Here is a 57,671-nt window from a genome sequence, read left to right as displayed (position 1 = left end):
CTCGTCGTTGTAGTTGACCGCGTTGGCGGGCTTGTCGTCGTGCGGCCAGGTGAACATGACCGCGGCGGAGTCGGTGGGCGCGACGAAGTCGCGCCACTGGTGGCTGTAGCCGAGGAAGTTGTTCTTGAAGTTGTCGCGGAAGAGGGTGCTCAGCGACTGCGTCTCGCGGTCGGCCGGGTAGATCGGGCCCAGCCCGAGCAGGCTGGACCACCACTGGCCGAGCAGCATGTCGATGGAGACGCCGTTGCCGTAGCTCTGGCCGGAGCCCTGGCTGACCTCGCGGTAGTACTCGCCGTTCCACAGCAGGTCGTTCTGTGCGGTCCGGCCCGCCTGGTAGATGCCGGTGAGCAGGGCGGACTCGGTCGAGTCGCCCTCCACGGTGGCCATCAGGGAGGCGGCGTCCGCTGCGGCGAGGTAGAGCGAGCCGGTCCAGGAGCTGGTGCCGGAGAAGTCGGTGTCCAGGGTGTTGTGGGCGAGCCCGGTGGTCAGGCCCGTCCGGTCGGGGTCGTTGGTCTTCCAGATCCAGTCCATCGCCGCCTTCAGGTGCGGCCACTGGCTGTCCAGCCATGCCTTGCCGGCGGTCGGCGAGTCGGCCAGGTACTCCCGGTAGGCGGAGAGCACCACGCCGGCCTGGCCGTCGATCGCGGACCCGGTGCTGCCGCTCAGCGGGCGCTCGGGCAGGCTGCCGTCCGGGTTGATCTTGTCCAGCCACTGGGTGACCATGTCGGTGCCGATCTCGGGGAAGAGCTGTGGTGCGTCCTGGTTGTACTCCCAGACGTGCGGCGGCATCCCGCTGCAGCACCCGTAGCCCTCGTACCCGCCGAACATGCCGGAGTCCGTCCAGTACACGGTCGGGGTGTGCAGCAGTGCGGCGCCGGAGCTGGCCCTGTCCAGCACGTACTGGGGCAGGTCGGAGGCGTAGAGCGTGTCGTGGTACTTCCGGGTCAGGGCCTGGGCGTCGGCCAGGTGCGTGTCCAGGTAGGTGTCCAGATTCGCGGCCGACTTCCACAGGGTGGTGTAGTGCCGACCGCTGTACAGGCCGCTCTGGTGGGACGCGTCGGGGACCCACCAGCGCAGCGTGACGGGGATGTCGACCGACTGGCCGGCGGCGAGGGTGACGGTGGAGGCGAGCGCCGCGTCGACGGTCTTTCCGGTGCCGCTGGTGGCGGTCGTCGGCCCGGTGAGGTCCGGGCTCCTGGTGAAGGCGCTGAGCAGGTTGGCGCTGCCCGACCAGGAAGCGGTCGCGGTGGCGTGCGGCGCGGTCGTGCTCAGCCGCAGGCTGGCCGCGCTACCGGACTTGGTCAGCTGGATGCGAGTGCCCGACGCGTCCTGCTCGACGGTGTCGGTGTTGTTCCCGTAGCCGGAGTAACTGGTTCCCGACACCTTGGCCAGACCGTCCCAGCCGACCGCGTTCTGCTGGGCGGCGAGCAGGCTGACCTGCTTGGCCGCCTTGGTGGTGTTGGTGAGGGTGAAGGTGTAGGCCGCCACCGGCAGCGAGGAGTCCTTGGTGTCTCCCGGCACCATCGGGCTGTCGAACTTCTCGGTGACGTCGAGGCCGGGCACGGCCGCCTTGAACCGGTAGCTGCCCATCGGGTATTCACCGGTCATGGTCAGCGACGGCGAGGCGGGGAACGAACCGGCCGGGACGCTTTGCAGCGCCGCGACCGCCCCGGCGGAACCCGCCTTGCCCGAACGGACCGCGAAGAAGGTGTCGGGCAGCGGATCGGCGGTGTAGGTGACGTTGTCGGCGGGGTAGAAGTTCTGCCAGTTGCGGCGCTGCCCGGTGCCGTCCTGGAGCAGCCCGCCGTCGCCCAGCGGGCCGACCGGGAACTTGATGTCGGTCAGCGCGCTGCCGGAGTAGACCTTGGTGGTGCCACGGGCGTTGAGGTCCTGGTAGGCGCGGGCGATGGTGTATGCGGGCGGCGACTCGTCCCCCCGCGCGTCCACGGCCTTCACGGTGTAGATGTACTCGCCGGCCGCCTTCGCGGTGTGGTCGGTGTAACCCAGCTCGGTGACCGGCACGTTCGCCAGCAGGCTGGGCGCGCCGGTCGGATGGGTGGCGGTGGCGGAGGAGAGCGGCGCACGGTAGACGCGGTAGCCGGTGACGCCCGAGCTGATCGGATAGGTCCACTGCAAGGCCACCGGCCCGCGCTCGGTGTGGGTGGAGGCCGGATCGCCGACGACCGCGGGCGCACTGCCGGGGGCGGGGAGGTTGATCTGCACGTCGTCGAGGGTGATGTGGCCCCACTTGGAGGCGGCCTCGTCGACGACCCGCAGACGCAGGGTCTGCCCCAGGTAAGGGGTGAGGTCCGCCGTCAGCGGCCGCATGGCCTCGGAGTTGCCGCCGCTGCCCCGCCAGACCTGGGTGCCGTCGGCGGTCTCGACGGCGACGTACTCCTTCGGACCCTTTCCGCCGCCGACCATCATCTGGATCGCCGGCTGGCTCAGCACGAAGTCGGGGGAGACCACCTGGCCCGTGTAGCCCTCGTCGGTGGTCCCGTCCGGGGCCTCCTGGGTGGAGAAGTAGAAGGAACCCTGCTTGGTGTAGGGCAACGCCGGGGCGTCCAGCCGGTAGTCGCGGTCGGTCACCAGGGAGCCGAACGATCCGCTGACCGTGGTGAACCCCTGCGGAGTCCCGCTCTCGAAGTCGAAGGCCTGGTAGCCGGACAGCGGCTGGTTGACGTGGACGTCGTCCACAGTGACGTGCCCCCAGCTGCCGGTGGCCTTGTCGACCACCGCGAGGTGCAGGGTCTGCCCCAGGTACGCGGACAGGTCCAGGGTGCGCCGGATCATCGTCTCGGCGTTGTTGCCCTGGGCCTTGGCGACCGTCTTGCCGTCGGCGTCGACGACGCCGACATAGGTGTTCGCCGAGTTGCCACCGCCGACCAGCATGCTGATGTCGGGCCGCGTCAGCACGAACGAGGGGGAGTCGACCTCCCCGGTGTATCCGTCGTCGGCGGCCTGGGTGGGCGACTCCAGGGTCGACAGGAACCAGGTGCCCTGCTTGGTGTACGGGGTGGTGGGGCTGTTGTGCTCGAAGGCGCGGTCGCTGATCAGCCGGCCGAAGGAGCCGGACGTGACCTGCCAGCCCTGGGCGGTGCCGTCCTCGAAGTCCCAGGTGGTGCCGGCGTCGGTCGCGGAGGCGGTGGAGGGCGCGGGCAGTTGGAGGGTGAGCGCCGCCGCGGTGAGAGCCAGGGCGAGCGCCGCCGGTCCGAGGGCGCGGACGCGTCCGGTGCGGCGGGCGGGTGGAGCGTGCATGTCTTCCTCCAGGATGGGGGTGGCGGAGGTTCAGCAGCTGCTCTTGTAGACGTACTTGGCGATCTCCGGGGTGGCCATGTTGGCCTTGGTGAGCACCACGTACGGGGTGGCGATGCTGGTGGTGGTCGCCTTGCCCTGGAGCGCGGCGAGGGCCTGGTCCACGGCGTCCTTGCCGATCTGCAGCGGCTCCTGGACCACGACGTCCTGGACCACGCCCTTGCTGACGTCGTCCATGATCGGGGCGGAGGTGTCGAAGCCGACCACCTTGACCCGGCCGGTGGCGCCCGCGCTCTGCACGCCGGTGGCCACGCCTTCGACCTCCTGGGTGCTGACCGCGAACACCCCGGCCAGGTCGGAGTTGGCGGCCCGTACGGCGCTGAACTTGGCGGTGGCGGTGGCGGGCTGGCTCTCGCTGTACTGCGGGTCCAGCACGGTGATGCCCGGGTGGTTCCTCATCTCCTCGACAAAGCCCTGCTGGCGGGCGTCGGTGGTGGAGATCCCGGGCTTGGCGCCCATCACCAGCACCTTGCCCTTGCCGCCGATCTCGGTGGCGAGGGTCTTGGCGGCGAGGACACCGCCCGCATGGTTGTCCGAGGCGATCTCGGACACCGCGAGCGAGTCGTCGGCCGCCTTGGAGTCGGCGAAGACCAGTTTGATGCCCTGGGCCTTGGCCTGGGTGAGTGCCGGGACCATGGCCTCGCCGGCCATCGGCGAGATCAGGATGGCGTCCGGGTGCTGAGCGATGACCGCGTTGAGCACCGGGGTCTGGCTCTCCGGGCTGTAGTCCTTCCCGCCCTGGGCGTCGAAGGACACGCCCTTGGCCTTGGCCTCGGCCTGGGCGCCGCAGGTCAGCGAGGTGAAGAAGGGATTGCCCGCCATGCCCTGGACGTAGACCATCTTGTAGTGCTTGCTGCCGCCCGAGCCTCCCGCGGCGGTGGAACCGGAGCCGGAGCAGCCGGCGGTGAGGGCGACGAGCGCGGTGAGGGACACGGCGAGTGCCGCGGATCTCTTGACAGGCATGGTGACGGGACCTTTCGGGCGGGTGGGTGGCGGAGCAGGGGAGCCTGGCGTCAGAAGCGTTCGAGGGCACTGCGCTTGAGCTGGTCCAGGTAGACCGCGAAGACCAGGACCAGGCCGATCACGACCTCCTGCCAGAAGGTCTGCACCCGGACGATCACGAAACCGTTCTGCAGTACCGCGGGGATGAACACGCCGATCACCGTGCCGAGGATGGACGCGGTGCCGCCGAAGAGGCTGGTTCCGCCCAGCACCACGGCGGTGACGGCCTGCAGGTTGTCGTTGGTGTGCCCGGCGATGTTGGCGCTGGCGTAGAGGGCCAGGTCCAGGAAGCCGGCCAGCCCGGCCAGGGTTCCGGCCAGCGCGTACACCGTGATCAGGTGCCGGGTGACGTCGATGCCCGATCGGCGCGAGGCCTCGCTGTTGGAGCCGATGAAGAGCGTGCGCAGTCCGAACCGGGTCCGGGTGAGCGTGATCCAGGCGCCGATCGTGACGGCCGCCGCGATCACCACGATCCACGGCACCACGCCGAACAGTCGCCCCAGGCCGATGGTGGTGAACAGCGCGGTGGGGACGCCGTTGAGGTCGGAGCCGTTGGTCACCAGCTCGGCGATGCCCAGCGCCACGCCCATCGAGCCCAGCGTGGCGATGAGCGGCGGCACCCTGAGCCGGGCCACCAGCAGGCCGTTGATCGTGCCCCACACCAGCCCGGCCAGCAGCGCGGCGGCCAGGCCCACCAGTACGGCGCCCGCGCCGCCGCCGCCGACCGCCTCCATCGCCTTGATCGAGACGACCCCGGCGAAGACCAGCACGGAGCCGACCGACAGGTCGATCCCGGCCGTGGCGATCACAAAGGTCGAGCCGACCGACACCACCAGCAGCACTGAGGCGACGGTCAGCATGGTGCGGATGTTGTACACCGTCAGGAAGGAGCCGGGGGCGGCGATCGAGAAGCCGACGACGAGCACGGCAAGGGTGACGGAGAGGTACAGCAGCGAGGAGCCGAGCAGCCGCTGCCGGAGCGTCCGCGCGAGCTGGTCACCGTCTTCGCCGTGCCGGCGTTCCCGGCCGGGGCCCGGCCGAAGACCGGCGGGAAACAGTGCGCTCATCGGGTCGCCTCCGGGGCATCGTGTACGAGGAGTCCGGTCATGGCGGCCACCAGGTCCTCCGCAGTGGCCTCGCCGGTGCGGAAGCGGGCGACCCTGGCACCCAGCCTGAGCACCTCGATCCGGTCCGAGACCTCCAGCACCTGCGGCATGCTGTGGCTGATCAGCACGACCGACACCCCGGCGTCGCGGACCCGCCGGATCAGGTCCAGGACCCGTCGGGTCTGCACCACTCCGAGCGCGGCGGTCGGCTCATCCATGAAGACCACGCGCTTGGCCCAGGTGACCGCCCGGCAGATGGCGACGGACTGCCGCTGGCCGCCGGAGAGCGTGGCGACCGGCGAGTCCACATCGTTCAGCTTCTGTCCCAGCGAGGCCAGTTCCTCCACGCAGCGGCGGCGCATCGCGGACTTGTCGAGGAACCCCATGCGGCCCAGGAACCCGGCCCGCAGCGGCTCGCGACCCATGTGGAGGTTGGCCGCCGACCCCAGCCCACCGGCCAGCGCCAGATCCTGGTACACCGTCTCGATGCCGGCGGCCTGGGCATCCTGCGGGGAGGCCAGGCGCACCGGCTCGCCGTCGATCCGCACCTCGCCGCTGTCCGGCAGGAGCGCGCCGGACATCGCCTTGACCAGGGTGCTCTTGCCCGCTCCGTTGTCCCCGATGAGCGAGACGATCTCGCCCCGGTAGACGCTGAAGTCGGCGCCGCGCAGCGCCTCGGCCCGGCCGAAGCGCTTGCGTACGGCGCGGGCTTCGAGCAGGGGTACAGGTGGAACCAGGGGTGGGGAAGGCATGGCGAAGAGTCCCTTCGGCGGGTGTGCGGGTGTGCGGGCGTGTGGGCAGCGGGCAGCGACAAACGGCGTGCAGCGAGAATCGGCGTGCAGCGGCGTACGGCGATCAGCTGCACGCGGGCAGTGAGATGCGCGGGGTCTGCGGAACAGGTACGTCCGGGAGCGGGTCGGCTCAGTGGGGGGACAACATGGCGTCCTCGATGCCGGCCACATGTGCGGCGGCGCGGATTCTTGCCCGGTAGGTGTCCCCGGCGGCGAGGGCCTCGTAGATGGCCCGGTGCTCGCTGAGGGTGAGATGGAGGTCGGATCGATCGGTCACGCCGCACCATGCGTGCGGACGCAGCGTCTTGCCGGAGATGGTCTCCACGATGGTGGCCAGTACCGGATTGCGCGAAGCCCTGGCGATGACGCGGTGGAACGCCTGTCCGTTCTCCGCCGTGAGCCGACGGTCCGGGTCCGGGTCCTGACCGCTCACCAACTTCTCGCCCTGGTCCAGCAGTCGGTCCAGTTCGGCGAGCTCGTCGGAACTGATGCTCAGAGCGGCCTTGGCCGCGGCTTCCGGCTCCAGCAGACGACGGACTTCCAGGAAGTGCCGGACCGTGCTGTCGTGGTGCAGATCCACGACCATGTGCATGGTTCCGAGCAGCAACTCCGGGTCGAGGCTGGTGACGTAGGTGCCGTCGCCGCGACGGGTGTGCAGGACTCGCATCAGGGTGAGCGCCCGGACCGCCTCCCGCAGTGAGTTGCGTGACAGCCCGAGCCGTGCGGCCAGTTCCTTCTCCGCCGGGAGCTTGTCTCCCGGCGCGAGTTCACCCGTGATGATCATCTGGCGGATACCGTCCACCGCATCGTCGGTGAGCGCCACGTACCTCCCTCCCTCGCGCATTAACCCGATGTTTCCTTGAATTGACGGAACCATATGAGCGTGCCGCGTCCCTGTCAATAACCCGATGTTTCCCGCTTCCGGGACGCTGCGCCTCGACGCGTTCCTCTGGCAACAGGCGTGTGCCGGCTGGCCTATGGCCCCACCGGCCACCGGCCGACCAGGGGAGGAGGCCTACGGCTCGGGCGGCCGGCCGATGGAGTCGGCGGACTCCGTCCGAGGGCTTGGCCGAGCAAGTCATCCGACTTATGATCGCAACCGCGACGCTTCGGCTTCGCCGTCCCCATCGGGTCCTACCAAGGACGCGACCGACAACTGACAACCGACAACCGACAACCGCAACCGATGACCGCACGACGGGCGCGCCTGGTGCGTCGGATGTCCCGCGGCGGCCTTGCCCTACGGGAGATCCGGATCGGGCGTGGTGCGAGTCGGTCCGGCGACCTCAGCCATCTGCACGGCGCGGCTCGGCGGGCTGCTGAACACGGCAACCGGACGGCGGCCGGCCGACCTTGGGGCGAGAGCACTGGCCGCAGCCTTTGGCCCGAGGTGGCCAGGGCGGCCGGCTCGAACGCGGTGTACCTCAGGGCCAGGTGTGTTGATCGCGGACCGCGTACCTGCCCAGCCCGTTCTCCACCAGCGCGAAGACCTCCTGCGCCAGGGCGACCACGGTCGGGTAGATGTCGTCGACGTTGGAGCCGCCCGGCCGGACGAACGCCCGTCCGCGTCAGGGCGTCGCGTCGGCCCCGGGGCTGACCACGGAACGGCGTGCCCTGTTCCCGTGGCTGTCGCTCAGGTGCGTGGTCCGGCGCCGTGGAGCAGGGTGTCGATGATGCGGGCGGCCAGCGTGTCGGTGTCGGTGTCGGAGTCCTCGGGGCTCCCGTGCAGGGACTCCCCGAGCAGTGCGTAGTAGACCCGTCGTAGCCAGTGGAGGTCGGCCGTCTCGTCGATGAGCCCGTCCGTCCGGGCCCGTTCCAGCACGGTGAGGCAGCGCCGGGCGATGTCCTGGTGGAGGACGGCGGCTTCGCTGCCGGGCTCGGACGGCAGTCCCAGCGCGAACGCCCAGGCGCTCTTCACGTCGAGCACGTTGGCCGTGATCCGGTGCAGCGCCACCAGGGGAGGGGCCGTGTCGGGTCGGCCGTCCTCCACGGCTTGGGCGAGCTGGCGGGCGGCGGACGAAGCCAGCGCGTCGATCAGCGTCTGACGGTGGGCGAACCGCCGGTGGACCGTTGCCCTGGCCACCCCGGCCGCGGCCGCGATCTGCTCCATCGTCGCGCCCGGATCGGCGGAGAGCACGCGTTCGGCCGCCTCCAGGATCGCGCGCACGCTGCGCTCCGCGTCCGCCCGCAACGGCCGTGCCGTCGACTCGCTCATGGTGCCTCCCACGTGGCCGCTTGGTCCGGTAAACGATACATCGCTGAGTCAGCTCCAGCTTATCTGAGACAACTCTGTTGCAGATACTCGGGAAATGGGTATTCTTCCGTCTCAGTTACTCGCCACACGCCACTCGCCACTCGTTGCTCGTTGCTCGTCAAGCGAAGGAGTTCCCGTGCACAGCGCAGCGCTCGTCACCGGCGCCTCATCCGGACTCGGCGCGGAGTTCGCCGTACAGCTCGCCGCCCGCGGACACGATCTGGTCCTGGTCGCTCGGTCCGAGGACAGGCTCACCGCCCTCGCCGAGAATCTGATCGCGGAGCACGGCGTCCGCGTCCACGTCCTGGTCCAGGACCTCGCCGCACCCGACGCGGCCCAGCGCGTCGCCGACCGGCTCGCCGCCCGCGGTCTGGCGGTCGACCTGCTGGTCAACAACGCCGGCTTCGGCACGTGCGGCCACTTCGAGGACATCGCCACCGCCCGTGACCACGACCAGCTGATGGTCAACGTCGTCGCACTGGTCGACCTCACCCACCGGCTGCTTCCCGGCATGCTGGCGCGCGGCACGGGCGCGGTCGTGAACGTCGCCTCCACCGCGGCCTTCCAGCCCTCCCCGTACTTCGCCGTCTACAGCGCGTCCAAGACCTTCGTGCTGAACTTCGGACTCGCCCTGCGCCAGGAGTACCGCGGCCGCGGCATCCGCGTGCTCACCCTCTGCCCCGGCCCGGTCGACACCCCGTTCTTCGACGCCATCGGCACCCGTGAGGCAGCCGTCAACGGCTCGATGACCACGCCGGAGCCGGTCGTCCGCGCCGCTCTTCGCGCCCTCGACCGGGACCGCGGCTACGTCACCCCCGGGCTCGCCAACGCCCTGTCCGCCCATCTCCTGCCGCGCCGCCCGCGCACCCTGGTCACCGCCCTCGCCGAACGCGTCACCCGCAAGGTCCTCAGTTCCTCGCGCACCGTCCCGCAGCCCAAGGAGTACGCGGCATGAGCTCCTCCACGGTCCCGGCGACGGGCGCCGCCGCCGCGATGCTGCTCGTCGGCACGTCGACGGCGGTGTCCGCGACCATCGCCGGCTACCCCGTCCTCAGCGGCCAGGCCCTGCGCTACGGCCTCGCCGCGGCGATCCTTCTCGCCGTCGTGCGCCGCCGGCGCCTGCCCCGGGCCGGGCTGACACCCCGTGACTTCCTGCTCCTCGCCGCGCTGGCCGCCACCGGCCTGGTGGGCTTCAACATCTTCCTGGTGGAGGCGACCCGGTACGCGAGCCCCGCCATGATCGGCACCGTGATCGGGATGATCCCGGTGGTCCTCGCCCTTGTCGGGCCACTGACCCAACGCCGCCGCCCCGCCGCCCGGACCATCGGCGCCGCAGCCGTCGTGACCGTGGGCGCCGCCGTTGCCGCCGGGTTCGGCGGCGGCAGTCCGCGCGGTGTGCTGCTGTCACTGGGAGCACTCGCCGGCGAGGTCGCCTTCTCCCTGATCGCCCTCCCCCTGCTGCCCAAACTCGGCCCCCTGAGGGTCGCCGCCTACCCCGCGGCCATGTCCGTGCCCGTACTCCTGGCCGCGAGCGTCGCCATCGACGGCGCGAGCGCCCTGCGGTTGCCCACCCCCACCGAAGCGGCAGCGTTCGGCTACCTCGGCGCCCTCGTCACGGCAACCGCCTTCTTCCTGTGGTACGACGCGCTGCGCCGGCTGGGCGCGGATCGTGCGGGACTCTTCGCCGGCCTCGTCCCGATGGGCGCGCTGCTCACCACCGCCGTGCTCGGGCGCGGCGTGGTGGGCCCGGCGGATGTCGCAGGCGCCTTGGTCGTCGCCGCCGGCGTCGTCATCGGGCTGCGCCGACCGCCCAGGGCGAACGGCGCGAGCCGGGACGGCCGCCTGGACCGGAACCCCGAACGCGCCAACGGGCTGCGGGAACTGACGGCGAACTCGTGAACGGGCACCCCGTTGCGGCGTTCGCGGCGGGTGGCGCTGACCGGTCGGTGCCCTCGCGTGCGTCCCTGTGCGACGCCGACCGGCCAGCGGCCCGCACACCGTTCCGGCGAGCCGGCCGTGCGTGCGATCCCAAGGCCGCAGACGGCTATCGCCGACGACCGGGCCCCTTGGCCCGCCGATCGGCGGCCCTTGCCGACGGTGGTCGGAGCAGGGCGGCCCTCCGGCGAGCGGGTAGCAGTGCCCGCCGGAGGGCGCCCGCCGGCCGCAGCGCCGGGCGGCGAGGCTCAGCGCTGCCTCACGTCGGGTCGGACCTCCAGGACTGATCGCGTACCTGGAGGCGGACCGGCGCTTCCACCTCGGGCTGCTGGGCCTTGCCGGCAACGCCCACCTCGTCCAGATGGTGGGCGACCTCCGCAAGCGCTCGCGGCTGTACGGACTCACCGCGCCGGCCGCGAGGGGCCGCCTGGTGGAGTCCGCCGAGGAGCACCCCGAACTGCTCGACCTCATGATCGCCGGGGACGTCGAGGGCGCGCAGGCGTGCATGCGGCGCCACCTCGGCAACGTCCGCTCCCTGTGGGCCGACACCCCGGAAGGGGCCCCGTCCGCCGGGCCGGATCGCAGCGCACGCTGGCGGCGCACCTGGTGGACTGGGGACTGCTCGGCAACCGGTCGGTGGAGGAGGTCTTCACGCTCGGCCTGCACCGGCGCTGGACGCTGGCCGGCACCGGCCACATGCTCGGCCTGGACGTGCACGACTGCGCGCTGGCCCCCACCGAGGCGTACGTGGACGGCACGCTGGCGCCGGGGATGGTGCTCACGGTGGAGCCCGGCCGGTACTTCCAGCCCGACGAACTGACGGTGCCTCAGGAGTACCGGGGGACAGGCGCGCGGATCGAGGACGACATCCTGGTCACCGCGGACGGCAAACGAGAACATGTCGGCGGGCCTGCCGCGGTCCGCCGACGAGGTGGAGGCGTGGATGGCCGGCCTGCGCGGCTGACACGGGTGTGCGGCCGCCGCGGCGGCCCCACACCCGGCTTCCCGGACCGAGCGGGACTCAGCGTGCGGCGGTCACCCACGCTTCGACGTCGTCCGCCGCCCGCGGCAGCGCGGAGGACAGGCACTCGGCGCCGTCCGCGGTGATGAGGAAGTCGTCTTCGATGCGCATCCCGATGCCGCGCAGGTGTGCCGGGACCGTCAGGTCGTCGGGCTGGAAGTACAGGCCGGGCTCGACGGTGAGGACATGGCCCGGCTCCAGGACGCCGTCCAGGTAGGCGTTGCGGCGGGCGTCGGCGCAGTCGTGGCAGTCCAGGCCGAGCATGTGCCCGGAGCCGCAGACGGTGTAGCGGCCGTAGAGGGAGGAGTCGTGCGGGCCGGCGCCGCCCGGACGCAGGCCCCATGCGTCCAGGCCCTCGGTGACGACGCGCGCCGCGGCGTCGTGGAAGTCCCCGAACCGCGCGCCGGGCCGCAGCGCGGCGATGCCCGCGGACTGCGCCGCGTACACCAGGTCGTAGACCTGCCGCTGGGCGTCGGTGAAGCGCCCGCCGACCGGCAGGGTGCGGGTCACGTCGCCGGTGTAGCAGGTGTCGGCCTCCACGCCGGCGTCCAGCAGGAGCAGTTCGCCGTCGCGTACGGGACCGTCGTTGCGCATCCAGTGCAGGACGCACGCGTGCGCGCCGGCCGCCGCGATGGTCTCGAAGCCGAGGCCGTAACCCTCCAGCCGGGCCCGCCGGTTGAAGGTCCCCTCGATCCAGCGCTCGCCGCGCGGCAGCCGCATGGCGGTGGGCAGTTCGCCCGCCACGTCCTGGAACGCGGCCACCGTGTGCCCCACGGCCGTGCGCATCTGCTCGACCTCCCACGCGTCCTTGACCAGCCGCGACTCCGACAGGTAGGCGAGGAGTCCGGCCTCGGCCTCGGCGGCCGGCGGCGCCGCCGCGTCGACCACCGGGTCCAGGCCGCGTACCACCCGGGTCGGCACGCGCGGGGTGAGGGCACGCGCGAGGTCGTCGCGGGGGAGGGCCGTGAGGCCGAGGGCGTCGGAGGTCTCCGCCAGGGTGCGGCGCCGGCCGACCCAGAACTCGCCGTACCTGCGGTCGCGGTAGAACTCGGTGCCGTACGGCCCGCCGTCACGCGGCGAGCGCGGCCGGGCGAAGACGGTGGCCTCGTGACCCGTGCCCGTCGGTTCGAGGACGAGGACGCTGTCCGGGACGGCGGTGGCGCCCTGCTCGGCGGTCAGGTGGAGGTAGGCGGAGTGCGGCCGGAAGGTGTAGTCGAAGTCGTTGCTGCGGACCTTCAGGCCGCCGGCCGGGACCACGATCCGCTCGCCGGGGAAACGCGCGGACAGCCGCGCGCGACGGTCGGCCGCGTACGCCGCGCCGGGCAGGACCGTGACCGCGGGGACCTCCTTCGCCCACCCTTGCGTGAAGCACTCCGCCAATGTCGGCGGTACCGCGCGGTCGTGGCTCGCGCCCTCGCGCGGCCGCATGTCGTCTCGCCCCACCGTCTGCTCCGTCCGTCGGGAACCCCTGATGAGGGCGACGGTACCATTTCACATGGTATAGAAACAGAGGGATGTCACTCCGCCCGTGCTCCCGGCCGGGATGCCCCCGCCTGCCGGTACGCCGCGACGGCGACCACCAGGTCCTGCCACCCCATCCCGCAGGTCTTGACCACGGTCGGACGGCCGCCGGGCGGAGCCGCTCGCGAGCGGAGCAGGTCGGCCATCGTGACCAGCGCGTCCGGGTCGAGCGCGCCCTCCGCGACCGCCTGGATCACGTCGCCGGCCTCGCGCAGCGCGCTCGCCCGGCTGTCGACGACGACCGTGGCGCGTGCCATGAGCGTGCCGTCGAGTTCGCGCACCGACGGCTCGTGGGAGCCGACGGCCAGCACGAGCGCCGCGTCGCGGACGAGACGGCCGTCGAGGACCGGCGTGCGGGCCGAGGTCGCGGTGACGATGACATCCGCGGCGCGGACATGATCGGCCACGGCCGCGTCGTCCGCGGTCGGATGGCGGTCCGCCCAGGCCAAAGGCGTGCCGCCGCGCCGGGTGACCGCCGTGACGTCGGCGACCGGTACGTGCGCCCGGATCGTCCGCACGTGCCACTCGGCCTGCGGCCCCGCGCCGAAGACCACGAGCCGCAGCCCCTCCGCGGCGCTCCCGGCGAGCTCGCGCAGCCGGTCGATGCCGCCGGCGACCGAGACCGCCGGGGTGCGCAGCGTCGTCAGCGCGACGCCGTCGAGGATCGCGGCGGGCCGCAGGGTCCGGCTGTCGTGCAGCAGGTAGGTCGCGTTGATGCGGTCCAGGCCGAGGGCGGCGTTGCCCGGGGCGACGGTCGCGACCTTCACCCCGAACCAGCCGTCGGCCTCCGACGGCATGAACAGCCCCTGCCCGTGGGCCAGCGGCGCGATGGCCCGCGGGATGTCGCTCTCCGGGTCGAGGCCCGCGGCCAGCGCGTCGCGGATGGTCCGGACGGCGCCCACCGGGCCGAGCGCGAAGACCTGTTCGGCGTCGAGGAGTTCGGTCATCGCAGCACGAACCCGGGCAGCAGGGTGTCGCGGGGGTCCACGGTGAACCGGCACGTGCCGACCGCGTGCGCGGTACCCGTCACCGCCGTGACGACCGCCGGGATTCCGTGGGCCGAGGTCTGCTCGGTGATCCGGGCGTGGAACACCGAGCCCACCACGGACTCGTGCCGCAACTCGTCGCCCGGGCGCAGCTGTCCGGTGCTCGCGAGCACCGCGACCCTCGCCGACGTGCCGGAACCGCACGGGGAACGGTCGACCTGGCCGTCCGCGAACACCGTGATGTTGCGCTGCCGTACCAGCCGGCTGCCGTCGGCGCGCTCCTCGGTGGGCCCGGTCTCCTCGGTGAGGATCGTCCCGTAGATCCCGGATCGCCGGGGATCGAGGGGGTGTTCGGCGGCGCCGGCGGCGTTCAGCGCGTCGCGGATCTCCCGTCCGACGGCGATGAGTTCGGTGACGTCCCGCGGCTGGACGCGCAGGCCGGCGGACTCGGCCGGCAGCACGGCGTACATCGCGCCGCCGTCGGCGATGTCGACGGTGACCTTCCCGCGGGAGGTCGGCACCTCGACGCCGTGCGCGTGGACGTACGCGGGCACGTTGGTGAACGTGGCGTCCTGGACCCGGCCTTCGGCGGTCCTGACGCTCGCCGTGACCCGCCCGGAGGGGACGTCGATCACGACGTCGGTCGTGCCGTCGGCGGGTGCCGGGACCCGGCCGGAGGCGACCGCCCACGAGCCCAGCGCGATCGTGCCGTGCCCGCACGCGGTGGAGAACCCGTCGTTGTGCCAGAAGAGGACACCCAGGTGGGCGCCGTCGTCGTCGGGCGGAACGAGGAACCCGCCGTACATGTCGGCGTGGCCGCGCGGCTCGCGGCACAGCAGCGCCCGCAGCCACTGCGCCTCCTCGCTCGCCGTCGCGACGACCCGGCGCTCGGCGACGGTCAGCCCGTGGCCGGTCACCGCTTCCGGGCTGTCCTCGACGATCCGGAACGGTTCGCCGCCGGTGTGCCAGTCGATCGTCTCGATCGGCCGCGTCCTCGTCATCCGCCACTCACTCCTGTCAGGCATCGCCGACCGGTGCGCCCGGTGTCCTCGCGCGCCGGCCGGTGCGCGCGCCGGTGTTATGGGTCGGCCGGGGACAGTGCTGGGTCCGCGAGCATTGCCCATGGCTTCACCCCAGTGCAATGTTACATACCGCTGCCGGCCACATCGGGCAGCGTTCCCTCAGTTCCCCCCACTGGAGATGCGATGCACTGTCGTTCACTACTGCCCAGAATCCTGGCCGCCGGTCTGGCGGCCGGAGGGCTCGTCACCGGCCTGATGACCACTCAGGCCGCGGCGGTGGCACCCGGCGCCGCCCGGGCCGCCGCGGCGTCGTCCAGCACCACCGGCAGGCATGCACCCTCGTCGGGCGTGTCGCCGACCGTCGCGGCCGTGCAGGCCGCCAGGCAGCACGGAAAAGCCACGCCGACCGGGCCCGAGACCGGTCGGTCCCAAGCCACCGTCACCCGCGCCAAGCCGGTGCCCGCGAAACTGCGCGGGGAGCCGGTCGCCCTGGGCTCGGCGAAGCCGTCCAAGCCGCGCCTGCCAGGACACGCGGCACGCAACGCGGCCGGTGCCGCGCGGCCCGCCGCCGTCACGTCGTGCACCACGTCGGACTTCTCGGGCCGCTCCGGAAGCGACCTGGTGTCGTACATCAAGACGGTGGACTGGGTCGCCTGCATCAACCCGCTGTTCAGCCTGACCGGCTCCGACGCGAAGGCGGTGTTCAACCAGAACCAGATGCTCGCGGTGGCGAACGGCGTCGCCGACGCGGCCTCCTCCTACACCGGTGACGACTCCGGCGGCCTGTTCGAGCTGATGTACTTCATGCAAGCCGGCTACTACGTGCAGTACGGAGACCCCGCGGACGTCGGTACGTACGACTCCTCGCTGCGCGGCGCCATCGAGAGCGGGTTCAACGCCCTGTTCGCCGACTCCCACGCGAACGACGTCAGCGCGGGCAACGGCAGCGTGCTGGCGGAGGCGTTCGTCCTCACCGACAGCGCGCAGGCGCAGGCCGACTACCTGGACGTCTACGCCCGGTACCTGAGCGCCTACGACAGCAGCACCTGGGACGCCGTGCCGGAGATGGACCAGGCGCTGAACGCGATCTACACCCCGCTGTGGCGCGGCCCGTGGATCACGGACTTCGTCACCGCGATCACCGCGAACCCGGGCATCGCCGACACCCTCTCCACCTTCACCCTCGCCCACCGCGACCTGCTCGGCGGGGACAACGACGTCCTCGACTCCAACGCGGGCAACGACCTGGCCAACTTCCTCCAGATACCCGCCCTGCAGAGCAAGGTCCGCCCGCTCGTCAAGGGACTGCTGGACGGTTCGTCCATCACCGGGGCCACCGACAACCTGTGGGTGCACGTCGCCTACCAGGCCAACCTCGACGACTCGGGCCAGTGCTCCTACTACGGGGTCTGCGACCTGACGCAGCAGCTCACCGCGGCCGCGCTGCCGATCGACAACTCCTGCAGCAACTTCACCATCATGGCGCAGGCGCTCACGGCGACCGAGCAGTCCGACGTCTGCACGAGCCTGTCGAACGAGGTCGCCTTCTACCAGAACCAGGTCAAGACCACCACGCCGATCCCCGGTGAGTACTTCGACGTGAAGATGGTCATCTTCGGCAGCAGGGCCGACTACACCACCTACTCGTGGGCGATCTTCGGCAACGACACCGACAACGGCGGCGAGACGCTGACCGGCACGCCGACCGACCCGAACAACGTCGCCTACTCCATCCTCTACCAGGAGCCGACCGACAACGGCTTCACCGCCAACGCCTGGAACCTCAACCACGAGTTCGCGCACATCCAGCAGTCCATCTACGACATGAAGGGCGACTTCGGCACCCAGACCACCGTCCCCGACGTGTGGTGGATCGAGGGCCAGGCGGAGTACGTCTCCTACACCTACCGCAACCTCACCGACGACGGCGCGCTGACCGAGGCGGCCAAGCACACCTACAAGCTCAGCCAGCTCTTCCAGAACACCTACGCCATCGACGACGAGACCCGCACCTACCCCTGGGGCTACCTGGCCGTCCGGTACATGACCGAGAAGCACCCGGACCAGATCCAGGACATGCTGGCCAAGATGCGCACCGGCGACTACCAGGGCGCCTACGCCGTCTACAACACCATCGGCACCAGCTACGACGCCGACTTCGACGCCTGGCTCACCACCCTGGCCGGCGGCGGCAACAGCGGCGGCGGCACGGCCACGGCCTGCACCGACACCAACACCCAGGCGATGGACCGGAACTGCTACCGCTCCGACCAGTCCCGGGTGGCCGGTGACACCGACTACTTCTGGGTCTACCTGCCGGCCGGCACCACCACCTTGAAGGTCACCACCAGCGGCGGCACCGGCAACGCCGACCTCTACTACGACCCGGCGAACTGGGCCGGCCCGTCCACCTTCACCGAGAAGTCCACCAACCCCGACAACACCGAGAGCATCACCGTCACCAACACCGACGCGGGCTACCGGTACCTCAGCCTCTACGCGGTGACGGACTTCAGCGGGGTCACCGTCACCACCTCCTACTGACGTCTTGACGTCTCCCTCACTGACGGTCCCTGGCTGAACCGTGGCCGCGGTCGACTCCGGTCGGCCGTGGCCGCGGCGCACGCCGCCCCCGCGCGGGCCACTCGGCGGCGGGTCGGGGGTGCGGGACCCGCGGGAAGGGAGCAACACCGACTACGGCGCGATCGTCGGCGGCACCGCGCTGTCCACCGTGCCGATGGTGATCCTCTTCCTCGTGCCGCGACGGCAGTTCATCGCCGGCCTGCCCGCCGGAGCCACCAAGGGCTGACCCCCCGCCCCCCGCCCCACCCCGACCTCCGGCGAACCGACGCGACTCACGGAAGGCAGTGCACGTTCCATGACCGAAGCACGGACCGAAGCACGGACCGAAGTACAGGAAGTCTGGGAGCCCTACGCCCGTTCGGGCCCGGCACACCCCCGGCTGGAGGCGATGCCCGCGAGCGGCGTCGACCTGCTCGTCGCCGGCAACGCCGGCGTCAGCGAACTGTCCGAAGGAGTCACGGAGGTGACGGTCGTTCCGGAGGGCTCCGAGGCGGGGCCGGTGCGCCTGGAGTGGCGGCTGCCCCGCGTGGACGCGACCGCCTTCTGGACCCCGTACGGCAACGGCGCGGGCGGCCGGCTGCCCGCCTCGTGGTCGGCACCGCAGCGCATCGACCTCTCCCGTGGCGCCCCGATCGCCGCTCTGGTCGGCACCGGCGACACCGGACTGTGCTGCTTCGCGGCCGACCGCACCGACGTGGAAGCCGGCGGCGGCGTCGTGGAGGAGACCGGGGAGTTCCGGTTCTGGGTGCGCGCGGACGGACCGCTGACCGTCCGCATCGACACCTCGCGCCGCCACTTCGGCACGTGTCTTCGGGAGTTGACCCGCTGGTGGGAGGAGTTGCTGCCCGACGAGGTGACCGTGCCCGACGCGGCCCGGCGTCCGGCCTACTCCACCTGGTACTCGATGCACCAGGAACTCTCCCCGCAGCGCCTGGAGGAGCGGGCGGCGCTCGCCGGGCCGCTCGGCAGGGAGGTCCCGATCGTCGACGACGGGTGGACGACCGCCGACCGCACCCGCGGTCACGGCCACTGCGGGGCCTGGGACCCGGTGTCGCTGCCCGGCACCGCCGCGCACGCCCGACGACCCGAGACGGTGAGTGACACGGTGACGGAAGTGCTGAGCATCGACCCTCGTACGGGGGAGTCCCGGGGGCCGGTCGCGGTGGAGGACACCGCGGCGGACGTGGACACCGCTGTGCGTGCCGCTCATGCGGCCCGAAAGGCGCTGGCCGACCACCGGACCCGGGCCCGACTCCTTCGAGCCGCGGCGGAGTTGCTGGAGAAGGACGGCGAGGCGATCACCGCGGCCGCCGAAGCCGAGACGGCGCTCGGCCGGGTCCGGATCACCGGCGAACTCGCCCGCACCTGCCACCAGTTGCGGGCCTTCGCCGAAGCCGTCGAGGACGGCGGCCACCTGGACGTGATCATCGACCACGCGGACCCCGAGGCGCGGCCCGCGCCCCGCCCGGACCTGCGCCGCTGCAAGGTGCCGCTCGGCGTGGTCGCGGTCTTCGCCGCGAGCAACTTCCCCCTGGCGTTCAGCGTTCCCGGCGGCGACACCGCGAGCGCGCTGGCCGCCGGCTGCCCCGTCGTCGTCAAGGCGCACCCCGACCACCCGCGGACCAGTGTCCTGTGCGCGCGGGCCCTGCGGGCAGCGGCGGCCGAAGTGGGGCTGCCGGAGGACGTGGTGTCCGTCGTCCACGGATTCGAGGCAGGTCCCGCCCTCGTCCGCCACCCGCTCACCGCGGCTGTCGGATTCACCGGCTCGGTGCGTGGCGGCCGGGCCCTGTTCGACATCGCTTGTGCCCGTCCCCGGCCGATTCCCTTTCACGGTGAACTCGGCAGCCTGAACCCCGTCGTGGTCACCCCGCGGGCCGCACGGACCCGGGCGGAGGAGATCGGCGCCGGGCTGGCCGCCTCGTACACCCAGGGCCTGGGCCAGTTCTGCGTCAAGCCGGGGCTGGTTCTCCTGCCGGCCGGTGCGGACGGCGACGCGGTGGTGCGGGCCGTCGTCTCGGCACGGGTGCCGTCCGGCCCCCTGCTCGACCCGCGTATGCGCGAGGCGTTCCTGGCCGGTGCCCGCGCCCGCGCCGCGCTGCCCGGCGTCGAGGAACTCCTGGCTCCGGGCGAGGATGGCACGGGGGACGCGCCCCTGTCCGTGCGCCCGGGCGTGCTGTCGGTGCCGGCGGCCCGGTTGACCGAGAGCGCCCCGCACTCCGAGCTTCTCGACGAGTGCTTCGGGCCCGTCACCGTGCTGGTCCGCTACCGCTCCGCCGCCGAACTGGCGGCCGTACTCGGCATGTTGGACGGCAACCTCACCGCGTCGGTACACCTCGCGGCCGACGAGCGCGACGAGGCGGCCACCGACCTGGTGTCACGGCTGACCGAACTGGCCGGGCGCGTCGTCGTCGACGGCTGGCCCACCGGGGTGGCGGTCGCCCCGGCCATGCACCACGGCGGCCCCTACCCGGCCTCGACGAGCAACTCGACGTCGGTGGGCGCCACCGCGACGGAACGCTGGCTTCGCCCGGTCTGCTTCCAGAACACGCCGGACGAACTGCTGCCCCCGGAGCTGCGCGATGGCAACCCGCTGGGCGTGGCGCGCAGAGTGAACGGCGTGAACGTGGCCTCCCCGGCGGAGAGTTGAACCTCCTGATCCCACCCGAAGCACGTCAACGACACTCCCGCGGCAGGCACGCCCAAGGCGAGCGCTCCTGCGATCGGGCCGCAGCCCGCCGACCGTCCGTGCGGGAAGCCGCCCGGCCCGGCGACAGGTGCCCGCAGACGGACGGCGGGCCCGGGCAGCCCGCCTCCACGGACGAGGATTGCCTGTTCGCCAACGTCACGACACCGCGCGAGGTGGCGCCGGGTGCCAGACTGCCCGTCATGGTGTGGTGGCACGGCGGCGGCTACACACACGGCGCCGGCAGCGACTACAACGCCGACCGGCTGGCGGCCCAGGGCAACGTCATCGTGGTGACCCTCAACTACCGGCTGGGCGTCTTCGGCTACTTCGGCCTGCCCGGCCTGCCCGGATCGGGGAACTTCGGACTGGAAGACCAGATCGCCGGCACCCAGCGGGCCAAGGACAACGCAAAGGCGTTCGGCAGCGACCCGGACAACGTCACCGTCTTCGGCGAGTCGTCGGGCGGCATGTCGGCGTGCGCGCTGCTGACCTCCCCACAGGCGCGCGGCCTGGTCGACAAGGTGAGCATCGCGTCCGGGTCCTGCCTCCTCGACTGGCCGACCGGCGTGCTGTACCCGGGCGCACCGCAGCAGACGCCGTACACCTCGGCGCGGCAGGACCGGGAGGACGGCCTCGCGGCGGCTCGGAGCAACGGGTGCCCGACCGGCGAACTGTCCTGCATGCGGAGAAAAGCGGCCGCCGACCTGCTGCCCCTCAACGAGGACTTCACCAACCACCTGGCCTACGGCACCCCCCTGCTCCCGCTGAACCCGGCGACAGCCCTGCGGAAGGGGAAGTTCCTCCACGTGCCGGTGATCTCCGGCGGAAACCGCGACGAGGCACGCGCGTACGTGGGTGGAGCGATGCTGGCCGGAGTGCCGCCGATCACCGCCAAGAGCTACCCGGCCATGCTCCGCACGACCTTCGGGGCCGACGCGGACCGGGTCGCGGCCAGGTATCCGCTGTCCCGGTACGCGTCGTCGCCGCTGGCGTGGTCCACGCTCACCACCGACGCGTCGTGGGCCTGCCAGACGGCGACCGCCGACCGCTACCTGGCCGCACACACCACGGTGTACCCGTACGAGTTCGCCGATCCCGACGCCCCCAACGTGAACGGGTTCGACATTCCCGGGCCGCCCATGGGGGCCGCCCGCACCGGCGACCCCAACGACGCCGGAGCGCCGCAATGGGCAGCCGGGACAGTCCGGGGCACCAGTCAGATGCAGTTCGTGCCGGACCGGACCCGGCAGGCGAACGTGGCCGCGCAACACCAGTGCCCGTTCTGGGCGACCGTCCGATGATTCCTCGTCCGCCCGCCGTCGGATCGGCCGCCGTGTTCAGTACGGACGGTCGTTGAGCCGGGAGACCCCGGAGGGCAGCCGACGGGGCCGCGACGCCGGTGGGCGGGCCGGGGCAGGTCCACGGGTTCGGGATCTGCGGGTGGCGGTGTCGGGCGACGATGCCGAGCCGGTCAGCCGGTCCGGATCGTACGGGCGGTCAGGCTCGCCCTCCAACCCTGGAGGAGCGATCACTGAGCCGCTCACCTCGCGTGTGGAGTGCGAGGACCTTATGCCTGCACGCCGGAAAGCGGCTGCGTACCGACGGCATCTGACGCTGTGTCCGATGGGGGCTGACGGATCAGTGTGAAGCTGGCGGCGGCGCCGAGGAGGGCCACGCACATACCGACGAGGAAGGCCGCGCGCATGCCAGTGGCGAAGGCATGGTTGGCTGCCGCGTGGAAGGCGCCGCGGACGGGGGTGGGTACGGAGGCCGCCGTGCCGTTGATGTTGCCGGTGGCCACGTCAGTGGCCAGTGAGCTCAGATTCCGGTGCAGGCCGTGGAGTCGACCGGCTCGGGAAGTCAGGTCGTGGGACACGGCCACGACTTGGACGGCGCCAATGCCGCCGAAGCCGGCGGTCATGCCGACGATGCGCATGGTCGAGTTGATGCCGGAGGCCATGCCGGAGCGGGACAGGGGCACGATGCTGATGGCCACGTTGCTCATCTCGCCGTTGATCAACCCCGTTCCCAGACCGCTGATCAGCCCACCGGCCGCGTAGCCGGTCCAGCCGCTGTACAACGGGGCGAATGCCAGGAGAGCGGCTCCGATCGCCACCAGGAGTTGACCGATGGCCAGCAGGGCGCGCGAGGAGATGCGGCCGGCCAGGCGCGCGCCGAGGGGGCCCGCACCGAACAGCGGGACGGCGAAGGGCAGCATCGCCATGCCGGCCTGCAAGGGGCTGTAACCAAGAACGCCTTGGAAGTACAGCGGCGTGTACAGGAACAGGCCCCAAAAGGCGATGGACAGCACGAGGGGAGCCAGGCTGGCCCCGAGAAAGGTGCGGTCGGTGAACAGGCGCAGCTCGATCAGCGGGTAGGACCGGCGCAGTTCCACGGGGACGAAGGCGATGGCGAGCACCGCCGCCGCGGCCAGGGTGGAGACGATGGTGGGGCTGGTCCAGCCCAACTGCGGCGCCATGACGAGGGAGTAGACCGCCAGCAGGACCGCTCCGCTGAAGAGCATCAGGCCCTTGAGGTCCAGACGTGTGGCATCGGGGTCCTTGGATTCCCGGGTGCGCAGCAATCCCAGGACGAGCATCGCGATGCCGAACGGCACGTTGAGCAGGAATGCCCATCGCCAACCGCCCAGGTCCACCGCGAGCCCGCCGATGAAGGGGCCCAGGGACGCGCCCAGCCCCGAGGCGACACCGAAGACCGCGAAGGCATGGACCCGGCGCGGGCCGGTGAACTCCTGGATGAGAAGGGCGAGCGAGGAGCTGAACATCCCCGCCGCGCCGATGCCTTGGGCGACCCGAGCCACGTTGAGCCAGAGCATGGCCGGGGCCAGGCCGGCGAGCAGAGAGGCGGCGGTGAAAACGGCCAGTCCGGTGAGGAAGACCTTCCGCCGACCGAACAGGTCTGCCAGACCACCGCCTGCCATCAACAGGGCGGCGAACGCCATGGTGTAGCCGTTGATCACCCACTGCTGGTCGCTGAAACTGACGGAGAAATCTCGGTGAATGTCGCGCAGGGCCACCGAGGCAACCGTGTAGTCCAGGGGCAGCAGAAAGGTCGTCACACTGCTGACGATGAGTGTGGCGAGCGCATGGTTCATGCGTGGCTTCGGGGGCATGCGGTTCCTGTTTCGGCTTCGGGGCGAATTCGGAAGTGCGGACACAAGCGTCTGGAGACGCGGTCAGCGGAAGACGTTTCCTGCCGTCGCCGAAATTCCTCGGCAGGCGCATTCACGGCTCCACTCCGGATGCACCGGGTGGGGAACGATTGCTACGTAGATCGTGACAGGGCCCCGGGCCGGTTCTCCAGCAGCTATCGGACCAGCACAGTCGCTCCTCACCCGGAGCGCTTCTGAACTCCGGCCTCGGTCTTTCACGGCGGTCCGTCGGTTCTTCGCGGGCCGTTTCGTGTGTCTGGGCTGGTGGCGGCCAGGACGAGGGGCCCCGCTGTCGCGTCCGGGTGCGCCTGTGCCGGGACCGGCATCACGGGTGGCCGCACGGCTCCCACAGCCTCATGAGGCGGGCGCGAGCAGGCCCTGCGCGATCGCGGCGGCCTTGACCTCCTGGTACAGGGCGGTGAGGCTCTCGCTCACCTGGAGCCGGGGCAGTTGCAGGCGGTCCAGCGCCCCGGCGTCCACGCCCACATCCTGCCAACCCTGCCCGGTGAGATAGCGCATCAGCGCGGGATTCAGCCGGTCCACACCCCGCACGAGCCGGGCCTCGGGGGTGACGCCCGCCTCGTGCTCCCGCCAGACCTTGAGGAACTCGTCGCTCAGTTCGTCCGGGAGCGCTCCGTACCTGCGTTGGGCGATCTCCTCCTCGACGAGCGCCTTCTTCTCCCGTAGTCGGGCGTTGTCCTGGGTACGCCAGGCCGAGGGGTCGCCCGCCTCGATCTCCACGAGGTCGTGCATGAGGCACATCTTGAGCATCTTCTCCAGGTCCAGCCGGTGCCCGCACTCGCGCTCGAACTCGCGGTGCAGGACCCAGCAGACCAGCGCCAGGTGCCATGAGTGCTCGGCCACGCTCTCCTTCCGCACCCGCGTGGCGTTGTTGTGCCGCTCGACCTCCCGGAGCCGGGCGGAGAAGGCGATGAAGTCGAAAACCTCGCGAAGCTCGTCACTCATGCTGATTGCCTTCCCTGTTGCTGCGCTCTGTTTGTCACGGTGAACTGTTCCCGCTGTCCATCCGGGGCGGTGGGAGATCCGCTGGATCAGGGGCGCCACCGTGAACAGTCTCCTGCTCTCCGCAGTCGGCCGGGCCGGTCCCGGCGGGACGTCACGATGCCAAGATCGCCGGCTGTGGTGCTGTCCGGTGCGAAGGCGCGAAGAGGTGGGTGCCGTCAGGGCAGAGGTTCCACAGCTGCATGAGCGCGTAGGAGCGCCACGGGCGCCAGTGTTCGGCACGGCGCATCGTCGAGGCAGGGTCGGTCGGCTGCCCCAGACTCCGCAGAGCCCGGCCGGTCCCGGGAGCCTGGGTGAGGAAAACGTCGGGGTCCTTGAGGGCCCGCATGACCAGGTAGGCGGCGCTGTCTCCACCGAGGCCGGCCCGCGTCAGCCGGTACTCCGTCTCCGTGCGATCGCTGCCGTCACTCAATGTCAGCTCATGGTCAGCCACGTCAGTGGCGATGCGGCGCAGCAGGACCGCTGCCTCGTCGTCGAGCAGATCGGTCAGCGATGCCTCGGCCAGCGTCCGGGCCGTCGGGAACAGGTGGGTCACCGTTCCGCTGGGGAATGGCAGCGGGCGGCCGAAGCGACGCGTCAGTGCGGCTGCCACCGTCGAGCCCTGGGGCCCGGGGAGTATGTGCCGAAGGGCGGTGGTCAGCAGCAGTTCCTCGGGGTCGGCGGACCCGGGCACGCGCAGGCCGGGGTGGGCGGCGACCAAAGGAGCCATCAGGGGCTCCCCGGCGAGGAGTTCCGCGACGGCCAGCGGGTCGGCGTCCAGGTCCAACAGGCAGCGGCAGCGGTGGATGGCGGTGGCCAGGTCCCGTATGTCTTCCAAGCGGAACTGCGCTTCGACGTAGCCGGGGCGCGGGGTGAGGGCAACGACGCCGGCACCATACGGCAGCCGCAGCCCCCTGCGGTAAGTGCCGTTGTCGATGTCCTCGATGCCAGGGATCGCGTGGGCGGCGAAGAAACGCAGCAGCGCCGGTCCGTCGAAGGGTTCCCGGACCGGCAGACGTACGACGACGGTCCCGGCGGCCTGGCCGGTGGGTGAGGAGGCCGCGCCCCGCAGGGCGGTGGGGGTGCGGTCGAAGACGGCGGCGATGGTGTCGTTGAACTGGCGGACGCTGGAGAAGCCCGCGGCCATCGCCACGTCGGTGATCCGCAGGCCGGTCCTCTCCAACAGGATGCGGGCGGTCTGGGCTCGCTGGGCACGAGCCAGGGCCTGCGGGCCGACGCCGATCTCGGCCGTGAGCAGGCGGTGGAGATGCCGTGCGGTGTAGCCCAGTTGTGAGGCCAGTCCCGCGACGCCCTCCCGGTCGCAGACCCCGTCCGCGATCAGGCGCATGGCCCGGCCGACGACGTCGGCGCGGAGGTTCCACTCCGGCGAGCCAGGGCTGGCGTCGGGATTGCACCGCTTGCAGGCACGGTAGCCGGCCTCCTGGGCAGCCGCCGCGCTCCTGTAGAAGCGGACGTTCTTCCGCATGGGGCAACCCGGGCAGCTCGGGCGGCAGTAGATGCCAGTGGTGATCACGGCCGAGTAGAAAAGGCCGTCGAAACGGGTGTCCCGGCTCAGCGTGGCCCGCCAGCAGCGTTCGAAGTCGAGCATGCCGACATCCTTCCAGCGAGGAGGGCAGGGTGCTGGCAGGTATCGGACATGCACGACCGCCTCACCGCAGCCGGGCTCCGCGGCCGACCGACATCCGTCCGCTGCCGGCCGACTGCGGCCTCACTCCGGAGAGGGGGAGCCGGATGACCGGGTTGCCGCGATGCCGGTGCTCCGGAAGCCCTGCCGCCGACTTCGCGAACCGACCTCGTACGCGTAGCCCGTCCCACGGGTGATCATCTAGCGGAACTCGCCTGCCGCCCCCGCGGCCCAGTCCTCGAAGGCGCGGCCGCGGCGGCCGAGAATGCGCTCCAGATCCGGGGATACAGGGGTCGGGGTCTCCACGCACGACGCGAAGTAGCGAAGCAGGGAGTCGGCGATCTCCTCGGTCATCCAGCCGTTGGAGAGCATCGCGTTGCGCGCTGCCGCGTGTGAGATCTCCTCGTAGCGCAGTGGTCGACCGAGCACCGCACCGAGGATGCGGACCTGTTCCGTGAAGGTCAGCGACTGGGGCCCGGTCAGGACCGGCGCTTCACCGGAGGGAATCGCTCCCGTCAGAGCACGGGCGGCGACGGCGGCTATGTCGTCCTCATGGACCGGTGCGGTGGCGGCCTGTGCATACGGACCCGCGACGGTGTCTCCCGCCCTGACCTGGCCGATCCACTGGCGGGCGTTGGCGGCGAAAGCGTCGGCCCGCAGATGGACGAACTCGGGCGCGACCGCTTCGGCGGCGGCTTCCAGCTCGCGGTGGCGGTTGGCCACGGCGTGCCGGCTGTCGCCGGTGAGGACGGACGAGGAGGACAGCGTGACCACGCGCGTCACCCCCGCGTTTCTCACGGCGTCGAGCAGGGTCTGCTCGCCTTGCCAGAGGGCCGCCGGGTTGAGGAACACCGCGGTGACGTCGTCCAGGTCGGGGCTTGCGCTGTCGCAGGACTCGACGCCGGCTGGAAAGCGGGCGTCGCGAGGAGCCCGGGTGAGAGCGCGGACGGCATGACCGGTGGCGGCGAGCTGCGCCACGAGGGGACGGCCGACGGTGCCGGTGGCTCCGGTGACGAGTATCAAGGTTCTCTCCCGTTCGAAGAAGTGCTGAACCCCAGTTCAACCATCTGGATGAATTCTGTCAACCATCCAGATGGTTGACGTCCCTGCCGGCGCCGATATCCTTGCCCTCATGACCCCGCCCACCCGCCGTCGTGCCGCCGACGCCGCACCCGACGCCTCCCGTCGCCGTCTCCTGGAGGCCGCGAAGGACGTCTTCGCCGAGAAGGGGTACGCGGGAGCCCGGGTGCAGGAGATCGCCGACCGCGCGGGTGTCAACAAGCAGCTGATCACCTACTACTTCGGCGGCAAGAGCGGGATCTACGCGGAGTTGAGCCGCCAGTGGGCGAGGAGCGAGGCGGAGCTGCAGGACCCCGAACTCCCGTATGACGAGCTGGTTCTCGGCTACCTGCGGAACGTCTTCGCGGACCCGCGCGGCGTACGCCTGGAGGCATGGTCGCAGCTGACGGGCCGCCCGGACGCGGCCGAGCCGGGGGCGGAGGACCTCGCCGACATCGAGCGCCGCCAGGCCGAGGGCGAGTTGACCGACGCGATCAGCCCGGCCATGGTCATGCTGCTGTCCCAGGCTCTCGTCATGGCCCCCCACCTCATGCCGGGCACCGTGCGCCGGATCTTCGGCAGCGACCCGGCGGACCCGGACTTCCAACGGAACTACGCCCGTCAACTGGGCCTCGTCATGCGCCTGTTGCGCGCCTGATCACCCGGGCGGCCGCTCCCCGCCACCCACCTCGACCACCGGCTACGCCGCCGACGTCAGCCGCCGTTGACACCCCACGGGACCCGCGGCGCCACGCGCGGTGAGGACGAGCGCCCCCGCGACCCAAACGCCGAGATCACTCTGATCACTCCGAGTTACTGGTTCAATGCTCTCGGTAGTCAGTCGTGACGAGCACGACGACCGGGAACGAGGAGAACCCCTCATGCGACATGTGTTCACCAAGGCGGCCGCCGTGGCCGCCGTCGGCGTGCTCGCCTTCACCGTGGCACAGCCCTCTCAGGCCAGCACCCCCCAGCAGGGGCCGGTCCGCGCGGCCGCAGCGGGCCCCGCCTACTTCGAGATGACCGACATCACGCGGGCCACCTTCGTCATCAAGCTGACGAACAGCACGGAAATCGAGCACGCCCGCGAGCTCATCAGCGGCGAGACCACCGACGAGCCCCACGTGATCACGCGGATCATCCCCCGCCCGGCCCCCTACAACCCGCGCTGGAGCTACCAGGCGGACTCCGACCAGACCAGCTTCTTCGACCAGGGCCTCGAGGTCTGCGACGCGACCATCCCCTACGTCGAGGAGTACCTCGACGAGGTCGGCGGCGCCTTCCTGCCCGGTCGCATCTGGTGCGACTGGACGTCTCGCCTGGTCAGGGAAATCCCCGCACCGTAGGTGACCGCCCGCGGGTGCCGACGCCCACCCGTCACGACACCCGCGTCGCCCCGAAGTCTGCTCGGGCCGGCGGTTGACCGCCCGCCCGAGCAGTCCCGCCCGCCGGCGGCGGCCGAACGCGGCCGCTACCGCGTCCGTCCCGGGATCGATCCGCCTGCGGGCTACGGCGCCGAGGCCGTGCACCTGGCGCGGCGGTTGGACGGGGCCGGGGGGTGACCGCCGGTCAGTAGCGCCAGCGGGTGGCCTCGATGACGTCCTCGTCCGTGCGGGTGGCGAACAGCTCCGCCTCCCCTCGGCGTACGGCGAGTACCGCCTCGTACAGTTCGCGGCCGAGGGCCTTGCGCAGGAGCGCGGACTTCTCGTAGGCGTCGGTCGCCTCGGACAGGGTGGTCGGGAGGCGGTCGGCGGTGCCGAGGGTGGCGGGGTCGCTGCGGGTCTCGGGCGGTAGTTGCAGCCCGGCGTCGAGCCCCGCGAGGCCCGCGGCCAGCACGCCGCCGATCACCAGGTACGGGTTGGCGGCGGCGTCGAAGCACTTGACCTCGGCGTTGGCCTGCTCGGCGGTGGAGCCGGTGATCAGGCGCAGCGCCGCCTCACGGTTCTCCAGCCCCCAGCAGCGGTAGGCCCCGGCGAACCGGGAGGGCACCAGGCGCAGGTAGGAGGCGGCGCTGGGCGCGCCGAGGGCGAGCAGGGCCGGCAGTTCGGACAGCACGCCCGCGAGGAAGTGCTCGGCTTCCGGGTGCAGCCCGTGGCGGCCGGGGCCGCCGTGTGCGAGGTTGCGGCCCTGCCGCCAGAGGCTGAGGTGCACATGGCCGCCGTTGCCGAGCTCGCCCCCGGAGAAGACGGGCGCGTACGAGACCCGCAGGCCGTGCCGGGCGGAGACGGCCCGGATGGTGTGGCGTACCAGCATCGCGGTGTCGGCTGCCTCGACCGGTCCCTCGGCGGCGACGGAGACCTCGAACTGCCCGGCGGCGTACTCGGGGTGGAGCTGGAGCACGGCGAGGCCCTGCCGGGTGAGGGCGTTCAGCACCTCCCGCAGGTAGTCGGAGTGCTCGACGAAGCGGGTCATGCCGTACCCGGGCCCGTGCGCCGCGGGGGACCCGGCGGCGTCGGCCGCCACCCACTCGACCTCGATCCCGGCCCGCACCGACATCCCGCGCCGTCCGACGGCCTCGGCGGCCCGGCGGGTGAAGCCGCGCTGGCAGCCGGGGTGCGGCGCGCCGCCCTGGGTGTAGCGGTCGGCCGGGGCCCACGCCCAGCCGGGCTGGGCGGCGAGCGGGGTGAGCCGGTCGAGGTCGGGGACGAGCCGCAGGTCACCGGTCGGGCCGGTGCTCGACGGCGTGCGGGTGAAGGAGTCGTCGACCAGGGAGAAGTCGAAGCACGGCGCGGCGCCGACACCGTACTCGGCGGCGTGTTCGAGCTGGGCGAGCGGGACGGACTTGACCCGGGTGAGCCCGGCGTTGTCGACCCAGCCGAACACCACCCCGTCGATGCCCTCGGCGGCGAGCTGTGGTGCCGCGGTCCGGGCCCGGGCGGCCCGTTCGGCGCGGGAACGCGTGGTGGTCATGCCGCCCATGCTGGTGCGGGCGGTGGCGGGAACGCCCGGGTTCGGCGGGAGTTCATCCGTCCGGGAAGGACCACGACGACGAGTTGACGATGCGTCAGGCATGCCGCATGCAGAGGCTTCCCCACTGGAAGCCCGCGCCGATCCCGGCCAGCACGTAGGCGTCCCCCGGGCGCAGGGCGCCTGCGGTGACGGTGGTGTGCAGCGCGGTGAACAGCCCGGCCGATCCGGTGTTGCCCAGCCGGTCCACGGTGACGGGGGCGCGCTCCGGGGGAACGTCCAGCGCCGCCATGGTCTCGGTGAGGATGTTCAGGTTGGCCTGGTGCAGGAAGAAATGACGGACCTGGTCGATCGGCACGCCGGCGCGGTGGGCGGCGCTGGTGATGCTCTCGGGCAGGCGAGTGGTCGCGGTGTTCCAGACGGCGCGGCCGTCCATGGACAGGTAGTGCTCTCCGGCGGCGACGGTGGCGGCGCCGGCGGGCAGCCGGGAGCCTCCGGCGGGGATCTGGACACCGTAGGACAGCTGGGAGCCGAGGCTGTAGGAGAGCAGGCCCGCTCCGGGGGTCTCGGAGCGGCTGAGGACGACGGCTGCCGCGGCGTCGCCGAAGAAGACGCCGGTGGTGCGGTCGGTGGGGCTGGCGAGTCTGGAGGCGCAGTCGGCCGCGAGGAGGAGGACGGTGGTGATGGAGGGGTTCTGCAGGAGGTGGGCGGCGATCAGCATGGCCTGGATGCCGGAGGCGCAGGCGGCTTGGGTGACGTCCAGGGCCAGGGCGCGGTGCGCGCCGAGGGCGTCCTTGACGATCAGCGCGGTCGACACGATCGGCTGGTCCCAGGTGTAGGTGGCGACGATGACCGCGTCCAGTCGGGTGGGCTCGATGCCGGCGGCGTCGAGGGCCGGGTGGGCGGCGGCGACGCACATGTCGGAGGTCGCCAGATGCGGTGCCAGCCGGCGGCGTTCGCGGATGCCGGTGCGGCTGGTGATCCATTCGTCGCTGGTGTCCAGGGTGCGGGTGAGCTGCTGGTTGGTGACGACCTCCGGGGGCAGGTGCATCCCGGTCCCGGCGATGGAGAACGGTACGGACAGGCCGACACCGGTCTGGTGGAACAGGGTCTGGTCCAGGGCGACGGTCATGCCACGCTCCGTTCCGGCCTGAGCGGTGCACCTCGAAGAACTCCCATGTCCGTTCCTTTCGATAGCGGTTCGTGAATGGCGGGGCGCCGCCGGGGCCGATCACCCGGGCTCCGGCGGACACCGCGTCCGGGTGCCCTCCGGTGATGACGTCCTCTGCGCGGGCGGGGCCGCGCGCAGGGACGGCACGGAGGCGAGCAGCGTTCGGGTGTAGGGGTGCCGCGGGGCGCGCAGGATCGTCCCGGTGGGGGCGGTCTCGACGATCCGGCCGTGCCGCATGACCGCCACGACGTCGGAGACGTGGCAGACCGCCGGCAGGTTGTGGCCGATGAAGAGCACGGACAGCCCGAGACGTCGCTGGAGGTCGCGGATCGTGTTGAGGACGGCGGCCTGTACCGAGACGTCGAGCGCCGAGGTGATCTCGTCGGCGATCAGCAGGCCGGGCTCGACGGCCAGGGCGCGGGCGAGGGCGACCCGCTGGCGCTGGCCGCCGGACAGTTGCCGGGGCAGGCGGTCGGCGAGCCCGGGGTCCAGGCCGACGAGGCCGAGGAGCTCGGTGACGCGCTCGGCGCGGGCGGCCCGGTCGAGCCGGCGGAAGACGGTGGCGGCTTCGACGAGCGCCTGACGGGCCGTCATCCGGGGGTCGAGCGCGGTGTCCGGGTCCTGGAGGACGACCTGGACGAGGCGGCCGAGCCGGCGCCGGCCGCGGACGGTGCGGGTGCGGACCTCCCGGCCGTCGACCAGGACCCGGCCGCTGTGCACGGGGACGAGGCCGACGATCGCGCGGGCCAGGCTGGATTTCCCCGAGCCGGACTCGCCCACGAGGCCGAGCGTGGTGCCGGACGGGATCTCCAGCGAGACGCCGTCCACGGCGGCGGGGCGGACCCGGGGGCCGGGGTGGCGGACGGTGAGGTCGGTGACCTGAAGGGCGGTCATGACGCGGTCACCTGCTCGGGGATCGCCGCAAGCGGTACAGGATGCCAGCAGGCGACCCGGTGGACGGCGTCCAGGTCCTCCAGCGGTGGAGCCTGCTCCGCGCAGTGGTCCCGGCGGCGCGGGCAGCGGGGTTCGAACGGGCATCCCGGTGCGGGCGCGAGCGGGTCGGGCGGTGCCCCCTCGATCGTCCGCAGCGGCCGGCCGCGGTCGACGCTGAGGTCCGGCACCGAGGCGACCAGCGCCCGCGTGTAGGGATGCCGGGCGCCGTCGGTGAGGCGGTCGGCGGGCAGTTCCTCGACGATGCCGCCCGCGTACATCACCAGGACCCGTTCGCAGAACTCGCCCACGAGCGCGATGTCGTGGCTGACGAACAGGATCGCGGCGGAGGTGTCCCGCCGGATGTCGGTGAGCAGCCGGGTGATCTGCCGCTGCACGGTGACGTCGAGCGCGGTGGTCGGTTCGTCGGCGATGATCAGCCCCGGCCGCACCATCAGCCCGGAGGCGATCATCACGCGCTGGCGTTGGCCGCCGGAGAGCTGGTGAGGACGTGAGCGCAGCAGCGCCGGGGACAGGGCGACCCGGCGCAAAGCGTCGGCGGCCTGCGCGGCGGCCCCCGCGCGGCCGGCACCCCGGTGGGCCCGGGGGGCCTCGGTGAGCTGGGTGGCGATCCGCAGGGACGGGTTGAGCGCGGAGGCCGGGTTCTGGAAGATCATCGCCAGGCCCGTCGCGAGGTGCCGGTCCCGCTCCTTGGGCGTCAGGGCGGCGAGGTCGGCTCCGAGCAGGCGCAGGGTGCGCCGCGACACGCGCGCGCCGTACGGGAGCAGGTCGGCGATGGCCAGTGCGGTGAGCGACTTGCCCGAGCCCGACTCGCCGACGAGCCCGAGGGCCTCGCCGGGCCGCACCGAGAAGCTCACGCCGCGCACCGGCCGGACCGGGCCGTCCGGGGTGGGGAGTTCGATGCTGAGGTCCTCGACCTGGAGTACCAGCCCGTCCTCGGCGGGGCCGCTCGGGGCGGGCGTCGGCGCGGGTGCGCGCGGGGCCGGGGCGCGCCGGGCGACGCTCCCGGCCAGTACCTCGCCGAGCAGTTGGAAGGCCAGGGCCGCGTAGAGGACGGCCAGGCCCGGGGCCAGCGCGGGCAGCGGGTCCGCGTAGATCCGGTCGAGCCCCTGGCTGAGCAGCAGCCCCCAGTCGTAGCCGGGCGGTTGGACGCCCAGGCCCAGGAAGCTCAGCCCGGAGAGTGCGACCAGGGAGGTGCCCGCCGCCGTGGTGGTGCTCAGCAGCAGCGGCTCCGCGATGTTGGGCAGGACGTGCCGCCACAGCAGCCGGTGGCGGCGCAGGCCGAGGACCCGGGCCGCGGCCAGGTGGTCGGTGCCCGCGACGCCGGCGGCGAGGGTCTGGGCGAGCCGGGCGAATCCGGGGACGCCCGCGGCCGCGAGGGCCAGCACTGCCCCGGCGGCGCCCGCGCCGAACACGACCGCGAGGAACATCGCGACGAGGAGCGCCGGGAAGGCGAGCAGGAGGTTGATCAGCCCGGCGGTCAGCCGGCGGCCGCGCCGGCCGAGGACGGCGGTGCAGGCCCCGAGGAGGATTCCCGAGCTCGCTCCGAGCAGGACCGCCGCCAGCGCGAGCAGCAGGGAGGGCCGGGTGGCCGTCAGGACCCGGGCGAGCAGGTCCCGGCCGAGACCGTCGGTGCCGAACGGGTGACCCGCGGAGGGTCCCTGGAGTACGGCCGAGGGGTCGGGGCGGTCGGCCGCCGCGCCCCAGACCGGCGGGCCGACCAGTGCGAGGGCGAGGAGTGACGCCAGCATGACCGCGGTGGCCCAGGCCATGGGCGAGCGCCGGAATCCGGACGGAAGGCGCATGGTCACATCTCCCGGATCGCCGAACGGGGATCGAGCACGGCGAGCAGCACGTCGACCACGAGGCCGGCGAGCAGCAGGGTGGTGCCGAGCACCAGCACCATCGCCTGGACCACCGGGTAGTCCTGTGCGATCACGGACTGGGCCATGGCGGAGCCGATGCCGGGCCAGGCGAAGACCTTCTCGACCAGCACGGTGCCGGCGATCAGGGCGGGCAGCAGGCTTCCGGCGACGGTGAGCGCGGCGGTGGCCGTGTTCGGTGCCGCGTGCCGGAGGTAGCAACGTGCGGGAGACAGCCGTTTGCTCCGGGCGGTGCGCAGGTAGTCCTCGTTCAGCACCTTGAGCGCCTCCACCCGGACGATGCGCAGCAGGATGGCGGTGGGGGCGAGGGAGAGCGCGAGGACGGGCAGGACGAAGGACTCGACGCCCGCCGCTCCGGCCACCGGGAACAGTCGGAGGCCGACGGCCAGCAGCGCGGTGAGTCCCGCGGCCAGCACGAAGTCCGGCACCGCGGCCACACCGGCGGTGACCGCGGTGAACGCCAGATCGGTGCGCGGGCGGCGGCCGTCACGGGTGCGGACCGCGGCCAGCAGGCCGCCGGGCAGGGCGACGGCGAGGGTGGCCAGGAAGGCGAGACCGGCGATCTCCAAGGTGGCCGGCAGCCGGGTGCGGACCAGCTCCGCGACGGGGGTTCCGGTGACCAGCGAGGTGCCGAGGTCGCCGTGCAGCAGTCCGCAGAGGTAGTGCCGGTACTGGGACAGGAAGGGTGCGTCGAGCCCGAGGGTGTGCCGGCGGGCGGCCACCAGGTCGGGGGCGGCGTCGACGCCGAGGGCGGCCCGGACCGGATCGCCGGGGACGAGGCGGATCATCGAGAACGACGCGGTGAGCACGACTGCGAGGGAGACGAGCAGCCGGAGCGTACGGCGGCCGAGGAACGCTGCCCAGGGGTGCCGCATCAGCTGGGGTGAGGACATGGTGGGTCCCGGTCACTGGTGGAGGCGGATGCTGGTGGGAACGAGCTGGCCGCCGAAGGAGGTGGTGAAGGCGGTGCGGTAGCCGTACACGCTGCTCCGGCCGTCGGCGATCGGCAGTGCGTCGGCGGAGCGGAAGAGCGCGGCGGCGGCCCGGTTCCAGGTGCCGCAGCCTGTCGTGTCGGTCTCGCGGAGGGCTCGGGCGACCAGGGCGTCGTACTCGGGGTCGGTCACGCCCGCGAAGTTGAGGCCCTGGGCGGTGACGGGGCCGGAGAAGAAGGGGACGAAGCCGACCGGCAGGGCGAAACCCGGGGTGCTGCCGACCACCACGTCGAAGTCGGCGCTGCCGTACATGGCGTTGACGAGGGCGGGCAGGCTCTCGGTGACCTGCTCGACGTCCGCGCCGAGCGCCGTCCATTCCCGGGCCATCAGCTCGGCGACGGACGGCAGGGTGGGGCCGAGGTCGGGGCTGGTGATGAGGCGGAGCCGCAGAGGGCGGCCGTCCTTGGCCAGCGGGCCGTGGCCGGAGCGGGTCCAGCCGGCGGCCCGGAGGGCTTCCGCCGCGTTCCGGGAGGGCAGGTTGGCGTCCGCGACGTCGGCGTGGCAGACCGAGCCCTCGGCGCCGAAGTCGGTCGCGGGCCTGCCGCGGCCGCCGACGGCGACGTTGGCGAGCCCCCGGCGGTCGAGGGCGGCGACCATGGCGCGGCGAAGTGCCTTGTCGGCGAGGGGCCGGCCGGGCCGCTGGTTGAAGAAGGTCAGCCCGACCACGGTCGCGACGTCGGTGGTGGACAGACCGTGGCCGGTGAGCCGGGCGCGGTCCGGCCCGTTCACGTCGGCGATCTCGATGCCCCCGGTGAGCAGGAGGTTCGCGGCGGTGGAGGCCTGGGGCACCACCGAGATGACGATGTGTGCGGGGATGCCGGGCTCAGCGGTGGTCGCCCCGGCCGGCCCCCAGGAGTATCCGTCGCGGACGGTGAACTCGTAGGGCCCGCCCGGGGTGTAGCGGGTCAGCACGTAGGGGCCGGTGCCCTGGGTGGCGCGTGCCAGCGAGGCGGGCCGGTCGAGCCCGGCGGGGCAGACGATCGGCAGCTGTCCGATGGTGCGGGTGAGGAACGGGAAGGGGGCCGCTGCGGTTGTCGACACCGTCCTGGTCCTGTTGTCGGCGCGCGCGGTGAACGGGACGTTCGGGAGGACGGTCCGGGCGCCGGCGAGCTGGTTGGCCGGGTCGCCCGCGTAGGTGAGTGCCCGGGCCACCGCCGAGGCGGTGAGGGGAGTGCCGTCGGAGCAGGTGATGCCCGGACGGAGGACGAAGGTGGCCGTGGTGGCGGTGGCCCGCCAGGAGGAGGCCAGACCGGTGACCAGGGTGCCGTCGGGGGCGAGGTCGACCAGTGAGTCATAGGCGTAACGGGCCTGGGAGGCGCCGAAGGAGGAGTACGGGTCGAAGCTCGGCGTCTCGCTGGACTCCGCGATCCTGACGGTTCCGTGGTCCACCAGGGGAGTGGTCGTCGAGGAGGCGGCACCGTCGCCGCAGCCACCCAGCGAGACGGCCGAGGCGATGAGGACAGTGGCCAGGACGACCGCTGGGGTGCGTCGGGGCATGGCGTCATGGTGTCACCGGGGCTCGGTCGTGGTGCGTCAACTGCCCTTTGCGCGAGGCGTGTTCGAACGCCCTCAACCCGCCTGCCCGCTGGTCGGGAGCCGCTCGGGGCGACCGGGGCGGGTGGTCCCGATTCACCTTTACGAGGAGCGGCGGGGCCGGCTGTTCCATTGCTGAGCGGGCTGCGTGGTGCGTGCCGGACGGGCGGAATTAATGGAGAAAGGATAATCCGATGATCGCTTTCCTTGGTGTTTTGATGTTCAGCGGTTCAGGTCACGCGGTCAGGGAATGAACACTCGCATGAGTGAACTCGGAGGTAGCCATTTGGTCCAAGCGAGCGCGGCTCGACTACGGTGATCGTGGGATCGGATGGCGCGTTCCGGTGTCCGGGAATCCGACGTGTGGAGCGAATCCCGGATACCGAGCTGGAATGCTTCTCTTCACCCGGCTGCGCACTGCTCCGGAGTTCGCCATGCCCGGGTTCCCTGTCATACGCATACGTGGAGAGGATGGAGCATCATGCCGCCCGTAGTACCGCCCTTCCTGGTAGGTCTCATCGTCGCGCCGCTGGCCAAGCGCCTGCTCAGGCCGCTGGTGAGCGGAGTCGTCAAGACGTCCGTCGGCATCGCGATGGAGGTGAAGAAGGCGGCCCACGAGGTCGGGGAGAACATCAACGACCTCGCCGCCGAGGTGACCGCCGACGTGGTGGCCGCCCAGATTTCCGCCGGTGACACCGGAGCGCGCTCCGGTGTCGCCCAGCCCGTCGCCGCGCGTGTCCCCATGGACGAGCCCGTCGGCCAGGCCGAAGGGGGCTCAAGGGCCCCGAAGCCGCGCGCGAGTGCCGGAAAGGCGCACTGACGGTCCGTCGGGACCCGCGGCCGCCGCCGGGCGCGCATGTCGATCGATTCGGCGGAACGCATCGGGCGGCGGCCGTCCGCCGGCAGTTCGGCTGCTGAAATCCGCCGTTCAGAATTCCCCACTCCGTCGCCGTATTCCGTCGTGTCCGTGACGGTATTCCGCGACCCCGCGAACAGGTGATTCGTACACATGCCATCGTTACTGGGTGCCGCACCCGGATTCCGATCCGTGGAATCGGGCGCGAGTCCGCGCTCGGTCACGCCGGGCCGCCAGCGCTGGGACGTCAAGCTGGTGCGCGGACGGCCCCGGACGGCCCAGATCCTCGCCGCCGCCCTGAGCCGCGTTCCCGGGATCACCGAAGTCCAGGCGAACCCGGTCACCGGCGGCGTCCTCGTCCGGCACGATGCGCGGGTGTGCGCCACGGACGTCGGCCGGATGGTGCGCAGAGCCGTCGCCCTGCTCGCGGCGAAGCCCACCGGAACGGAAGGCGTGACGCCGGACGGGCCCGCCGTCGACCCGGCCCCGCCGGCGGACCGCGGCCCGGTCACGCTCCCGGCGCTCGCCGCCGGCGGCGCGGTCGCGGCCGGGATCGCGCTGATCAAGGGATCAGCGCTGAGGAGGCAGTTGGTGGCGGTGGGCGGTGTGGTCGTGGCGACCGCGGTCGTGCTCCGCAAGGACTGGCACAGAACGGTCGACGCGTCCCGCGACGCGGCCGGGCCGGATACCGGACGCCACCCCCTGCTGGAGATCGTCGGACCGCATCGGCGCACCCTCTACCGGGCAGCCGCCCTGTCCATCGCGTGCCAGACCGCGGAGACGGCGCTCGGCACCTTCCTGGGCTGGACCGGCCTGGTCCTCATCAAGGGCGAGGCGGCCCCACTGGTCAGCCTCGGCCTGACCACGGCTTCCGCCCAACTCTGGGGGCTGGCCGGGCTGGTGGCCGCAGCCTGTGCCGCGGTGGCGGGACTGTCGTACGCCTCCAACCTCCAGTGGCGCCGACTCGGCCAGGACATCGAGCACGACTGGCGGAGCCGCACGTACCGACACGTCCAGCACCTCGAACTGAGGCACCTGGAGGGAGAGCGGACCAGCCGGGTGGCCGGCACGCTCACCAACGACGTCGGGCAGTTGGGCGCCTTCTTCGCCGGACCGGCCAACGACGTCCTGCAACTCGGCACCAGCCTGGCCCTCCTGGTGCCCGCGTTCCTCCTGCTGGCGCCGCAGATCGCCTGGGTCGCGTTCCTGCCGATCCCGGTCATCGCCTGGCTGTCGCTGCGCCACCAGGACCGGGCCGCGGCCGGATACGCCGTCACCGGCGAGCGCCGGGCCAGGCTGGGCAGCCAGGTGATCAACTCGCTCGAAGCCGGTGCGACCGTCAAGAGCTTCTGCACCGAGGACCACGAGGCCGAACACATCGACACGTTGAGCGAAGCGGCCCAGGAGAGCAGCCGGCAGAGCGACCGCGGCACGATCCGCCACGCCGAGACTGTCCGGGCCTGCACCACCGCGTCGATGGCCGCGACCCTGCTGATCGGTGGCCGTTCGGTGCTCAACGGCACCCTGCGCTTCGAGGTGTTCAGCCCGCTGATCGGGCTGCCCCAGATGCTGCTGATGCGGATGAGCCGGCTCGGCGGCATCGCCGACCAGTACCAGCGCACCCTCGCCTCCTACGAGCGGGTCCAGCGGCTGCGCGCCCTGCCCGCCGAGGCCGACGACGGCGACGGGACGCTCGACCTCGCCGAGGTGCGGGGCGAACTCGTCCTCGACGGGGTCACCTTCGCCTACCCCGGCCGGCCGGCGGCGCTGGAGGACCTCTCGCTGACCATCCCGGCCGGGCAGGTGACCGCCCTGGTCGGCGCCACCGGCTCAGGCAAGACGACGATCGCCAAGCTGCTGATGCGCTTCCAGGACGTGGAGTCCGGCCGGGTGCTGCTCGACGGACAGGACGTCCGGGACCTGCGCCGTCACGTCCTGCGCCAGACCATCGGCTTCGTCGCCCAGGACCCCTTCCTCTTCGACGGCAGCATCGCCGACAACATCCGCTACGGCACCTTCGGAGCCTCGGACGAGGCAGTGCTCCAGGCCGCCGCCATGGCCGAGGCGCACCCCTTCATCGCGATGTTGCCGGACGGCTACGACACGCTGATCGGCGAACGCGGCGCCGCGCTCTCCGGCGGCCAGCGGCAGCGGATCGCCCTGGCGCGCACGATGCTCAAGAACTCGCCGGTCGTCATCCTCGACGAGGCCACCTCCGCCGTGGACAACGAGACCGAGGCCGCCATCCAGCGCACGCTGCGCAGCTTCGCGGCCGACCGGACGATGATCGTCATCGCCCACCGCCTCTCCACGGTCCGCCACGCCGACCGGATCTACGTCATGGACAAGGGCGGCATCGTCGCCGAACAGGGCACCCACGACGAACTCCTCGCCCAGCACGGACACTACGCATCCCTCTGGCAGATCCAGGCCGGCGAACTCGCCGCCTGACCGCAGAAAGCCGCCCCGCCCGCCGATCGCGTGATGCCACCGCGACCGGCGCGGCACGGCGCGCCCTGCGCGCATGCCCGCCCACACTTCTGGAGGTACCCCCATGTCCCGTCGCGACCAAGACGCCCTTCCCCTGACCGCGGCGCAGCGGGAGATCTGGCTCGCCGAACAGAGCTCCCGGACGCCGATCCCGGGCTACCGCGTCGGCGAGTGCCTGGAGATCCACGGGCCGGTCGATCCGCAGCTGTTCGAGGCCGCGCTGCGCCGGGTGGTCGACGAGGTCGACGCCCTGCACGTGACCTTCGTCGACGACGGTGACGGCCCGCACCAGATCCCGCGCGCCACCTGGGACTGGACGCCCACCCACCTCGACCTCGGTGCGGAGCCGGACCCGCGGGCGGCGGCCATGGAATGGATGGAGCGCGACCTGGCCCGTCCGTTGGACCTCGCCGCCGATCCGCTGTTCGGCCACGCACTGATCCGGCTGTCGCCCACCGAGTTCCTCTGGTACCTGAACTACCACCACCTGGTGCTGGACGCGATCAGCAGCTCCATGGTCCGGCAGCGGGTCGGCGAGGTCTACTCGGCACTCGCCGAGGGCGCCGCCGTGCCGCCCTGCCCGTTCGGCTCGCTGCGGGACCTGGTGGAAAGCGACACCGCCTACCGCTCGTCCGCCGACTTCACCGCCGACCGCTCCTACTGGACCGGGCGGTTCGCCGATCTGCCCGCCCCGACCCGGCTCACCGACACCACCGCGACGGACCCGCACCAGACCCTGCGCCTGGCCGGAGAGCGGGAACTGCGCCGCCCCGAGGCGCTGCGGGCGGCGGCGGCCCGGGCCGGCGTCCGCTGGTCCCGGGTGGTGGTCGCGGCGACCGCGCTCTACGCCCACCGTCTCAGCGGCGCACAGGACGTCGTGCTCGCCCTTCCCGTCACCGCCCGTCGGGGCTCCGACCGCGACCTGTTGTCAGTGCCCGGCACCATGTCCAACGTGGTCCCCCTGCGGCTGACCGTGCGACCGGACATGCCGTGGGGCGAACTCGTCGCCCAGGCGGCACGGGAGGTCGACTCGGCCGTCGCGCACGAGCGCTACCGCAGCGAGGACCTGCTGCGCGACCTCGGCGCGCCCGGCAGCATCGGCACGGCGTTCCCGCTGATCGTCAACATCATGGCCTTCAACGCCAGGCCGAGCTTTGCCGGGCACCCCGCGTCAGTTCACCACTTCGTGTCGGGATCGACCACCGACCTGGCCGTCTGGGTCTTCGACTACCGCGACGGCAATCCCCCGCTGCTCAGGCTGCACGGCGCGCCGCAGGCGTACGGCGACGACGACCTCGCCGCGCACCAGCAGCGGCTGCTCGCCCTGCTCGACGCCGTCGCGGACTGCGACCCGGACGAGGAGGTCGGCAGGATCGATCTGCTCACCGCGCGGGAGCACGGTGCGCTGGCGGCGCTGGGGACCGGGCCGGTGGCGCGGGTTCCGGCTGTGAGCCTGCCGGAGTTGTTCCGGGAGCGTGTCGCGGCGGCTTCGGGCCGGGTCGCGTTGGTGTGCGGTGATGTGTCGTTGACGTATGCGGAGTTGGATGCGCGGGCGAATCGGTTGGCGCATGCGTTGATGGCGCGGGGTGCGGGGCCGGAGCGGTTGGTGGCGGTGGTGTTGCCGAGGTCGGTGGAGTTGGTGGTGGCGATCTTGGCGGTGGTGAAGTCGGGTGCGGCGTATGTGCCGGTGGACCCGGAGTATCCGGCGGCTCGGGTGGCGTATCTGCTGGAGGATGCGTGTCCGGTTGTGGTGGTGACCGACGCGGGTACCGGGGGGCGGTTGCCGGCGGGCGGTGCCGACTGGTTGGTGCTTGACGATCCTGCGACGGTTTCCCTGGTGGCGGGTTGTCCGGCGGTCGATCCGGGGGTGGCTGTCGATCCTCGCCACCCGGTGTACGTGATCCACACCTCCGGTTCCACGGGCAGGCCCAAGGGCGTCGTGGTCACCCACGGCGGCCTGCTCAACCTGCTCACCGACCACCGGCTGGTGCGGTTCGCGCCGCTGCTGGAGGACCGGCAGCGGCTGCGGGTGGCCCTGACCACCTCGGTGTCGTTCGACGCCTCCTGGAACCAACTCTCGGCCCTCTTCGCGGGTCACGAGCTGCACGTCCTGGACCACGCGACCCGGACCGACCCCGAAGCCCTGGTCGACTACACGGCGAGCCGAGGGCTGGACTATGTGGAGGCCACTCCCTCCTATCTTCAAGTCCTCCTCGCCCATGGACTGCTGGACGATCCGCTGCGTCGTCCGGCACTGGTCGCGGCGGGTGGGGAGGCCGTTCCGGAGCAGGTGTGGGAGCGGTTGCGGGCGGCCGGTGGGGGCTCCTGCCTCAACTTCTACGGACCGTCCGAATGCACCGTCAACTCGGTGGTCGCGGACGTGGCCGCGAGTCCGCGTCCGGTGATCGGCCGGCCCGTCACCAATGCCCGGTTGTACGTGCTCGATGCCGCGTTGCGGCCGTTGCCGGCGGGTGTGGCGGGTGAGTTGTACATCTCGGGTGCGGGGCTGGCGCGTGGCTACCTGGACCGGCCAGGTCTGACCGCGGGGCGGTTCGTGGCGGACCCGTTCGGTCCGGACGGGTCGCGGATGTACCGCACCGGTGACCTGGTGCGGTGGAACCCGGAGGGGAACCTGGAGTTCCTGGGCCGTACCGACGACCAGGTCAAGGTCCGCGGGTTCCGGATCGAACCCGGCGAGATCGAGGCGGCGCTCGCCGAACACCCACAGGTCGCGCGGGCCGTCGTCACGGTACGCACCGACGAGGAAACCCGGTTGGTCGCCTACGTCCTCCCCGACGCGGGGCAGACCGTCCGAGCGGACGCGCTGCGGGACCGGCTGCGGGAGCGGCTGCCCGCGTACATGGTGCCGTCGGCGTTCGTGGTGCTGGACGAGCTGCCCCTGACCCCGAACGGCAAGCTCGACCGGCGCGCTCTCCCGGCGCCCGGACAGCAGCCCGCCGCATCGGGCCGCGCACCGCGCACCGCGGTCGAGCACCTGCTCTGCGGGCTGTTCGCCGAGGTGCTGGGGGTCGCCGAGGTCGGGCCGGACGACAGCTTCTTCGACCTCGGCGGGCACTCCCTGCTCGCCACCCGGCTGGTCGCCCGGGCCCGGTCCGTGCTCGGCGTGGAGCTGAGGCTGCGCGACCTGTTCGACGCGCCGACGGTGGCGGAACTGGCGGCCGCGGTGGACGTCGCGGGCCGGGCGCGCCCGGCACTGGGGCGGCGCGAGCGCCCCGCGGTGGTCCCGCTGTCCTTCGCGCAGCGGCGGCTGTGGTTCCTGCACCGGCTGGAGGGGCCGAGCGCCACCTACAACATCCCGCTGACCCTGCGGCTGTCCGGAATCCTGGACCAGCGTGCCCTGGAAGCCGCACTGGCGGACGTGGTCGAGCGGCACGAGAGCCTGCGTACCGTCTTCCCGGTGGTCGACGGCGTGCCGTACCAACGGGTGCTCGGCCTCGACGCCGCACGGCCGCGGCTGCGGGTGACCGAGGTCGGTGAGCACGACCTGCCGGACCGGCTGGCGGAGGCCGCGCGGTACGGCTTCGAGCTCTCCGAGGAGCCGCCGCTGCGCGCCGAACTGTTCCGGCTCGGCGCGGACGAGCACGTGCTGCTGCTGGTGGTGCACCACATCGCCGGCGACGGCTGGTCGACCGGACCTCTCGCGCGGCACCTGACGACCGCCTACGCCGCCCGGAGCGAGGGCGCGAAGCCGCAGTGGCCGCCGCTGCCGGTCCAGTACGCCGACTACGCGCTCTGGCAGCAGGAGCTGCTGGGTGACGGCGCCGACCCGGACAGCCTGCTCAACGGCCAACTCGCCTACTGGCGCGAACAGCTGGCGGACCTGCCCGAGCAGGTCGAGCTGCCCTTCGACCGACCCCGGCCGGCGGCGATGTCCTACCAGGGCGCCCACCTGCCGGTGCGGATCGACGCCGAGCTGCACCGGGGCCTGCGCGCGCTCGCCCGTGACGGCGGAGCCAGCCTCTTCATGGTGCTCCAGGCCGGCCTGGCCGCTCTGCTGGGCAAACTCGGGGCCGGCACCGACGTTCCGATCGGTACCCCGGTCGCGGGACGCACCGACGAGGCCCTGGACGACCTGGTCGGCTTCTTCGTCAACACCCTGGTGCTGCGCACCGACCTGTCCGGCGACCCGTCGTTCACCGAACTGCTGGGCCGGGTGCGCTCCGACGCGCTGGCCGGGTACGCGCACCAGGACGTGCCGTTCGAGCACCTCGTGGAGGCGCTGAACCCGACCCGGACGCTGGCGCACCACCCGCTGTTCCAGACCCTGCTCACGCTGCAGAACGCGCCGTCCGGCACCTTCGACCTGCCGCGGCTGCGGGTGGCGACCGACCTGGTCCCCACCGGGACGGCCAAATGCGACCTGACCTTCGTCCTGGCCGAACAGCCCGGCGAGGACGGGCTGTCGGGCGTCGTGGAGTACAGCACCGACCTGTTCGACGCGGCCACCGTCAGCGGGATCGTCGAGCGGTGGCTGAGGCTGCTGCGCGCCGTCGTCGCCGCCCCCGGCCGACGGATCGGGCAGGTGGACGTGCTGTCCACCGACGAGCTCCGGGCGCTGCTGCCGGCCGGCACCGACCAGGGCGACGAGCGGCCGGAGTCCGGCCTGCCCGCGCTGTTCGAGCAGCAGGTCCGGGCGAACCCGGCCGCGGTCGCCCTCACGGACGGCGAAGCCACGCTCACGTACGGCCAGTTGAACGCCCGCGCCAACCAGCTGGCGCATGCCCTGGCCGACCGGGGGGTGGGGCCGGAGCAGTTGGTGGCCCTGGCCCTGCCGCGCTCGGCGGAGTTGGTCGTGGCGGTGCTCGCGGTGCTCAAGGCCGGCGCCGCGTACGTACCGGTCGACCCCCAGTACCCGGCCGCCCGGATCGCCTACCTGCTCCAGGACACCCGACCCGCGCTGCTCGTGACGACCAGCCGGATCGGAGAGCTTCCGGGGGCGGACCACGTGGACCGGCTGCTGCTGGACGCCGCGGACCTGGACCGGCTGCCGGACACGGACCTCGGGGTCCCGGTCGACCCGAGCCACGCCGCCTACGTCATCCACACCTCCGGTTCCACCGGCAACCCCAAGGGCGTGGTGGTCCCGCACCGCAACGTGGTGCGCCTGTTCGGCACCACCCGGGAGCTGTTCGACTTCTCCGCCGAGGACGTGTGGACCCTCTTCCACTCCTACGCCTTCGACTTCTCGGTGTGGGAGCTGTGGGGCCCGCTGCTGCACGGCGGCCGGCTGGTGGTCGTGGACCACGAGACCAGCCGCTCGCCCGGCCGGTTCCTGGACCTGCTCGCCCGCGAGCGGGTGACGGTGCTCAACCAGACACCGTCCGCCTTCTACCAGCTGATGGAAGCGGACGCGGAGGCTCCGGAGACCGGCAGCCGGCTCGCCCTGCGCACGGTGGTGTTCGGCGGCGAGGCGTTGGAGCACAGCCGGCTGGCCGGCTGGTACCGCAGGCACCCGCAGGACGCGCCGCGGCTGGTCAACATGTACGGCATCACCGAGACCACGGTGCACGTCACGTACGCGGCGCTCGACCGGTCCGGCACCACCGCCGGCCAGGTCGGCGCGGCCCTCCCGGACCTGCGCGCGTACGTGCTCGACAGCGGCCTGCGGCCGGTGGCCCCGGGCGTGCCGGGCGAGCTGTACGTCGCGGGAGCGGGCCTGGCGCGCGGCTACCTCAACCGGCCCGGCCTGACCGCCGGCCGGTTCGTGGCGGACCCGTTCGGAGCGCCGGGGTCGCGCATGTACCGCAGCGGCGACGTGGTGCGCCGCGCGGCTGACGGCGGCCTGCGCTACGTCGGCAGGGCGGACCAGCAGGTCAAGGTGCGCGGCTTCCGGATCGAACTCGGCGAGGTCGAGGCGGCGCTGGCCGGGTACCCCGGCATCGCCCAGGTCGCCGTCCTGGCCCGGCAGGACCGCGCCGACGACACCCGGCTGACCGCGTACCTGGTGCCGGCCGCGGGCGCCGCACCGAGGTCCGCGGACCTGCGGGAGCACCTGCGCGAGCGGTTGCCGGAGTACATGGTGCCGTCGGCGTTCGTCGTGCTGGACGCGCTGCCGCTGACCGTCAACGGCAAGCTGGACCACCGGGCTCTGCCGGCACCCGACCTCGCCCCGGCGGCCGCATCCCGCGCGCCGCGCAGCCCGCAGGAGCAGATCCTCTGCGAGCTGTTCGCGGAGGTCCTGGGGGTGGCGTCGGCCGGTGTCGAGGACGGGTTCTTCGACCTGGGCGGGCATTCGCTGCTGGCCACCCGTCTGGCCGCCCGCATCCGCGCGACGCTCGGCGTGGAAATGCCGCTGCGCACGCTGTTCGAGGCGCCGACCCCGGAGGGTCTGGCCGCCGCCCTGGTGGCGGCCGGGCCGGCGCAGGTCGCCCTGGCCCGGCGCGAGCGCCCCGCGGTGGTCCCGCTGTCGTTCGCGCAGCGGCGGCTGTGGTTCCTCCACCAGCTGGAGGGAGCCGGCGCGAACTACCACATCTCCCTGGCCTGGCGGCTGTCCGGGGACCTGGACCGACCGGCCCTGGCGGCCGCCGTCGCGGACGTGGTGGCCCGGCACGAGAGCCTGCGCACCGTCTTCCCGGCGGTGGACGGCGTGCCGTACCAGCGGGTGCTGGACATCGAGGCAGCCCGCCCGCGACTGCCCGTGCACCGGACCACCGAGGCCGGGCTGCCGGCCGCCATGGCGGAAGCGAAGGACCGCCCGTTCGACCTGGCGGTCGACGTGCCGCTGCGGGGCGAGCTGTTCGAACTGGCGCCGGACGAGCACGTCTTCCAGGTGGTGCTCCACCACATCGCGGGTGACGGCTGGTCGCTGGGCCCGCTCGCGCGGGACCTGACCGCCGCCTACGCGGCGCGCCGCCGCGGCGAAGAGCCGCAGTGGGAGGAACTGCCGGTCCAGTACGCCGACTACACCCTGTGGCAGCACGAACTGCTCGGCGACTCAGCCGATCCGGACAGCTTGTTCGCCGGCCAGGCGGACTACTGGACGAAGGCGCTGGCCGGTCTGCCGGAACGGGTCCAGCTGCCCACCACCCGGCCCCGTCCGCCGGTCGCCTCGCACCGTGGCGGCTCCGTGCGCGCCGGGCTGGACGCCGAGCTGCACCGCGGTCTGCGCGAGCTCGCCCGCGCGCACGGGACCAGCCTGTTCATGGTGCTCCAGGCAGGGCTGGCGGCGTTGCTGAGCAAGCTCGGCGCGGGAGACGACATCCCGGTCGGCAGCCCGGTCGCCGGTCGGACCGACCAGGCGCAGGACGAGCTGGTCGGCTACTTCGTCAACACCCTGGTGTTCCGTACCGACACCTCGGGTGATCCGACGTTCGCCGAGCTGCTGGACCGGGTCCGGGACACCGCGCTGGCCGGCTACGCCCACCAGGACCTTCCGTTCGAGTACCTGGTCGAGGTCCTGAATCCGGCCCGGTCGCTGGCGCACCACCCGCTGTTCCAGGTCATGCTGGTGCTGCAGAACGCACCCCGGGCCGACTTCGCCCCGGCCGGGCTGCGGGTCGGCGAGATGCCGCCCACGTCGACCACCGCCAAGCTCGACCTGATCTTCACCATGTCCGAGCGGTACGCGGAGGACGGCTCTCCGGAGGGGATCGACGGGTCCGTCGAGTACGCCCTCGACCTGTACGATCCGGCCGCCGTCGAGGCGATGATCGGGCGGTGGGAGCGGTTGCTCCGCGCCGCGGTCGCCGACCCGGGGCAGCGGGCCAGCCGGATCGACCTGCTCACCGACGAGGAGCACCGCCGGCTTGACGCCCTCGGCACCGGGCCGGTGGCGCGGGTTCCGGCTGTGAGCCTGCCGGAGTTGTTCCGGGAGCGTGTCGCGGCGGCTTCGGGCCGGGTCGCGTTGGTGTGTGGTGATGTGTCGTTGACGTATGCGGAGTTGGATGCGCGGGCGAATCGGTTGGCGCATGCGTTGATGGCGCGGGGTGCGGGGCCGGAGCGGTTGGTGGCGGTGGTGTTGCCGAGGTCGGCGGAGTTGGTGGTGGCGATCTTGGCGGTGGTGAAGTCGGGTGCGGCGTATGTGCCGGTGGACCCGGAGTATCCGGCGGCTCGGGTGGCGTATCTGCTGGAGGATGCGCGGCCGGTTGTGGTGGTGACCGATGTGCGGAGCGGGGGGCGGTTGCCGGCGGGCGGTGCCGATCGGTTGGTGCTTGACGATCCTGCGACGGCTGCTTCGGTGGCGGGTTGTCCGTCGGTCGATCCGGGGGTGGCTGTCGATCCTCGCCACCCGGTGTACGTGATCCACACCTCCGGTTCCACCGGCAGGCCCAAGGGTGTCGTGGTCACCCACGGCGGCCTGGCCAACCTGTTCGCCAACCAGTGGGCGCTGGTCTTCCGGACGGGGGAGCGGCTGCGGGTCGGGTTGACCACGTCCGTGTCGTTCGACGCCTCCTGCGACCAGCTCCTGGCCCTCTTCGCGGGTCACGAGCTGCACGTCCTGGACGAGGCGACCTGGACCGACCCGGACGCGTACCTCGAGTACGCCGCACGCGCAGGGCTGGACTATGTGGAGGCCACTCCCTCCTATCTTCAAGTCCTTCTCGCTCATGGACTGTTGGACGATCCGCTGCGCCGTCCGGCACTGGTCGCGGCGGGTGGGGAGGCCGTTCCGGAGCAGGTGTGGGAGCGGTTGCGGGCGGCCGGTGGGGGCTCCTGCCTCAACTTCTACGGACCGTCCGAATGCACCGTCAACTCGGTGGTCGCGGACGTGGCCGCGAGTCCGCGTCCGGTGATCGGCCGGCCTGTCACCAATGCCCGGTTGTACGTGCTGGATGCCGCGTTGCGGCCGTTGCCGACGGGTGTGGCGGGTGAGCTGTACATCTCGGGTGCGGGGCTGGCGCGGGGCTACCTGGACCGGCCGGGTCTGACCGCGGGGCGGTTCGTGGCGGACCCGTTCGGTCCGGACGGGTCGCGGATGTACCGCACCGGTGACCTGGTGCGGTGGAACGCGGAGGGGAACCTGGAGTTCCTGGGCCGTACCGACGACCAGGTCAAGGTCCGCGGGTTCCGGATCGAACCCGGCGAGATCGAGGCGGCGCTCGCCGAACACCCGCAGGTCGCACGGGCCGCCGTGATCGTCCGGCAGGATCGGCCGCAGGACCCCCGTCTGGTCGCCTACCTGCAGCCCGCCACCGGGGCGGAGCTCCGGACGGAGGACCTGCGGGCGCACCTGCGCGAGCGGCTGCCGGACTACATGGTGCCGGCCGCGTTCGTCTCTCTCGACACCCTGCCGCTGAACACCAGCGGCAAACTGGACCGGCGCGCCCTGCCCGCGCCCGAGTCCACCGCGACGCGGGCCGGCCGGGCACCGCACACTCCTCAGGAACAGGTGCTGGCGGGGCTGTTCGCCGAGGTGCTGGGCCTGCCGCAGGTCGGTGTCGACGAGGACTTCTTCGACCTCGGCGGGCACTCCCTGCTCGCCACCCGGCTGGTCTCACGGGTCCGGTCGACCCTCGGGGTCGAACTGGAGCTGCGCGCGCTGTTCCGCACCCCGACGGTGGCCGGGCTGGCCGCCGGTCTGGGCGGCGCCGACCGGGCCCGGCTCGCCCTGGGGCGGGCGGAGCGGCCCGAGACGGTCCCGCTGTCGTCCGCGCAGCGGCGGCTGTGGTTCCTGCGCCAGTTGGAGGGCGCCGCATCGGTCTACAACATGCCGCTCGCGTGGCGGCTCTCGGGACCGCTGGACCCGGCCGCCCTGGAAGCCGCGCTGGGCGACCTCGTCGACCGGCACGAAACCCTGCGGACGGTCTTCCCGGCTGTTGACGGCGTGCCCCGCCAGCAGGTGCTGGCCGCCGGTCAGGCGCGCCCGGGGCTGTCGGTCACCCCGGCCGACGAGAAGTCCCTGCCGCGACTGCTGACGTCGGCCGCGGCGCGCGGATTCGATCTGGCGGCCGAACCGCCGCTGCGCGCCGAGGTGTTCGAGGTCTCGGCGGACGAGCACGTGCTGCTCCTGGTGATGCACCACATCGCCGGTGACGGCTGGTCGCTGGGCCCGCTGGCCGCTGACCTGGCCACCGCTTACGCGGCGCGCCACCTGGGCGGGGAGCCGCAGTGGGCGCCCCTGCCGGTGCAGTACGCCGACTACACGCTGTGGCAGCGCGAGCTGCTCGGTGACGCCGCCGACCCGCGGAGCCGGTTCGCCGAGCAACTCGGCTACTGGAAGCGGCAGCTGGCCGACCTGCCGGAGCAGATCCGGCTCCCCGCCGACCGCCACCGCCCCGCGACCCCCTCCCACTCCGGCGGCCACCTGGCGATCGAGCTGGACGCCGAACTGCACGCCGGGCTCGTCCGGCTGGGCCGCGAGCACGGCGCCAGCGTGTACATGGTGCTGCAGGCCGCCCTCGCATCGCTGCTGGACAAGCTGGGTGCGGGAGACGACATCCCGGTCGGCAGCCTGATCGCCGGCCGGACCGACCAGGCGCTGGACGACCTGGTCGGGTTCTTCGTCAACACCCTGGTGCTCCGCACGGACACCAGCGGCGACCCGTCCTTCGCCGAACTGCTGGTCCGGGTCCGGGAGGGCGCCCTCGGCGCGTACGCGCACCAGGACCTGCCCTTCGAGCACGTCGTCGAGGCCCTCAACCCGGCCCGGTCACCGGCCCATCAGCCGCTGTTCCAGGTGCTGCTCGCGCTGCAGAACGTGCCCCGCACCGAGTTCGCGCTGAGCGGTCTGGCCGCCAAGGTCGTCCTGGTGCGGACACCGACGGCCATGTTCGACCTGGGCTTCCACCTGCTGGAGCGCGGCGGCACGGGCGGCCCGGCCGAGGGCATCGTCGGACGGGTCGAGTACAGCACCGACCTGTTCGATGCCGCCACGGTGGAGGCGCTGGTCGCCCGGTGGCTGCGGCTGCTGGCGGCGGTGGTCGCCGATCCGGAGCGTCCGCTGAGCCGGATCGACGTCCTCACCGCCGAGGAGCGGCACGAGCTGCTGGTCGTTCGCAACGACACCGCCCGCCCGGCCCCTGACACCACCCTGCCCGCGCTGTTCGAGGCGCGGGTCCGGGCGACCCCCGAGGCCCCGGCGCTGCTGTTCGAGGACACCGCGCTGACCTACCGCGAGCTGAACCGCCGGGCCAACCGCCTGGCCCACGCGCTCATCGCGCGCGGCGTGGGCCCGGAGCGGATCGTCGCCCTGCGGCTGCCGCGCTCGGCCGAGCTGGTGGTCGCCGTCCTCGCGGTGCTCAAGACGGGCGCGGCGTACCTGCCCGTCGACCCGGACTACCCGGCCGCGCGCATCGCGCACATGCTTCAGGACGCACGCCCGGCCGTGGTGCTCGACGACCTCGCGGCCGTCACACCGGCCGGGGAGCTGCCGGAGCACGATCCGGCCGTTCCGGTGGACACCCGGCACCCGGCCTACGCCATCTACACCTCCGGTTCCACAGGCCGGCCCAAGGCCGTGGTGATGCCCGCCGCCGGGCTGCTGAACCTGCTGGCGTGGCACCACCGGACCGTCGGTGGCGAACCCGGCACGCGCACCGCCCAGTTCACCGCGATCAGCTTCGACGTCTCGGTGCAGGAGATGCTGTCCGCGCTGCTGTACGGCAAGACCCTGGTGGTGCCGACCGAGGAACAGCGCCGCAGCGCCGAACTGTTCGCCCGCTGGCTCGACCGCCACCGGGTCGAGGAGCTGTTCGCGCCGAACCTGGTGGTCGAGGCGCTGGCCGAAGCCGCCGAGGAGGCCGGGCTCGACCTGCCGCACCTGCGGCTGGTCGCGCAGGCCGGAGAGGCGATGCGGCTGGGCGCTGCCGTGCGCCGCTTCCAGGCCGGCCGGCCGGGGCGGGTGCTGCACAACCACTACGGGCCGGCCGAAACCCATGTGATCACCGCCTACGCGCTGCCGGCCGACCCCGCCGACTGCCCGCTGCCGGTGCCGATCGGCCGTCCGATCGCGAACTGCCGCGCCTACGTGCTGGATTCGGCACTGCGACCGGTGGCCCCCGGCGTGCTGGGCGAGCTGTACCTGGCCGGAGCGGGTCTGGCCCGCGGTTACCTGAACCGGCCCGGGCTGAGCGCCGGGCGCTTCGTCGCCGACCCGTACGGCCTCGCCGGCACCCGGATGTACCGCACCGGCGACCTGGTGCGCTGGCGCGCCGACGGTGAGCTGGAGTTCGCCGGCCGGAGCGACCACCAGATCAAGGTCCGAGGATTCCGGATCGAACCGGGCGAGGTCGAGGCCGAGCTGACCGCGCACCCGGGCGTCGCCCAGGTCGCGGTGCTCGCCCGGGAGGACCGGATCGTCGCCTACGTCGTCCCCTCGGACGGGGCCGGGGCGACCGCCGCGACGCTCGGGGCGCACCTGCGCGATCGGGTGCCGGAGTACATGGTGCCGTCCGCGTTCGTGCTGCTGGACGCGCTGCCGTTGACGCCGAACGGGAAGCTGGACCGGGCGGCGCTGCCCGCGCCGGAGCCGGGTACGACCGTCGCCGGCCGGGCGCCGCGCACACCGCAGGAGCAGATCCTCTGCGAGCTGTTCGCCGAGGTGCTGGGCCTCGCCCGGGTCGGTGTCGACGAGGACTTCTTCGAGCTGGGCGGTCACTCGCTGCTTGCCACCCGGCTGGTCTCACGGGTCCGGGCCACCCTCGGGGTCGAACTTGAGCTGAGCGTCCTGTTCCGGACTCCGACGCCTGCCGGACTGGCGGCCGCGCTGCATCACGCCGGCACCGCGCGGCAGGCCCTGGTGCCACGGCCCCGCCGCGAACCGATGCCGCTGTCGTTCGCCCAGCGCCGGCTCTGGTTCCTCCAGCAGTTCGGGGCGCCGAGCGCCACCTACCACCTGCCGCTGGCGCTGCGGCTGTCCGGCGACCTCGACCGGGACGCACTGAGCGCCGCGCTCGTGGACATGGTGGCCCGGCACGAGACCCTGCGCACGGTCTTCCCGCACACCGCCGGAATCCCGCACCAGCGGGTGCTGGACACCGCCGAGGTCGCCGTTCCGCTGAGCGTGCGCCCGGCCGGCGAGGCGGAGCTGCCCGCCCTGCTGCGTGAGGCGGCGGTGCGCGACTTCGACCTGACCTCGGAAGTACCCCTGCGGGCGGAGCTGTTCGCGGTCGCGCCGGACGAGCACGTGCTGCTGCTGGTCATGCACCACATCGTCGGGGACGGCTGGTCCATGGGCCCGCTGGCCCGTGACCTGGCCGCCGCGTACACCACCCGGCAGGGCGGCGGGGCACCCGCGTGGCCACCGCTCCCGGTGACGTACGGCGACTACACCCTGTGGCAGCACGAGATCCTGGGTGACGAGCAGGACCCCGACAGCGTGTTCGCCCGCCAGGTCGCCTACTGGACGCGGGCGCTGGCCGGGTTGCCCGAGCAGCTGCGACTGCCCGCCGACCGGCCGCGCCCGGCCGCCATGTCGTACCGCGGCGACGTGCTGGAACTCCGGCTCGACCGGGAACTGCACGTGGCGCTGGTGGAGTTGGCGCGGCGTACCGGGTCGAGTCTGTTCATGGTGCTGCAGGCGGCGTTGGCGGCTTTGTACACGCGGTTGGGTGCGGGTACGGACATCGCGATCGGGAGTCCGATCGCGGGGCGTACGGACGAGGCGCTGGACGATCTGGTGGGGTTCTTCGTCAATACGCTGGTGTTGCGTACGGACACGAGTGGTGATCCGAGTTTCGTCGAGTTGCTGGGCCGGGTGCGGGAGACGGCGCTGTCGGCGTACGCGCACCAGGACGTGCCGTTCGAGCACCTGGTGGAGGCGCTGAACCCGTCCCGCTCGCTGTCCCACCACCCGCTGTTCCAGACCGGTCTGGTCGTGCAGAACGCGCCCGGTGGCGACTTCGAACTGCCGGGGCTCCAGGTCTCCGGGGTCGCGGTGCCCACCGGGACCGCGCGGCTCGACCTGACCTTCGGGCTCGCGGAGGAGTACGGACCCGAAGGGGCGCCGGCCGGAATCGGGGGTGGGGTCGAGTACAGCACCGACCTGTTCGACCGCTCGACGGTCGAGGCCCTGGCCGCCCGGTGGATCAGGCTGCTGACCGCGGTCGCCGCCGCACCCGACCGGCCGATCGGCGGGATCGACCTGCTGTCCGCCGAGGAACGCAGCGAGCTGCTGCCCGCCGTCGGGGACGCAGCGGCCGGGGCGAGCCTGCCCGAGCTGTTCGCGGCGCGGGTGGCGGCGGTGCCGGACGCGGTGGCGGTTGTCTGTGGGGGGACGGAGTTGACGTATCGTCAGCTCGATGTGCGGGCGAACCGGTTCGCCCATGCGCTGATCGCTCGGGGGGTGGGTCCGGAGCAGGTGGTGGCGGTGGCTTTGCCGCGGTCGGTGGAGTCGGTGGTGGCGGTTCTGGGTGTGTTGAAGGCCGGAGCGGCGTATTTGCCGGTGGACCCGGCGTATCCGCGGTCGCGGATCGCGTTCATGGTGGAGGACGCGCGTCCGGCGGTGGTGGTCGACGACGTTGCCATGGTGGTGGAGTGCTCCGATCGGCCGGAGAGCGATCCGCGGGTGGTGCTCGATGTGCGGCACCCGGCCTACGTGATCTACACCTCGGGCTCGACCGGCCGCCCCAAGGGCGTCGTCGTGAGCCACGCCGGCGTGGCGAGCCTGGTCGCCGAGCAGGCCGACCGGCTCGGTGTGGCGCCGGGCAGCCGGGTGCTCCAGTTCGCCTCGCCCAGCTTCGACGCGTCCTTCTGGGACCTCTGCGGCGCGCTGCTCACCGGCGCCGCCCTCGTCCTGGCCCCCGCCGAGGCGCCGCTGGAGGCCCTGACGGACCGCCGGTTCTCCGTCACCCACGTGACGCTGCCGCCCTCGGCCCTGGCCGCGCTGGACGGCGCCGAGCTCACGGCGACCACCCTGGTGGTGGCGGGTGAGGCGTGCCCGCCGGAGCTGGTGGAGCGGTGGGCGCCCGGGCGCCGGATGATCAACGCGTACGGCCCGACCGAGACCACGGTGTGCGCGACCATGAGCGACCCGCTCTCGCCGGGGACGGGCGTTGTGCCCCCGATCGGGCGACCGGTCGCGGGTTTCCGGGTGTACGTCCTGGACGAGCGGCTGCGCATCGTACCGCCGGGCGTGGAAGGGGAGTTGTACGTCGCCGGGCCGGGTCTGGCCCGCGGCTACCTGAACCGGCCGGACCTGACCGCGAGCAGGTTCGTCGCCGACCCGTACGGCCTCGCCGGCACGCGGATGTACCGCACCGGCGACCTGGTGCGAAGGCGCGCCGACGGCGAGCTGGAGTACGTCGGCCGAGCCGACCAGCAGGTGAAGGTCCGCGGCTTCCGCGTCGAACCCGGCGAGGTCGAGGCGGCCCTGGCCGAGCACCCCGCCGTCGCGCAGGCCGCCGTCGCGGCCAGGGACGACCGGCTCGTCGGCTATGTGGCGACCCGCCCCGACCAGGCCGTCCGCCCCGCGCAACTGGCGGCGCACCTGCGCGAGCGACTGCCGGACTACCTGGTGCCGGCCGTCTTCATGGTGCTGGACGCGCTGCCGTTGACGCCGAACGGGAAGCTGGACCGGGCGGCGCTGCCCGCTCCCGAAGCCGTTCCCGCGGGCAGCGGCCGGGCGCCGCGCACGCCGCAGGAGCAGATCCTCGCCGAGCTGTTCGCCGAAGTGCTCGACGTGCCGCGGGTCTCGGTCGACGACGACTTCTTCGGCCTGGGCGGCCACTCCCTGCTCGCCACCCGGCTGGCCGCCAGGGTGCGCTCGGTGCTCGGCGTGGAACTCGGCCTGCGCGCACTCTTCCAAGCACCCACCGTGGCCGGCCTCGCCGAGGCGCTGGCCGAAGCCGGCCGCGCCCGTCCGGCGCTGACCGCGTACGAGCGGCCCCAGTCGGTTCCGCTGTCCTTCGCCCAGCGCCGGCTCTGGTTCCTGCACAGCATGGACGCCGCCGCCGCGACCTACCACATCCCGCTGGCGCTGCGGCTGTCCGGCGACCTCGACCGGACCGCGCTGGACCAGGCGCTGGCCGACGTGGTGGCCCGGCACGAGAGCCTGCGGACGGTGTTCCCGGAGATCGCCGGCGTTCCCTGCCAGCGCGTGCTGGACTCGGCCGCGGTCCGCCTCCGGGCCCGGCCGACCGAGGTGACGCGGGACGAACTGCCGCAGCGGCTGGCCGGGAGTGCCCGGCAGCCGTTCGACCTGGCGACGGAACCGCCGCTGCGGGCCGAGCTGTTCGCGGTCGCGCCGGACGAGCACGTGCTGCTGCTGGTCATGCACCACATCGCCGCTGACGGCTGGTCCACCGGCCCGCTGGCCCGCGACCTGGCCGAGGCGTACGCGGCCCGCTGCGAGGGCCGGACGGCGAACAGGCCGGCCCTGCCGGTGCAGTACGCCGACTACACGCTGTGGCAGCGCGAGCTGCTCGGTGACGCGGCCGACCCGCGGAGCCGGTTCGCCGAGCAACTCGACTACTGGAAGCGGCAGCTGGCCGACCTGCCGGAACTGCTCCAACTGCCCGCCGACCGGCCCCGCCCGGCTGTCGCCGGCCGGCACGGGGACCATGTCGCCCTGGAGCTCGACCGGGAACTGCACGTGGCGCTGGTGGAGTTGGCGCGGCGTACCGGGTCGAGTCTGTTCATGGTGCTGCAGGCGGCGTTGGCGGCTTTGTACACGCGGTTGGGTGCGGGTACGGACATCGCGATCGGGAGTCCGATCGCGGGGCGTACGGACGAGGCACTGGACGATCTGGTGGGGTTCTTCGTCAACACGCTGGTGCTGCGTACGGACACGAGTGGTGATCCGAGTTTCGTCGAGTTGCTGGGCCGGGTGCGGGAGACGGCGCTGTCGGCGTACGCGCACCAGGACGTGCCGTTCGAGCACCTGGTGGAGGCGCTGAACCCGTCCCGCTCGCTGTCCCACCACCCGCTGTTCCAGACCATCCTTGCCGTGCAGAACGCGCCGATGGGACGGTTCTCGCTGCCGGGCCTCGATGTCGCCACCTACGCGGTCGCGACCGGAACCGCCAAGTTCGACCTCGGCGTGAGCATGGCCGAACAGTTCGGTCCTGACGGGAGCCCGGCCGGAATCGCCGGAACGGTCGAGTACGCCACGGACCTGTTCGACCGCTCGACGATCGCCGCCCTGGTCCGGCGCTGGACGCTCCTGCTGAAGGCCGTCACCGCCGACCCGGAGCGGCCGATCGGCGTGATCGACATCCTCGACGCCGACGAGAGGCACCGGCTGCTGGAGCGGGACAACGCGACCACCACGGACGTGGGCGCCGTCCCGGTGCCGCGGGCCTTCGCGGCGCGGGTGGCGGCGGTGCCGGACGCGGTGGCGGTTGTCTGTGGGGGGACGGAGTTGACGTATCGTCAGCTCGATGTGCGGGCGAACCGGTTCGCCCATGCGCTGATCGCTCGGGGGGTGGGTCCGGAGCAGGTGGTGGCGGTGGCTCTGCCGCGGTCGGTGGAGTCGGTGGTGGCGGTTTTGGGTGTGTTGAAGGCCGGAGCGGCGTATTTGCCGGTGGACCCGGGGTATCCGCGGTCGCGGATCGCGTTCATGGTGGAGGACGCGCGTCCGGCGGTGGTGGTCGACGACGTTGCCATGGTGGTGGAGTGCTCCGATCAGCCGGAGCGCGATCCGCGGGTGGTGCTCGATGTGCGGCACCCGGCCTACGTGATCTACACCTCGGGCTCGACCGGCCGCCCCAAGGGCGTCGTGGTGAGCCACGCCGGCGTGGCGAGCCTGGTCGCCGGACAGATCGAGCGCTTCGCGGTCGAACCCGACAGCAGGGTGCTCCAGTTCGCCTCGCCCAGCTTCGACGCCTCGGTGTCGGAGATCTGCACCGCCCTGCTGCGCGGCGCCACCCTGGTGCTGCCCCCCGCGGCCGAT

The 57,671-nt window shown here is 72.4% G+C and carries 30 protein-coding genes and 2 pseudogenes (2 of these 32 running past the window's edge); 13 read left to right on the top strand and 19 right to left on the bottom strand.

Annotation, left to right across the window (positions count from 1 at the left end; all coding sequences use genetic code 11):
- From ACIPAE_RS09080 to ACIPAE_RS09055, 6 genes are all read right to left on the bottom strand, one after another.
- Positions 1-3,258: the 5' portion of a GH116 family glycosyl hydrolase gene (locus tag ACIPAE_RS09080; protein ID WP_402443923.1), read on the bottom strand. It extends 588 nt beyond the left edge of the window; the window shows 3,258 of its 3,846 coding nt (coding positions 1-3,258); the start codon lies at positions 3,256-3,258; its stop codon lies off the left edge, out of view.
- A gap of 30 nt (positions 3,259-3,288) precedes the next feature.
- Complete coding sequence (locus ACIPAE_RS09075; protein ID WP_402443921.1) at positions 3,289-4,278, bottom strand: ABC transporter substrate-binding protein; 990 nt, start codon at positions 4,276-4,278, stop codon at positions 3,289-3,291.
- A gap of 50 nt (positions 4,279-4,328) precedes the next feature.
- Complete coding sequence (locus tag ACIPAE_RS09070) at positions 4,329-5,384, bottom strand: ABC transporter permease (protein WP_329372819.1); 1,056 nt, start codon at positions 5,382-5,384, stop codon at positions 4,329-4,331.
- Positions 5,381-6,175 (bottom strand): ATP-binding cassette domain-containing protein, encoded by a 795-nt coding sequence (locus ACIPAE_RS09065; RefSeq protein ID WP_328460211.1) that lies wholly within the window; start codon positions 6,173-6,175, stop codon positions 5,381-5,383. The genes ACIPAE_RS09070 and ACIPAE_RS09065 overlap by 4 nt, the downstream gene beginning before the upstream one ends.
- A 169-nt stretch (positions 6,176-6,344) precedes the next feature.
- Positions 6,345-7,037 carry a FadR/GntR family transcriptional regulator gene (locus tag ACIPAE_RS09060; protein WP_329372822.1) on the bottom strand — a complete coding sequence of 231 codons (693 nt, stop codon included), beginning with the start codon at positions 7,035-7,037 and terminating at the stop codon, positions 6,345-6,347.
- A gap of 810 nt (positions 7,038-7,847) precedes the next feature.
- The gene (locus ACIPAE_RS09055) at positions 7,848-8,429 is read right to left on the bottom strand and encodes a TetR/AcrR family transcriptional regulator (RefSeq protein WP_402443918.1); all 582 of its coding nucleotides are present in this window, start codon (positions 8,427-8,429) and stop codon (positions 7,848-7,850) included.
- A 175-nt stretch (positions 8,430-8,604) separates the two neighbouring features.
- Here ACIPAE_RS09055 and ACIPAE_RS09050 point away from each other — a divergent pair, with 175 nt between their 5' ends.
- From ACIPAE_RS09050 to ACIPAE_RS09035, 4 genes and pseudogenes are all read left to right on the top strand, one after another.
- Positions 8,605-9,423, top strand: a complete 819-nt coding sequence (locus ACIPAE_RS09050) for an SDR family NAD(P)-dependent oxidoreductase (protein ID WP_402443916.1) — start codon at positions 8,605-8,607, stop codon at positions 9,421-9,423.
- Positions 9,420-10,367 carry a DMT family transporter gene (locus ACIPAE_RS09045; protein WP_402443914.1) on the top strand — a complete coding sequence of 316 codons (948 nt, stop codon included), beginning with the start codon at positions 9,420-9,422 and terminating at the stop codon, positions 10,365-10,367. The genes ACIPAE_RS09050 and ACIPAE_RS09045 overlap by 4 nt, the downstream gene beginning before the upstream one ends.
- A gap of 319 nt (positions 10,368-10,686) precedes the next feature.
- Positions 10,687-10,971 (top strand): annotated as a pseudogene (locus ACIPAE_RS09040) (FCD domain-containing protein); the annotation flags it as partial.
- Positions 10,972-10,982: 11 nt separating this feature from the next.
- Positions 10,983-11,367 (top strand): annotated as a pseudogene (locus ACIPAE_RS09035) (M24 family metallopeptidase); the annotation flags it as partial.
- 57 nt (positions 11,368-11,424) lie between these two features.
- Here the strand turns inward: ACIPAE_RS09035 and ACIPAE_RS09030 are convergent.
- From ACIPAE_RS09030 to ACIPAE_RS09020, 3 genes are all read right to left on the bottom strand, one after another.
- Positions 11,425-12,852: an aminopeptidase P family protein gene (locus ACIPAE_RS09030; RefSeq protein WP_402443974.1), complete on the bottom strand. Its 1,428-nt coding sequence runs from the start codon at positions 12,850-12,852 to the stop codon at positions 11,425-11,427.
- 89 nt (positions 12,853-12,941) lie between these two features.
- Positions 12,942-13,892 (bottom strand): ornithine cyclodeaminase family protein, encoded by a 951-nt coding sequence (locus ACIPAE_RS09025; RefSeq protein WP_402443912.1) that lies wholly within the window; start codon positions 13,890-13,892, stop codon positions 12,942-12,944.
- Positions 13,889-14,932, bottom strand: a complete 1,044-nt coding sequence (locus ACIPAE_RS09020) for a proline racemase family protein (protein ID WP_402443910.1) — start codon at positions 14,930-14,932, stop codon at positions 13,889-13,891. The genes ACIPAE_RS09025 and ACIPAE_RS09020 overlap by 4 nt, the downstream gene beginning before the upstream one ends.
- A gap of 204 nt (positions 14,933-15,136) precedes the next feature.
- Between ACIPAE_RS09020 and ACIPAE_RS09015 the strand changes: the two genes are divergently transcribed.
- From ACIPAE_RS09015 to ACIPAE_RS09000, 4 genes are all read left to right on the top strand, one after another.
- On the top strand, positions 15,137-17,497 hold the full coding sequence (locus tag ACIPAE_RS09015; RefSeq protein WP_402443909.1) for a M9 family metallopeptidase: 2,361 nt from the start codon (positions 15,137-15,139) through the stop codon (positions 17,495-17,497).
- Between the two features lie 40 nt (positions 17,498-17,537).
- Complete coding sequence (locus ACIPAE_RS09010; protein WP_402443907.1) at positions 17,538-17,762, top strand: hypothetical protein; 225 nt, start codon at positions 17,538-17,540, stop codon at positions 17,760-17,762.
- A gap of 888 nt (positions 17,763-18,650) precedes the next feature.
- A complete protein-coding gene (locus tag ACIPAE_RS09005) occupies positions 18,651-20,183 on the top strand; it encodes an aldehyde dehydrogenase (NADP(+)) (RefSeq protein ID WP_402443972.1) in 1,533 nt (510 codons plus the stop codon).
- 98 nt (positions 20,184-20,281) lie between these two features.
- Entirely contained in the window at positions 20,282-21,523 is a 1,242-nt protein-coding gene (locus ACIPAE_RS09000) for a carboxylesterase family protein (RefSeq protein WP_402443905.1), read from the top strand.
- A 266-nt stretch (positions 21,524-21,789) separates the two neighbouring features.
- Here the strand turns inward: ACIPAE_RS09000 and ACIPAE_RS08995 are convergent, their stop codons facing one another.
- From ACIPAE_RS08995 to ACIPAE_RS08980, 4 genes are all read right to left on the bottom strand, one after another.
- A complete protein-coding gene (locus tag ACIPAE_RS08995) occupies positions 21,790-23,337 on the bottom strand; it encodes an MFS transporter (protein WP_402443903.1) in 1,548 nt (515 codons plus the stop codon).
- A 411-nt stretch (positions 23,338-23,748) separates the two neighbouring features.
- Positions 23,749-24,360, bottom strand: coding sequence for an HD domain-containing protein (locus tag ACIPAE_RS08990; protein ID WP_329372841.1), 612 nt, complete (start codon positions 24,358-24,360; stop codon positions 23,749-23,751).
- A 151-nt stretch (positions 24,361-24,511) separates the two neighbouring features.
- Positions 24,512-26,005, bottom strand: coding sequence for a bifunctional transcriptional activator/DNA repair enzyme AdaA (locus tag ACIPAE_RS08985; protein ID WP_402443901.1), 1,494 nt, complete (start codon positions 26,003-26,005; stop codon positions 24,512-24,514).
- Positions 26,006-26,242: 237 nt separating this feature from the next.
- The gene (locus ACIPAE_RS08980; RefSeq protein ID WP_402443899.1) at positions 26,243-27,064 is read right to left on the bottom strand and encodes an NAD(P)H-binding protein; all 822 of its coding nucleotides are present in this window, start codon (positions 27,062-27,064) and stop codon (positions 26,243-26,245) included.
- Positions 27,065-27,173: 109 nt separating this feature from the next.
- Between ACIPAE_RS08980 and ACIPAE_RS08975 the strand changes: the two genes are divergently transcribed.
- Positions 27,174-27,758, top strand: a complete 585-nt coding sequence (locus ACIPAE_RS08975) for a TetR/AcrR family transcriptional regulator (RefSeq protein ID WP_402443897.1) — start codon at positions 27,174-27,176, stop codon at positions 27,756-27,758.
- 223 nt (positions 27,759-27,981) lie between these two features.
- Complete coding sequence (locus tag ACIPAE_RS08970) at positions 27,982-28,446, top strand: calmodulin-binding protein (RefSeq protein ID WP_329372849.1); 465 nt, start codon at positions 27,982-27,984, stop codon at positions 28,444-28,446.
- 223 nt (positions 28,447-28,669) lie between these two features.
- Here the strand turns inward: ACIPAE_RS08970 and ACIPAE_RS08965 are convergent, their stop codons facing one another.
- The 6 genes from ACIPAE_RS08965 to ACIPAE_RS08940 form a co-directional block, all read right to left on the bottom strand.
- Entirely contained in the window at positions 28,670-30,010 is a 1,341-nt protein-coding gene (locus ACIPAE_RS08965; protein WP_402443895.1) for a glutamine synthetase, read from the bottom strand.
- Positions 30,011-30,104: 94 nt separating this feature from the next.
- Positions 30,105-31,139: a beta-ketoacyl-ACP synthase 3 gene (locus ACIPAE_RS08960; protein ID WP_366411356.1), complete on the bottom strand. Its 1,035-nt coding sequence runs from the start codon at positions 31,137-31,139 to the stop codon at positions 30,105-30,107.
- Positions 31,140-31,238: 99 nt separating this feature from the next.
- Positions 31,239-32,072, bottom strand: a complete 834-nt coding sequence (locus ACIPAE_RS08955) for an ABC transporter ATP-binding protein (protein ID WP_402443893.1) — start codon at positions 32,070-32,072, stop codon at positions 31,239-31,241.
- The gene (locus tag ACIPAE_RS08950) at positions 32,069-33,934 is read right to left on the bottom strand and encodes a dipeptide/oligopeptide/nickel ABC transporter permease/ATP-binding protein (protein WP_402443892.1); all 1,866 of its coding nucleotides are present in this window, start codon (positions 33,932-33,934) and stop codon (positions 32,069-32,071) included. The genes ACIPAE_RS08955 and ACIPAE_RS08950 overlap by 4 nt, the downstream gene beginning before the upstream one ends.
- A 2-nt stretch (positions 33,935-33,936) precedes the next feature.
- The gene (locus tag ACIPAE_RS08945; protein WP_402443891.1) at positions 33,937-34,905 is read right to left on the bottom strand and encodes an ABC transporter permease; all 969 of its coding nucleotides are present in this window, start codon (positions 34,903-34,905) and stop codon (positions 33,937-33,939) included.
- Positions 34,906-34,917: 12 nt separating this feature from the next.
- The gene (locus tag ACIPAE_RS08940) at positions 34,918-36,501 is read right to left on the bottom strand and encodes an ABC transporter substrate-binding protein (protein ID WP_402443889.1); all 1,584 of its coding nucleotides are present in this window, start codon (positions 36,499-36,501) and stop codon (positions 34,918-34,920) included.
- A gap of 517 nt (positions 36,502-37,018) precedes the next feature.
- On the opposite strand from ACIPAE_RS08940, the gene ACIPAE_RS08935 reads away from it, so the two are divergent.
- From ACIPAE_RS08935 to ACIPAE_RS08925, 3 genes are all read left to right on the top strand, one after another.
- On the top strand, positions 37,019-37,357 hold the full coding sequence (locus ACIPAE_RS08935; RefSeq protein ID WP_329372860.1) for a DUF5132 domain-containing protein: 339 nt from the start codon (positions 37,019-37,021) through the stop codon (positions 37,355-37,357).
- A 228-nt stretch (positions 37,358-37,585) separates the two neighbouring features.
- Positions 37,586-39,844 (top strand): ATP-binding cassette domain-containing protein, encoded by a 2,259-nt coding sequence (locus ACIPAE_RS08930; protein WP_402443887.1) that lies wholly within the window; start codon positions 37,586-37,588, stop codon positions 39,842-39,844.
- A 103-nt stretch (positions 39,845-39,947) separates the two neighbouring features.
- A protein-coding gene (locus tag ACIPAE_RS08925; RefSeq protein WP_402443885.1) for a non-ribosomal peptide synthase/polyketide synthase crosses the window boundary here: on the top strand, positions 39,948-57,671 show its 5' portion. Its footprint extends 6,231 nt past the window's final position; the window shows 17,724 of its 23,955 coding nt (coding positions 1-17,724); the start codon lies at positions 39,948-39,950; its stop codon lies beyond the right edge, outside the window.

The organism is Streptomyces sp. NPDC087270, assembly GCF_044744625.1.
In the GTDB taxonomy this organism is placed as follows: domain Bacteria; phylum Actinomycetota; class Actinomycetes; order Streptomycetales; family Streptomycetaceae; genus Actinacidiphila.
Note: the sequence above shows the minus strand (reverse complement) of the source record. Positions and strands in the feature narration are given on the sequence as shown.

What these genes read in the sequence shown, in the direction of transcription:
- ACIPAE_RS08940 (WP_402443889.1), bottom strand. Translation starts at nt 36,501, where the DNA reads ATGCCCCGACGCACCCCAGCGGTCGTCCTGGCCACTGTCCTCATCGCC.
- ACIPAE_RS08995 (WP_402443903.1), bottom strand. Translation starts at nt 23,337, where the DNA reads ATGAACCATGCGCTCGCCACACTCATCGTCAGCAGTGTGACGACCTTT.
- ACIPAE_RS09025 (WP_402443912.1), bottom strand. Translation starts at nt 13,892, where the DNA reads ATGACCGAACTCCTCGACGCCGAACAGGTCTTCGCGCTCGGCCCGGTG.
- ACIPAE_RS09015 (WP_402443909.1), top strand. Translation starts at nt 15,137, where the DNA reads ATGCACTGTCGTTCACTACTGCCCAGAATCCTGGCCGCCGGTCTGGCG.
- ACIPAE_RS09020 (WP_402443910.1), bottom strand. Translation starts at nt 14,932, where the DNA reads ATGACGAGGACGCGGCCGATCGAGACGATCGACTGGCACACCGGCGGC.
- ACIPAE_RS09045 (WP_402443914.1), top strand. Translation starts at nt 9,420, where the DNA reads ATGAGCTCCTCCACGGTCCCGGCGACGGGCGCCGCCGCCGCGATGCTG.
- ACIPAE_RS08945 (WP_402443891.1), bottom strand. Translation starts at nt 34,905, where the DNA reads ATGTCCTCACCCCAGCTGATGCGGCACCCCTGGGCAGCGTTCCTCGGC.
- ACIPAE_RS08950 (WP_402443892.1), bottom strand. Translation starts at nt 33,934, where the DNA reads ATGCGCCTTCCGTCCGGATTCCGGCGCTCGCCCATGGCCTGGGCCACC.
- ACIPAE_RS08960 (WP_366411356.1), bottom strand. Translation starts at nt 31,139, where the DNA reads ATGACCGTCGCCCTGGACCAGACCCTGTTCCACCAGACCGGTGTCGGC.
- ACIPAE_RS09065 (WP_328460211.1), bottom strand. Translation starts at nt 6,175, where the DNA reads ATGCCTTCCCCACCCCTGGTTCCACCTGTACCCCTGCTCGAAGCCCGC.
- ACIPAE_RS08935 (WP_329372860.1), top strand. Translation starts at nt 37,019, where the DNA reads ATGCCGCCCGTAGTACCGCCCTTCCTGGTAGGTCTCATCGTCGCGCCG.
- ACIPAE_RS08985 (WP_402443901.1), bottom strand. Translation starts at nt 26,005, where the DNA reads ATGCTCGACTTCGAACGCTGCTGGCGGGCCACGCTGAGCCGGGACACC.
- ACIPAE_RS08955 (WP_402443893.1), bottom strand. Translation starts at nt 32,072, where the DNA reads ATGACCGCCCTTCAGGTCACCGACCTCACCGTCCGCCACCCCGGCCCC.
- ACIPAE_RS09070 (WP_329372819.1), bottom strand. Translation starts at nt 5,384, where the DNA reads ATGAGCGCACTGTTTCCCGCCGGTCTTCGGCCGGGCCCCGGCCGGGAA.
- ACIPAE_RS09055 (WP_402443918.1), bottom strand. Translation starts at nt 8,429, where the DNA reads ATGAGCGAGTCGACGGCACGGCCGTTGCGGGCGGACGCGGAGCGCAGC.
- ACIPAE_RS09030 (WP_402443974.1), bottom strand. Translation starts at nt 12,852, where the DNA reads ATGCGGCCGCGCGAGGGCGCGAGCCACGACCGCGCGGTACCGCCGACA.
- ACIPAE_RS08965 (WP_402443895.1), bottom strand. Translation starts at nt 30,010, where the DNA reads ATGACCACCACGCGTTCCCGCGCCGAACGGGCCGCCCGGGCCCGGACC.
- ACIPAE_RS08975 (WP_402443897.1), top strand. Translation starts at nt 27,174, where the DNA reads ATGACCCCGCCCACCCGCCGTCGTGCCGCCGACGCCGCACCCGACGCC.
- ACIPAE_RS08970 (WP_329372849.1), top strand. Translation starts at nt 27,982, where the DNA reads ATGCGACATGTGTTCACCAAGGCGGCCGCCGTGGCCGCCGTCGGCGTG.
- ACIPAE_RS09075 (WP_402443921.1), bottom strand. Translation starts at nt 4,278, where the DNA reads ATGCCTGTCAAGAGATCCGCGGCACTCGCCGTGTCCCTCACCGCGCTC.
- ACIPAE_RS08990 (WP_329372841.1), bottom strand. Translation starts at nt 24,360, where the DNA reads ATGAGTGACGAGCTTCGCGAGGTTTTCGACTTCATCGCCTTCTCCGCC.